We start from the raw sequence: 57,671 nt of genomic DNA on the forward strand, positions 1-57,671 counted from the left end.
CTCAGGGATTGGGAGTCGTGTTTTTGTACGGACGACACACAGAACATATTACTGCAAATCAACACAGTTTTGAGATTCGCACAAACAAAGAAACGATTTTCAGCCGGGCTGTCATTTTGGCCACAGGCGGAGCCACCTGGCCTATGACCGGCTCTACCGGCGATGGATATCGTCTGGCAGCGGACTTCGGCCATTCCATCATTGCTCCCAAACCAGCACTCTGTCCGCTGGTCACAGAGGAAAAGTGGCCCGGCTGCTTACAGGGGCTGGGAATCCCGCAGGTTCGGATTCGGGCCGCCGCTGAAGGACGCCGGTGGGAATCAGAAGGGCCTCTGATGTTCACCTCAGACGGAATCGGCGGCCCGGCCGTCTTCGACCTGAGCCGCCATCTGACGGATATCCTTTCACACAACGAAAAACCGGTTCCGGTCCATATAGATTGGCTGCCGGAACTGGACAGTCAGGCCCTCGAAAACCGGCTCTTAGCGGAATTTACCACCCATCCCAAGAAAGAACCGGCGGGTATTCTGTCCGGCTTTCTGCCCCGGCAGACGGCTCAGCAGATGCAGACACTTTTGCTGGGCAACGAAAAAATTTCGGTGTCCCAGATGACTCGTCAGCATCGAAAAAACCTTTTGAATCTGCTTAAAAACTGCCCCTTGACCATTGTGAGAACGGCCCCCCTTGAGCAGGCCACGATTACGCGGGGCGGGGTGAGCCGAAATGAAATCGACCCAACAACAATGGAATCACGGCTTCAGTCAAATCTTTTTTTCGCCGGCGAAGTTCTTGATGCAGACGGCCCCTGCGGCGGATACAATCTTCAAATCGCCTGGTCTACCGGCGCTTTGTCAGGATTATCCGCTGCTAAAAAATAAAAAAAGGCCCAAAACGTCCGATAAAAACTACTTCTCCGGGCAAGTTTTCCGCTCTCTTTTTTTAGATGTTTCATTTTTGAACTTTTGATGAAATTGCCGATAAAAAATAAAAGGCGGAATCTGAAATGTCGCCTTTGTTTGTCTTTTATCAATTCAGAAAGCGTTTGACACGCTGTTTCTATCATGTTAAGGTAAAAACACAATACAGGAACAAAAACCTCCGTTTTAGGAGGCAGGAATTGGTTTTGGATGGAGACAAAACATGATCATCGGCACAAATTCAATCGTTTATATCGTCGGGCTTTTGTGGAGTCTGTCGGCGGCCGCAGCAGCAACGGAACCTGCAGAGGAACCCGCAACTCAAACCCCGACTCCGGCTCAGGCCCCCGCCGAAAATCTGGTCGAAAAACTCGCCCAAATGGAATTTCCGCAAATCGCGGAAGTAACGGGCACCGATGTTAATATTCGCTCCGGTCCCGGGACAAGTTATTATCGATGCGGAAAACTGAATGCCGGAGATAAGGTTACCGTTGTGGATATTCTCCATAATGCCTGGGCGAAAATTGTCCCGCCGGAGGGAAGTTATTCGTGGATTTCGAAAACGTATGTCCAACTGAACCCGAACAACCCGAAAGTGGGTGTTCTGACCGGCGATGATGTGCGGGTCTGGGCTGGGTCTGACTTCGTCGAGCCGCTTCACTCCCACTCGCAACAGGTCAAACTGTACAAAGGGGACATTGTGGAGCTGATGGGTCCGCCGGATTTGGATGCAGATTATTACAAAATCAAACCCCCGGCGGATGCCTACTTGTGGGTGAGCATGGAGCATCTGAAACTGCTCGGTCCGGCTTCTGGGGCCAAACCCGCTCAGCCGACACCAGCCGCGGCTCCGTCCGCTCCGGCTGCAGCCCAGCAGCCCTCTGCAGCAGCCCAGCCGGCTGCTCCAACCCCAGCAGCTCCCGCCGGCCAGGCGGCGAGTACTCCTGCAACACCCGCTCCGGGTGAACAGTCGGCTTCGACACCACAGAGCGAACAACCCCAGCCGACTCCTCCTCCTGCACCCGCAGCACCTTCCGTAGACACTCTGGCCGTTCAGAAATGCACCCAATTGAGGGCTGATATTGAAGAACAGCTCAAGAAACCGCTGCCCGAACAGAATTACTCCGCCATTAAAGAGGAGCTGAATAAAATCCTCCAGACACCGGACATTGACCGGGCAAAAATCTACGCCGAGTCGCTCCTGAAGCAGATTGCAAGTTATGAACTGGCCGTTGAAGTGCACAAGCAGATTCAGCTTCAGGATAAGATGCTGGAGGAAACAAAGGCCAAGATTGCCGCTGCACAGCAGGCCCAGCGGGAACAGGCCGTCCCGGCGGAGGCCAAGTATCTCTTTGTAGGGGTTTTGAAGCCCTCCTACATTTACACCGGACGCGTCGGTCCGCGGCGATTTGTCATTCTGGACCAGAACAAACGCATCCTTTGCTATTTGATTACCAAAGATCCTTCTCAGCAGTCCAAAATGGAATCGCTGACAGACAAAATCGTCGGCGTCAAAGGGAAAATTCTGGATGACCCGAAGGCGATGATCCCGGTTGTAATGACGGACGAGGTCTCCTCCGTCTTCGAACAGTAAATCTTCGGTCGGAAGGAAGCCGCTTTAAAAAGGTCGAGGCAGCAGCGGCAGCGGTATTTGTGTAATGACGGGCTGCGCAAGTGTGCCGCTGATTTCGACACGAGCCAGTGCCGCTCCGAGATTCTCCGCCAGACCGGTCAGGAGGGTGGGCTCCTGATTCTTCCGCCTTCCGAAAGCGGTCAAGACCATTTGGATGGTCCCGTCTTTTAAGCTGAAACGGCCCTGGCCCTGATAGACATCGTTTTTCCCGGCCAGAAGAATCCGCTCACAGTGAATTACAGGTCCCTTTAAAGCGGCCTCGGCAAATAACTGGGTAAACAGAAACTCATCCGCCTGACGCAGCTGCATCACCATCAGCGCTTTACCAAGCAAGGATTCCCGTCCAATCTTCAACTGGTCGGCTTCGAGCGTAATTCGGCCTTCGCTGTCCTCCAGCTGCGCCGCTTTTCCCCGAATGTCGGCAGCCCCCCGAATGCGTCCGCTCGTTTCCAGCTGCCCGTTCCGGAGTTCAGGAGAGGACGAAAACCGGTTCAGAGGAATATTCTCAAAAACTGCGTTAACCTCAAAAGGCAGGAGCGGTTCATCTGTTTTCATCTGCAGATTGGCCAGAAAACGGCCTTCCGGACCGCATCGTGCGCGGAGGTCCCGAATGCCCAGAAAACCGGTGTTGGGATCGGCTGTCCAGATTCCCTCCACCTCCGACAAAAAGCAGCTTCGCACATTCGCCGAATCCAGCCGAAAATGTCCCCCGCCCTCCGGCAGAAGCGAGGATTCCGTCCACCGCAAACGGCCTTCGAAAAAGCCCTCTGCACCGGAGACAGCCAGACGATTGACCCCGCTCTGATGAACCTCAATCCGTCCCTCTGCACGCCGCAAAAGCGGAAAGGAGCGGGGAGTCCATTCGAGAAAATCGAGCTGCACATCTGCCCGCCCAAAGGGCTCCAAAGAGGAAATCGTCTGAATGCCCTGTTTCAGTGTCGCAGAAAAAACCTCCCGAATCGGCACATTGGAAATCCGCCAGCCGCTGAATGCAAAATGATCATCTTCGAGAGAAAAAACCCCGGAAGCCGACCCCGTCCGCCAGCCGCCGCCGGGATGATAAAGCTCCCCTTCTTTGAGACGAACCGTCAAATAGATTTGTCGTTCCTGCGGCCGATGAGCAGCGGCAGGAAAATCATCTCGGTCAGGGCAATTCAAACAAAACCTTCCTGCTGCGTCCGCAATTCCTTCTGCACGAATTTCCGACAGCACATTCTGATAAAGTCCCGTGTTTTCCATCGCTGTCCAAAAAGCCGGATTCAAGGAAACATCCTCTGCGGTAAACGCGATTTGTATCCCCGGCTGATTGGGCTCTCTGCCGCAATTCCAGAAGCGTCCTACCAGCTGTCCGCTTCCGCCGTCGGGAAGAAGAGCCGCCGCCCGCCATTCCGCCCTTCCATTCTCCGCTGAGCCTTGAACCGAAACGCCTTGAAAATCAAGCGGGAACGGCTTCCAGCGCAAACGTTCTGCTTCTGCAGCAAACGAAACGCGAATCGGCAGGGGCTTATCCTCTTTAAAAATTCCCTTCACCTGCACATCCCAATCCACAACGCCGTCCGCCTCAAACTCAGACAAAACCTGACGGATGGATTTTGGAAATGCGCTGCGAAGTCTCGCATCGAAAGGAAGTCTTCGGGCAGTAATATTCAAGTCGCAGGCCGGCGCCTTTCGCAAATCTTTTATTGAACCCTCGATTCGAATTTCCTCTCCCTGTCCCGACTGAGCGGCAACTTGCTGCAGCATCAGAGAATTCGGCTCAATAACGAGAGTTCCTGTTAAATTGGTCAAAGGATAAGGACAGCGGTCATACAGGCAATTGACCCCCTGCAAACGGATGATGGATTGATAGAAACGTTCTGCATTTGCGTTCCGAGTAAACTGATAGTCGAAACTGCAGATTCCGGAAGGGGCAAACTCAAACCATTTCCGCTGCAGAGATTCCGGAAGAGCCCGCTTGACTTCCTCTGTCAGAAACACCTTCTCGGAGGCAACTTGAAGCTGAATCTCGGCATTCGGGCCGAAATTTGTGATTTGCCCGCGGATGGTAAACTGAGAAGCGCCGTTCTGTGCCTGCAAATCCTTCAGATGCAGATTCCGGCCCGTGAATTCAATATCGCCGCGGATATGCTCAAGCCGATAAGGAAATTTCCGGTCCAAAACAGCGATATCTCGACAGACAATCTTTCCATCAAGCCGGCTTTGGGCTAAATCTGACAGCGGGCCGTTAATTCGGAGAAACGCATCCGCACTCCCCTCGGGCTGATAACGCCGCAGAAACCGCTCCAGCCCGCTGGTCATCATTTGAAGAACCGGTTCAGAATAAACAATCCGGTCCGGCCGGGAACTCGCAGACAAATACAGATTCTCCAATTCGGTCTCTGCTGACAGCATTTTTCGGTCCGGAGAACCGCTGATTTGTCCTCGAAAAACAACCCGCCCATCGCCCAGCCGGCAGGAAAATTGCTCCACCCGGAATTGCTCCCGATCATAGCTGAAGGCAAACCGAATATCGTCCAGATCCCAGGCATTCCCCCAGATATAAATCAGCGGCATCCGAATCTGTCCGCTTCCTTCAAAACATCCTCGGCCGTCTTCAGGCTGCCAGACCCCTTCGAGGCGGCTGCCGGCGAAAATTCCGGACGGCAGAGACTCCAGAAGCACACGATAGTTCCCTGCACCACGTTTCATCTGCCCCTGAAAATCGACAGCCGCCAGCGTCTGCCGTTTTCCCTCTTCGATTTTTTGGACAGTCAGCCGGCCTGTTCCTACAACGATTTCAGGCATCCGGACGGGCTGTTGTCTCCCTTTGCCGACGGTTTTCAGACAATTTAGATTCCACTGCTTCGAATCCGCATCATACCGCACTTCAACAGCAGCTTTTTTAATCTGAATCCGTTCAGGCTGAAACTCCAAATGCAGCAATTGTGTCCAGGACAAAACACAATCGGCTTGCTCAATCTCTAAAATCAATGTTTCTTGAGGACGACGGACATCTTCTGCCAACACAAGACGACCGAGCCGAAGCGTCAAAGGGCTTTTCCATCGGACACGTTCAAGAAACACCGCTGTACCGGTGTTGGCTTCCAGAAAACGCCGCAGTTTGGGTCTCAAAAGCAGATCAGAAGCCAGATAGAACAGAAGCAGCAGACCGGCCAGAAAACCGCCTACCCATATCAGCCGTTCTGCAAAAGGACTTAGCCGCCGCGGATGCAACCATCGGATATAGGACTTGCCTTTCATCAGCAAATCAACTCCTCTTTTTACCGCAGGGCCTTATCTGCAATATCCCTCCGATAGTAAGCTCCTTCAAAATGAATCAAAGAAACGGCTTCATAGGCGCGTTTTTTGGCGTCGGCAATCGTCTGTCCCATCGCCGTCACCCCCAGCACCCGCCCGCCGGCTGTGACGATTTGTCCATCGCGTTTGGCTGTCCCAGCGTGAAAGATCTTGACATCTTTCAGCCGAGCGGCCGCCTCCAGACCGGTAATCACCTTGCCTTTTTCGTAGGCATCCGGATAGCCCTTGGAGGCCATCACAACACAAACAGCCGGCCGCGGGTCCCACTCCACCGTAACCTCCGACAGACGGCCGCGGCAGACGGCTTCTATCACCTCCAAAAGATCGCTTTTCATCCGCATCAGGATGGGCTGGGTTTCCGGGTCACCAAATCGTGCGTTGAACTCGAGCACACGGGGCCCGCCCGGCGTAATCATCAGTCCCGCGTAAAGGACCCCTTTATAGGGCGTTTCGTTGCGGTTCATTCCGTCGACAAGAGGCACAAGAATTTCACGGATAATCTGGTCCATCAAGGCATCCGTGACAATGGGGGCCGGACTGTAGGCCCCCATGCCGCCGGTATTGGGACCGGTATCCTGCTCCCCGATGGGTTTGTGGTCCTGGGCGCTTTCCATCACGTAAATCGTCCGCCCATCCACGAAAGCCAGAATCGAGGCCTCCTGTCCGAGCAGCTTATCTTCTACAACAATAGTACTGCCGGCATCGCCGAAGATTTTATTGACCATAATCTTCTCGGCGGCCAGGATGCCGTCGGCGGGGTCATCGCAGACAAAAACTCCCTTGCCTTTGGCCAGACCCGCCGCCTTGACGACAACGGGTTCATCGCGGCTGGCAATGTACATTTTGGCATCTTCATAATGGGTAAAGATTCTGGCTTCGGCAGTCGGAATGCTGTTGGCCCGCATGATGTGCTTGGCAAAGGCCTTATCGGCCTCCAGCCGTGCGGCTTCCTGAGTCGGTCCAAACGCCAAAATGCCTTCCGATTCCAGCCGGTTGACAAGCCCGGCAGCCAGCGGGTCCTCCGGTCCGACCACCACCAAATCTATCCGTTTGTCCTTGGCAAAAGAAACCAAGCCGTCAAGATTGGTGTCGGCAATATCTACATTGATGCCGACTTCCGCCGTACCGGGATTGCCCGGGGCGATATACAGCTGCTTGAGCTGTTTGGATTGACTTAATTTCCAGGCGATTGCGTGTTCCCGTCCCCCGCTGCCAACCAGCAAAACTTTCATAAGATACCTCTATTCCGGACCTTGTTTTTTCTGTAATCCGCCAGCCGGCAATCTACCAAAAAAGACCTTTTTCGACAAGGTTTTCTGACACAAAGCAGATACAAAAAAAGAGGTTCCTTATTGAGAAGGAACCTCTTTCCCAGGTGAATCTCTACCTGAAACTATTTTTTCCGCCCGACCATCCAAAGTCCCAGCCCAATCAAGCCGAGACTGGCAGGTTCGGGAATCGGGGACACATCAATGTGATACCAGTCCGGATTCGAGGGATTCGTCGGAGACCAATAGGGATATTCATCCATATTGGCTCCAACCTGGAATCCGATATTGGTTACATGATGGAGATTCACAGCCCCTACAGCAGCAAAGTCGATGATGACCGTTGTAACCTGATTCGGCAGCAGCTCGACCCAACCGTTTTGATAAAAATTGTCCGGTTCATTGTAGGGCGGATCGGTCCAGCCAGTGTTCAGATAGAGATTGACAAACCAGGCACTGTTATTAGTGTTCAGAAAACTCAGGGCATATCCATCATAGCCGCTTAAGTCCTGCAACCCTGCCGGCGGCGGCCAGCCATATCCAACCCCCATCGAGGCCCAGCCATCCGCGGTTCCGTCTCCTGATTGAAGCAGGCAGGAAAAGCGGATAGATGTGCCCATGTTCTGAACTGTCAGGCCTGAAGAAGTTGTGTTTGCCGCATCCCATGTTTTGGTCATCCCCGCGATTGTGGACAGATCAGGGCTGAAATACAGGGCCCCTTCCGCCCCCAGCGACCCTAAAAGGATTAGAGCCGCTGCCAAACAAACAATCCCATTCTTCATTTCCTCACTCCTTTCTCCATACAAAGACAGATCTCACGTTTTGAGGAGATGTTGTTACGGATGGTCTTTCCTCACCCTCTCATCTCCACACGCATATATTAGAAACAAGACTAATCAATTTCTACTGACCATACAATCGTGGAAACTACGGGATTTTCCGTATAAGCCTTTATGCATCCTTTTTATCGCATTTCATTTTGTCAGCGACCGGGCTATTGCCGCCAGTTCCACCAAATTATGGGCATTCAGTTTATGCATAATATGCGCACGATGGTCCTCAATGGTTCTTACAGACCGAAACATCTCTTTGGCAATCTGTCGGCTGCTTTTGCCCCGCATCACGAGCTCGAGAATCTTCTTCTCTGTCTCTGTAAGAATCTTGGCCGCAGTAATCTCCCTCATAACTCCTTCAATATATCCCGCGTCAGGATACAGCTCCGCTGTTAGTTCGACCCAGATAACCTTCCCATCTTTCCGGCGGACCTGGAGTTCAAAATCCTTAATTTTTTTCTCATTCTGCAAACGCTCTAACAGGATTTGTCTTTGCTGCGGGTGAACATAATGATGAACCGAATAATGCTCGTTTGTACATTCTTCAACACTGCCGTAGCCCAATAAATCCGCCAGGGCTTTGTTGCATTCAAGCAGTTTGCCGTCGCTGACCCGTGTTCGATACAGACCGATTGGGGATTGATTGTACAGTTCTTTGTATTTGTTTTCCTGCTCCGCCAGCTGTTCCTGCAATTTTCGAAATTCTGTAATGTCTCTGCACAAAAGGGCTGCAGCATATATCTTCCTGTCTGCCTCTCGAACGGGAATGCATTCCGCCTGCAGGATTTTCCATCGCCCCTGATGCTGCAATTCAGAAAGGAATTGGGTTCGCCTGCCCGTGCAGAAAACCTGCTGAACTTTCTGAAGCCAGAAAGAAAACGGTTCCGACTGTTCCCGAGCTGCCTCCCAAAGGTTCCAGGAGTTTCGACCTTGTCCACATTGCCGCAGAAAAGAAACCGCCGACTGATTTGCATAAATGCAGGAAAACTGTTCGTCAAAAATAAACAGGGTATCCGAGCGGCTTTCAATGACTTTCATCCACCCCAAAAGAACGGGGGACCGCCTTTGCGATTCTTCTCCCTCAAACGAATTCAGAAGCGGGCTTTCTCCTGAGTGAGGAACTTTTTGCTGCAGAAACTTCTCCTTCCGGGCCCGCAGAAGACAAAATTGACATGGGTCGCGCATAGTTTCTCCCCGCCGACCCCTTTGGTTTCACTTTCTGCAAAAAGAACCCTTAGGAAGTGCCTTTCAAAGAAACATCCTTCCTTTATTATTGTAGAAAACCCGGCGCAAAACGTCAACACCAATTTATAACAAGGTGAGAATTTCCTGAGGGTGATTTAAAATCCTTGAAGCTCCGGCTTCCTTGAGCCGTTCGACAGGGCGAAACCCCCAACTGACACCGACGGGCTCGATGCCGGCGGCATGCGCGGTCAGGATATCCATATCGCTGTCCCCGATAAGAAGGGCCTGCGGCGGGGTTAAGGCAAGGGCCCTCAGGGCCGCCAGAGCCATATCCGGCGCGGGTTTGGGACGAAAGCCCTCCGACATCCCGCAGATAAAATCAAAGGCATTCGGGCCGAAATAATACTCGACAATCTTGACCGTCTGCGGATGGTTTTTGTTGGAGATGACCGCCAACCGCACCCCCTGCTGTTTCAAACAAGGCAAAACTTCCTGCAAACCGTCATAGGGACGGGTCTTCTCCAGACAATGAAGGTGATAATACTCCAGCATCAGGGACTGGAGCCGTTCGGTCAAATGTTCCTGGCCGGCCGGCAAGGCCCTGCGCGCAAATTCGCGGGTACCGTAACCAATCATCTCTCGACAGGCCTGCGGCGTGTGCGTCGGAAGACCGATCTGCTGAAGCGCCCAATTCATTGCAGCAGTCAAATCCTCGAGCGTATCGACCAGCGTACCATCCAAATCAAACAGGATTCCTTTGTATTTCATGGCCGCAAATTGAACGGCACTGCCGCCGAAAAGTCAATCTTCCTTTTTTGGCGGAACCTGATTGGGCTCTGCGGGCACAGATTTCTTCAGCTCTTCGATGACAGGGACCGGAAATTGAATATGGCAATAGCCGGCCGGATTCTTTTCCAGATAGCGCTGGTGTGATTCGGGACCGGGCCAGAATGTGCCGGCCGGAACAATTTCGGTGACAATCGGCCGACGATACCGGCCGCTTTTGTTTAAGTCGGCTATAGCTGTCCGGGCGGCCGCTTCCTGTTCGGGGGTATGAAAAAAAATAACCGAGCGATACTGTGTTCCGATGTCGTTGCCCTGCCGGTTTTTGAGGGTGGGGTTGTGGATTTCAAAAAAGACCGTCAGCAACTGTGCATAAGAAACCCTGTTGGGATCATAGTGAAGCTGAACAACTTCCGCATGACTGGTATCACCGCGGCAGACCCGTTCGTAGGTCGGATTCTCGATTCGTCCGCCCATAAACCCAACAGCTGTCGCCGCCACGCCGGGAACCTCGCGGAAGGCCTGTTCAACTCCCCAATAGCAGCCGGCTCCGAAGGTTGCCGCCGGCAGCGAAAGAAGCTGATTCGGGTCCGTGATTTTCAGGACTGTTTGTGTGTACTTCGTCAGCGAATAAGGAATCATTGCGGCCTCCCTGCGGGTGTGTGCCGCCGCAACCGTCGGCAAAACACAACCTAACCATAGAAACCATCGCTTGGTTTTTCCGTTTTTCATAGTATCTTTACGGTCCCTGTTCGGCAGCAGTTCTCTTAAAAAAGCCGCCCGAAGCGTCCGCTGAAAGAACTTGAATTTTTCCGGTTTGCCGGTACCATAAAAATTAAGATGGCCTGGTCAGAAACAGCGATGAATGATCTTCAGGAACTGCTCCGGCTGGTAGAAGGCGGGGTCAGCTGCATTTCGATTGTCACTTATGAGGAGCATCATGCCCTTGAGCTCATTCGCAAGGCCGCTCAAAAACTGGACTGGAAGATGCGGATTTGGTCCGCCGGACGCGGCAGCCGAGACGGCCTGCATCCGGTGCTGGGGGGCAAAACGGAAAACCCGTCTCCGGAAGAAGGGCTCAAGGAGTTCTGCAACCTGCCTTCCCGCACGTTCTGCGTTGCACTGGATTTGAGCAGATATCTCCAGTCTCATCTGATTCTGCGGATGCTGCGGGACACCATCCATCGGGTCGAACTCAACCAGAGCGTTCTGATTCTGATTGACGGCGAGGATTGTCTGCCGGAGTGCATCCGCAGCTACAGCCGGCGGTTTGATCTGTCGCTGCCGAGTGAGGAAGAACTGGAAAATGTCTTTCGAAACACCCTGCGTCAAATCCACAACAAAACCCCGCTGGAAATCGGCTTAAGCAAAGAAGGGCTGAAGGCCATCATTCGGAATCTGCGGGGGCTTTCGATTCGCCAGGCCCGCCGTGTGCTGGAGGAGACCGTGGCGGGCGACCGCCGACTGGATGATGAGGATGTCAACCGGATTATCGCGGGCAAACGCCGTCTGCTGGAGGCCGACGCCCTGCTTGAATCTGTCGAAGCCCCCCTGACGCTGGACGAAATCGGCGGGATGAAAAACTTAAAACAGTGGCTGGCAACCCGAGAAAAGGCCTTCAGCCCTCAGGCGGCTGAATTCGGACTGACTCCGCCGCGGGGGATCCTCATTCTCGGGGTGCAGGGAGCGGGGAAGAGCTTGTGTGCCAAAGCGATTGCGGCGGCGTGGCGTCAGCCGCTCTTTCGGCTCGACTGCGGAACCCTTTACAACAAATATATCGGGGAATCGGAAAACAACCTGCGAAAGGCGATGCGTCAGATTGAGGCGATGTCGCCGGCGATTTTGTGGATCGATGAGATTGAAAAGGCATTTGCCTCTGCTGCCAGCCAAAGCACGGACGGCGGCCTGAGCAAGCGGATGTTTGCGACGCTGCTGACCTGGATGCAGGAACACAAGCAGCCGGTGTTTCTGGTGGCCACGGCCAATGACATTGAGGCCCTGCCGCCGGAACTGCTGCGCAAGGGCCGATTTGATGAAATCTTCTTTGTCGGCCTGCCCGGCAAAGAGGTGCGGCGGGAGATTTTTGCGATTCACCTGAAAAAACGCAAACGGAAGCCGGAAGAGTTTGACCTGGAGGCCCTGGCGGACGCGGCCGAAGGATTCAGCGGTTCGGAAATTGAACAGGCCGTTCTTTCGGCCCTGTACAAGGCCTTTCACCAGAAAAAAGATGTGAATACAGACCTCCTCCTCGAATCTGTGCGCAATACGGTCCCGCTGTCGGTCACGATGCGGGAGCGGGTGGAAGCCCTTTATCGATGGGCACAGGGGCGTGTGATTTGGGCGGATTGAGATGGAACCGATTGCCGAACATGTCATTTTTTCAGGACGGGTGCAGGGAGTCGGGTTTCGCTATACGACCCGTCGGATTGCTGAGCGGTACAACCTGACCGGCTGGGTGAGAAACCTGCCCGACGGCACGGTGGAAGCGGTCTTCCAGGGCAGCCCCGAAGCTGTTCAGGGCTGCCTGGATGAAATCAGCGAACATTTCGAGGGCTATCTGCGGGACAAGCAAATCAGCCCGATGGTTTACAATCCGAACTGGAAAGATTTTCGCATCACATACTGAAATTAAAAAAGCCGGCGGCTGTCCAGCAGAATCGTCACCGGCCCATCCTGAACGCAGTCTATTTCCATCATGGCCGCAAAAATACCGGTCTGAACCGTCAGGCCCTTCGCTCGAAGCAGTTCGATGAATTGCTCATACATTCGCCGGGCCTTCTCCGGGCCTGCGGCGGCGGTAAAATCCGGCCGGCGGCCTTTGCGACAGTCGCCGTACAGCGTAAACTGACTGATCAGAAGCACACCGCCGCCGACCTGCTGCACATCCCGATTCATCCGTCCGTCGGCGTCTTCAAACACCCGAAGATGTGCAATCTTGTCGGCCAGATAAACCGCATCTGCATCGGCATCCTCCGCCCCGATGCCGACAAAGACCAAAAGCCCCTGCTGAATCTGTCCGGTGATTTGCCCGTTTACCCGGCAGACGGCCCGCTGAACACGCTGCACAACCGCACGCATTGTCTTCTCCTGAAAAGAACGAACGGACAGATTATCCGCTTTGACGGAAAGAAACAAGAGGGGAAAAACTCATCAGGCCTGCGGCTGCAGACCGCTCAGGAGGACATAAATGCGAAGGGAGGTGTCCTGGTCCTCGTAAATGCCTCGATGAACGCGGGCTCGTCCGAGCAGGGCTGTCAGGACATCGAACCCATACAGCAGCACATCCGGCAGGCCCGGAATATCGGCCATCATTTCCTGTCCGCCGACCATCAGACAGGCCGCCGCCTGTGTCTGCTTCAGAGAGAACCGGCCGCCGAGCGTGCATTGTTCGAGCGCCTGCCGGACCGCTCGGGAAATGCTGCTTCGATCGGGCGGTTCAGACAGCCGGCTTTCTCCCATCACTGTCCAGCCGCCCGCCGTCAGGACATCCAGATAATCCATCGAATCAAATGTCAGATAAGGCGTCGGCTGGGCACTGAGCCGATTAAACAATGCAAACAGTTCCGCACGACGGCGAAGAAAATCCTCATTTGCCTGTCTGCGTCCGCCGACCGGCAAACCGGCCGCCACCATAGGCCGGATTATCCCGTGAAACCTGTTGTGAAGATGCTGCGATTCGAGCAAAAAGACACCCGCGGTCCGCCCCGGACGTCGAAAACCGAGCAGACGGGCATAGCTGTTTACCACATCCATCAGGGAACAAACCAAACCGCCCTTTTCCGATTCCTCCTCCGACAGGCACAGCATCAGGAAATCCGCATCTTCCCCAAAGACCTCTTCCATTCTCCCGAACAAATCGCGGCCGATGGTGCGGGGGGACTCCTTCGGACTGCTGAAGCGAAGACGTTTGGGAAGAGCGGCAGGCCACAGACATTTTTGGCTGTCCGGAAGGTTGAGCGTTCTGAGATGCTTTTCGTCTGCACTGACTGCAATCGTCTTAAGATAGCCGAGCCGATAAAACCATTCGGCCAGACGGCAGCCGGCCGCCCCGACCCCCACCCATCCAAATTGAACGGAGCCGACCGGAAGGCGGACCGGACCGCCCTCGAAAACCGGCGGCTGAAAATGTTCCAGTTCCAGCTCCGGAATCAGAATCGGTCCTGTTCGAGATGAGCGGCTTACGGCGGCCATATCTGGATTTTCTCTATCCTCAGTTTGTGCGATGCTCCGATAAGGTCTTCGGCTTCGAAGTCTCTATCCATCCATCGGCACAAAAAGAATCCCGGATAACCTGTTTTCCCAGCCCTGCTCTCGAATGGCCGCCGACAGCCGTTCCCGTCCGATAATACTCTATTTTTTCGGCAGAATGACCGGTACACCCTTGCTTTTTAAATACTGTTTTAACTGGGGTATATCGATTATGTGAAAATGGAATACGGAAGCCGCCAGAAGGATGGCGGCGCCGGCCTGGACGGCCTGGTAGAAATGCTCCATCGTGCCCGCTCCGCCGGAGGCAACGACTTCGGCGGAACAATTCCGGGCAATCGCTTCGATAAGCGGCAAATCATATCCGGTTTTGGCTCCATCGGCGGCCTTGCTGGTCGGCAGGATGACGGAAACACCAAAGCCGTCCACGCGTTTGGCCCATTCGAGGGCATCGGTTCCGGTGGCGGTGCGGCCGCCGTCAATATAAACTTCATAGCCGGAAGGCAGAGCCGGATTGCGGTCCACGTCGATGGCTACGGTGATGCGCTCGGGACCGAACTCCTTGACCATCTCTCCGATGACAGACGGTTTTCGGAAGGCCGCACTGCTGACGGAGATTTTGTCCGCCCCTGCTTCCAGAACCGCCGCCGCTGAAGCCGTATCCGTAATGCCGCCGCCGACCGTAAAAGGAACCGTCACGGCCTGTGCCGTGCGGCGGACAACCTCCAGCAGCGTCGGGCGGTTTTCCACCGTAGCAGTGATATCGAGCATGGCCAGCTCATCGGCTCCGGCCTCACAGTAGGCCTGTGCACAGGCGACCGGGTCGCCGGCATCGCGAATATTGACAAAATGCACACCTTTGACGACGCGCCCGTTCTGCATATCCAGACAGGGCATAATTCGAACCGGCTTTTTCATGGCTGTCCTCCTGCAACAAGATTCTGGGTTGGGTGCTCCGCTTTTCGGAACCACGGAAGCCAGAAGCCCCGCTGCAGATTGTAGGTTCCCAGCGCGGAAGCAAAGAAGAAAACCAGCACCCACGTAAATGAAATAGTTCCGCGGAACTGCTCATACGCCAGCGACGGCCCGACTGCAAGAGCCGCCGCCAGATACTCCAACATCACCACCCCAACCAGTCCGGCACTGAGCCGTTCGCGCAGACGAAGAAGCCGAGACGCCTGCGCCTCATCAAAATACTCGGACTGATTGAGTGCATTATTCAGCATCCGCACATACAAAAGCACTTCCAGAAAGACCAGCCCAACCGAAATCAGCCGGGCCTCTTTCCAGACAAACCGACTGATCAGAAAGAAATCATAGACTCCGTGAAGAAAAGATGCCAGCAGAAAACAGAACAGAACATTGCGCCGGACAGAGCCTGTCCGTCTGTAGCGGGCCAGAACGACCCCATACATCACCAAAGAAGTATAGAACATATGCCCCATACAGCAAATCATCGCCCGTGTCTTGACGGCCGTCATTCCGGAGCGGTCAAAATAAAGAAGATTCTCCAGAAAGGCAAATCCGAGGGCTCCCAGCGAGGCATAAATCAAATAATCAATCGATTCGTTGATTTCTTTTGTAAAGCGCAGAATAACCAGCACCGGCAGCAGTTTAACGGCCTCCTCCGCCAGGCCGATCACCACGATACAATACAGCAAATCTCCCCCGGCGCTGACATTCAGGCCCAGTGAAAAGAAAACGGCAAGCAAATCCCCCAAAGGAAAAACCAGCAGCGAGGCGGCCATTCCCATCAGAACAGTCAAAAAAACCCAGCGAACCTTTTCCGGCTCGAACAAATCCAGACGGCGCAGAAAATCAAGCCAAAGAACCAGAATAAAAAATGCTGCGGCAATCCCGGACGGATGAGCCGCCTGCTGAAACGACCGGAAAACGGCGGCGGCATAGACAAAGGGCTGTCCGCAGCGGAAGGCCAGACGGCGGACGGTATAGGCGGGCAGAAAAGCCCGGAGATGCGGATTCTCGCAAAGCTGACGCAAAGACTGTGCATCCTGAGTTTTCTCAAACAGGTCAGCCAGTTCTTTGACGGCCGCCGCCGTGCTTCCTCTGTTCTGAATTTCCGCTTCCAATGCCGCCCGGGCCGCCTGATAGTGTCCCTGTCCGGCCAGCGCCTGCCCCCAAAAAAGCTGCACATACGGCCGATGGGGATTTTCAATCTGCTGCAGATATGCGGATGCCTGAACAAATTGACCGGTTTTGATATAAATCAGTGCAGAAATCAGCCGTCCGATGTCGCGGCGGTTCGGCTCCGAATCCTTCAGCCAGCCGGCATATTCTTCGAAAAGAGCCGAAACAGAAGCGTCTTTGCTATCCTCCTGAAAAAACGTCTCCGCATAAAGGATATGGTACGTCAGGGACGCCGGATGTTCGGTGCGCAGGCGTTCGACAGCCGCCCGGACGGCTTTCAAATTGCGCATTCGGACCGCGGCGGAAAGCCGGGCAGTGTCATCCGACGGCTCCGGCACAAAACGATTCACCAGCCAAATCGTCGCCAGAGGCGGCAGAACCACCATCAAAAGAAAGACCGGCGAAACGGAATGTCGGGGCTGTACCGTATTGTCTGTCCGTGCCTCCATCAAATCCGATTCATCCGACAGGAGCAAAATTTCTGACTATAATTTTCGATCCAGTTTCCGATAGCCGATAGCTTCGGCAATATGGGCCGGCTGAATCGTTTCCGCCCCCTCCAAATCCGCAATAGTTCGGGCGACTTTGCAGATTTTGTCGTGGGCTCGCGCCGAAAGAGCAAACTCGGTCATTGCCTGACGAAGCATCATCTCGGAGGTCGAATCGAGCGTGCAGAACTGCTCGACCTGCTTATGGCCCATCGCCGCATTGGTCATAAAGGGATGACCGAACCGCTGCCGCTGAATCTGCCGGGCCTGCTGAACCTGAAGGCGGATTTGGGCGGAGCCGTCGCCGCTGCGGCGGGAGCGAAGTTTTCGAAACTCCACCGGCGGCACATCGATATGAATATCCATCCGGTCCATCAGAGGTCCGGAAATTTTCGCCATATACCGTTCAATCTGGGTCGGGGTGCAGCGGCACCGCCGCATCGACGTACCGAAATAGCCGCACGGACAGGGATTCATCGCCGCAATCAGGATAAATCGGGCCGGAAACCGGAGCGTCCCCTTGGCACGCGATACGGTCACCTGACCTTCTTCGAGGGGCTGACGAATCATTTCGAGCACGTGACGGGGAAATTCGGCAAACTCGTCGAGAAATAAAATGCCGTGATGAGCCAGCGACAGCTCGCCGGGCCTCGGATGGGTTCCCCCGCCCACCAGAGAAGGTCCGGAGGCGGTATGATGAGGAGCCCGGACAGGCCGGGCGGCAATCAGCGCCTTGTCTTTGGGCAGAAGGCCCACCGCTGAATAAATCTGTGTGGTTTCCAGCGACTCCGGCAGGGTCATCGGCGGCAGAATAGTGGCCATTCGCTGGGCCAGCATGGTTTTGCCGGCTCCGGGCGGCCCAATCATCATCAGGTTGTGTCCGCCCGCCGCGGCGATAGTCAGGGCCCGTTTGACCGACTCCTGCCCTTTGACATCGGCAAAATCCGTCTCATAGGTGCCGCATTCTTCAAACAGGGCCTCCAAATCAACGGTCGTCGGCTCAATCGGAAGCTGACCGCTCAGGAGGGCCGCCGTCTGGGCCAGCGAACCGACCGGAAAGACCTCGATATCCTTGACGACAGCGGCCTCGCGGGCATTGTCCAGCGGTACAATCATTTTGGAAAAGCCGCCGGCGGCCGCCGTCATCGCCATACTCAACACGCCCGTCACCGGACGCACACGCCCGTCGAGGGCCAGTTCTCCGATGACGACATAATCCCGCAGCGCTTCGGGTGAAAGGGCCCCGCTGCAGGCCAGGATGCCCAGCGCAATGGGCAAATCGAAGGCCGGGCCGACTTTTTTGACATCTGCCGGCGCCAGATTAATCAGAGACTGGGTATCCGGATAGCGAAAACCGGAATTGATGACGGCGCTGCGGACCCGTTCGACGCTCTCCTTGACAGCTGTATCGGGAAGCCCCACAATGACCGGCCGCTCAAAGCCGCCGCGGGAGACATCCACCTCCACCTCACAGAGCACCCCTTCAATTCCCTCGACCGTCACCGAATACAATCGTGATAACATAGGCAAACTCCTCTCCATGCCCCGATTCTTCCCTGGGACGCGAGAGCGAGTATAGCCGCGGAGAAAAAAGAAAGCAAAAACTATTTTGAGGGCTGACCGGGCAGCCAGGACAAGTCTATCTTCTCCGGTGCAATGAGGTCTTCATAGGTCTGGCGTCGGCGGATGACGGCGAATCGGCTGCCGTCCACGAGAACCTCTGCACAAAGAGGACGGGCGTTGTAATTGCTCGCCATGGTAAAGCCGTAGGCCCCGGCGGTAAAAATCGCCAGACAGTCCCCCCGCTGCACCGGCGGCAGGAGCCGTTCTTTGGCAAAATAATCCGTGCTTTCGCAGATGGGGCCGACGACATCAACCTTTTCCATTCCGGGCATAGCGGGCTCTTTGACGCGGGCGGGCGGCACCAGGCGTTCCGGCACCGACGTCGGCCAGATAAAATGAAACGCCTCATACAGACAGGGGCGAATCAGGTCATTCATTCCCGCATCGACAATCACAAAGGTTTTCTGTCCGCCGACCTTTTTGTACAGCACCTTGGTCAGCAGAATCGCCGCATTGGCAATGATGCTCTTGCCCGGTTCGAGAATCAGTTTCAGGCCTGCTTTTTTCAGCAAGGGCACCAGACCGGCGGCATAATCCGCCGCCGAAGGCACCGTATCGCTCTCATAATCGGCCCCGTAGCCGCCGCCCAAATCGAGGGTGTCAATCCGAAACCCCTCCCGGCGAAGCTGCTCAATCAGCGGCAGTATTTTCTGAACCGCATTCACATAAGGGTCGATAGTCTTACCGCCGGAACCCAAATGAACATGAATGGCTGACAATTCCACCATTCCATTGCGTCCGTACTCGGCAAAAACTTTCTTGGCCCGTTCAATGTCGACACCGAATTTGGTTTCCTTCACGCCGGTCGTAATATGCTTATGAGAATCATACTGAATATCGGGGTTCACCCGCAGGGCGCCTTTGGCCGTTTTGCCGTGTTTTTTGCACAGGTCAATCAGGTTCTGCAGTTCCGCTTCTGATTCGATATTAAAATAGGCAATGCCCGCCTCGAGGGCATCCAGAATTTCCCGGTCGGTCTTGCCGACGCCGGCAAAAACAATTTTGGACAGGTCGGCTCCGGCCTGACGGGCGCGGTACAGTTCCCCGCCGGAGACAATATCAAAGCCGCTGCCGGCCTGGGCCAGCAGGCGGAGGATATGAATATTTCCGCAGGCCTTGATGGAATAGCAAATCGTTGTCTCCACCCCTGCATAGGCCTTCTGTATTTTGGTAAAGTGGTCCAGAATTGTCGCTTTGCTGTAGAGATAAACCGGCGTGCCGACGGCCTGAGCAACGGCCTCCACGGGCACGTCTTCCGCGAATAAGCGACCTTTTCTATATTGAAAACTGTCCATAAAAACCTTTCGAATAATTCTGCCTTCGTCTGAATGAAATTTCGGACGAGGTACTATAGCCCTACGGCTGTTTTTTTTCAAGATGCCGTCGGAGCCAGTCGTACCAGGCGTCTATCCCTTCGCCGGTGGCGGCCGACAGCTGCAGCACCGGCGCCTGGGGATTGACGGTATGAATATCCGCCAAAACACGCGAAAGGTCGAAGGGAACATAGGGAAGCAAATCAATCTTGTTCAGGACAATTACGGATGCGCCGGCAAATGTTCCGGGGTATTTGGCGGGCTTGTCGTCCCCCTCCGGGACGGACAAAATCACAACCCGGCCGCTTTCACCCAAATCAAAAGCGGACGGACAGACCAGATTGCCGACATTTTCGATAAAGACAAGGTCCAGCGTTTGGGCGTCAATCATTTTGAGGGCATTATGGACCTGTTCGGCGGACAAATGACAGGCCCCTTTGGTCTCGATTTGAAAGGCGCGGGCGCCGGCGGCCTGAATCCGGCGGGCATCGTTATCCGTCTCTATATCCCCTTCGATAACGCCGATGGCGTACCGCTCTTTCAAATCCCGGATGGTTCTCTCGAGCAGTGCGGTCTTGCCGGCACCCGGAGAAGAAATGACATTCAGACAAAAAACCTTATGTTCGGCAAAAAACTGTCTGTTTTTGGCGGCCGCTTCCTCGTTGCGGCTTAAAATTTTCTGATTCAGCGAAACCTTCATTGTTTGTCCTCAAACTCGATTTCCTCCAGCAGAAGCGGGGCATCCGGTTCAATGTCAAAGTCCTCGCTGCGGCATTGCGGGCAAAGCGGAGTCATCAGGTTCAGCTCAAAGACCGTTCGACACGCCCGACAGGACGCCCGAAGCGGAATCTGACGGATTTGCAGGAGCATTCCCTGGCACACGGTGCCCGCCGCCGCCGTTTCGAACGCAAACTTCATCGCCTCTTCATTGAGGGCGTTAAACTGCCCGCAGGACACCACCGCCCGAACCGGTCTGGCCTTCAGTTTTTCGGCATGCTCAAGGATGGTGCGCAGGACATTTTCGGCGACGACCGTTTCGTGCATCAGCAAATCCTCGGCAAATCGCGTCCATAGGGCATCGGCACAATCCGCCGTCCGCCGATGCGGGTACACAGCTCCACCAGCGGAGTATCGTCGGATTTGCTGACTCGGCCGATAAGGGCCGCCCGTTTGCCCAGCGGATGCTTTCGGCACACCTCGAGGGCCTTGCCGGCCGCCTCTTCGGAAACAACAACCGCCGCCTTGCCCTCATTGGCGATATGGAGGATATCCAGCCCGAGCATCTCCGCGGCGGCACGGACCGCCGGCTCGACCGGCAGCGCCGCTTCCTCGATTTCTATCGACACCCCGGCACCGGAGGCGATTTCGTTCAGGACGGCCGCCAGCCCGCCGCGCGTCGGGTCGCGCAGAAACTTAATCCCGTCCCCGCAGGCTTCAATCAGTTCTTCAATCAGACCGTTCAGACAGGCACAATCGCTCTGAAGACTTCCGTCAAACGGGATATCGCCGCGTTTGGACAGAATCGTCATTCCATGGTCGCCGAGCGTACCGTTGATCAAAATCCGATCGCCCCGGGCTATCCGCTCAAACCCCAGCCGGGCCTTCTCCCAGGGCAGACCGATGCCTGCGGTATTGATGAACAAGCCGTCAGCCGCTCCTTTTTCGACGACTTTGGTATCGCCGGTCACAATGGATACGCCCGCCTGACGGGCCGCTTGCGCAGCACTTGCCAGAATCGTCTGCAAGTCGGCCAAGGGGAGCCCCTCTTCGATAATCAGGGCCAAACTGAGAACCAGCGGGCGAGCCCCGGATACGGCCAAATCATTGACGGTGCCGCAGACAGCCAGCTTGCCGATGTCGCCGCCCGGAAAAAACAGAGGCCGCACGACAAAACTGTCGGTCGTAAAGCAGAGCGGCTGAGTGCCGGCCGACACCCGAGCCGCATCCAGAAGCGGCTTGTCCGGCTGTCCGAAATGGGGCACAATCACCCGCCGGATGAGGTCCTCCATCAGACGGCCGCCGCCGCCGTGTGCCAGCAGAATGGTTGAAGTTTCATCCATTCCGAAGATTGTAACAGACACAGCCGGGCAATTCAATCCGAGAATCTCAGTCGCCGGACAGGTCGAATTCGTCGGCCAGCTCGAACCGCTTGAGGATTTCCTCGAGGGCATCATACGGCCGGGCGCCGACATCAACCGTAAAGCGGTCGTCGGAGTTGTCGGCGGAGCGGACGGCCCCATCCGCATACAGCAGATTGACCGTTTTGCGCAGATGACTGGTCCGGGTAAACACTCCAAAGGCCTCCAGCGACGGATGTACCAGAAACTGCACGTCCATCACCAGCGCACGAATGCGGCGGCCGTTTCGGTTTTTTCCCAGATCGCTGAGCCGGATGTGAAACGTATCCGGCTTGCCGCTCAGCAGGGCAACGGAGGCGTGGCGGTAATAATAATCGCTCTGGGCCTGGCGGCGCCCGACATTGGCCAGCTGCCTGTCGGCCTCAGAGGGCTGGTCGGCCCCCGGACAGAACAGCACCTTGGGCTGTTCGGACAAATAGCCGTTCAGCAAAAGCCCCAGCCCGACGGGACGACCGTCCAGCAGCGACAGGAGACTGGTGACATTGCCGGTGGCCGTATAAAAATTATGCCCCATAATCGGCAGCCCTTCGGGGCCGAAGGGAATCGTGTCATTGTAATCGTAGGCATAGGCCCGTATCGCCAGCCCCACCTGGCGCAGATTGGACAGACACACCGTCTTTTTGGCTCTCTGACGAGCGGCGCGAAGCGAAGGCAGCAGGATAGAAACCAGCAGGACCACGACCGCAAGGACAGTCAGCAGTTCCAGCAGTGTAAAACCATATCCGCCCCGTTGAAGCCGCTCCCTTTTCATTCAGAATCCTGCTGCAGCCACAGGTCCGCTAAAAGAATCAGGTCTTCTACATCCACCAATCCGTCACCGGTCAAGTCGCTCATCGACCAGGTTTGTTTGAGCCAGTCTTCCGCCAGAACGGCAAAGTCCGCCAAATTCACCAATCCGTCGCTGGTCAGGTCCGGTTGGTGCGGATACTCATAGACCCGTACATTGTCCAAATCCCAGTATCCTCCGCCCTGCCCGACGGCCCGCAGCGAAATACCAATCGCTTTGCCGGCCCAGGGGTCGCTTTCCTGAACCGTCGGCAGATACAGCGTAAACGTCCGCAGATAATTGCGGACAATCGCAGAGCCCGGAACCAGAATCGTATGAAAATCATTGGCATCGGCACCGGCATAAAAGCCGATACTCAGATAATCCATCGGCTCCTGGGCACGCGGCGGAAAACGCGTAGAAGGACAGACATCCACCAGCAGCCGATAGGAATGTCCGACTTGAAAAACCGAGGAAAGCGTCTGAAGAAATGCATTGCCGGAGGCCGTGTTCAGAAAAGCCAGCTGTGCCCCGTCCGCATTAAAAATATGGTCTCCGGCCGGACTGTTGGGGTCGGTGTTCAGAAAAGTTCCCGTATTGGAACTATAAAGCGGGTCTAAGTCCAGTTCCGTCCAGAAAGGAGCTATCGGAATGGCGTAAAAAGGGTTCTGAACCGGATCAATGATGGGAATTTCAAAGGAATGATTGGCCACAAAAAGCGAGGCCCCCTGAGCCGTCATCAAAAGCCCTGCAAGAATCCCCAGCCCTGTCAGACAACGAAGCGAAGTCATTTCACCATACCTCCTAAATCTGTATCAAATCCTAATTGACATTCTTTTTTGCAGCATTTTGGCGAATGGAATAGACCATCAGCGTATTGCCGCGCCGCACAAAAAACCGCCCGCGGCTGATGACCGGATGCGTCCAGTGCTGCTTGTCGCCCAGCGTAATGGTCATTTCGCTGACGGGCACAAATTCTTTCGGGTCGGCCTTAATCAGACCGATGACACCGGGTTTTTCCGCATAGGCATAAAAAAGCCCGTCCGCCCAGAGAATCGAGCCCTTGTTGTGCCACCGCTGGGCATACATCAGCTCGCCGGTCTTCCAATCAATGCAGGCCCAAAGCCCGTCCTCGTTATTTTTCCAGGTCGAACCGTACACGTAACCGTCGTGAAAAACCACACCGCCGTGATGGCAGTCGAATTCCTGATTGGTCCATTCCCGCTGGAGCGACCAGCCGTCCTGCGTAAACGTAAACTTAATCGAGCCCATATCATAGCCGCTGACAAACAGCAGCCCCCCTTCATAAAAAATCGGAGTATTGCAATGCACACCCCAGTTGCGGCCTTTGATATAATCCTTCATCGGATATTTCCAGAAGAGCTGTCCGGAAGCGGCATCGACGGCAAAGAGATAATTTTCCGTCATTCCGGCCAGGATGGTTCGTCCGGCCCATTGAAAAATCGCCGGAGTGCAGTAGGAAGCCGTATCATTCAGACTTTCCGTTGTCCAGACGACGTGCCCTTTTTGGGCATCGACCGCCGCCATGGTGGTTTTCGGACCGCCGATGGTCACAAAGACTTTCCCCTCCGCCACAATCGGCGCCATCGACACCCCCCAGCGAGGCAAAGGCCCCTGAAACTCAGTGTACAGTTCCGCCGCCCACTTTTCCCGGCCGGTCTCAGGAGAAAAACACACAAGCCGACCCTGACCGCTAAGGACATAAAGAAGGCCGTCAGCCGCAACAGGAGCTCCGCGTACGCCCGGGAAAGAACCGGTCCACTCCGGACCGTAGTCGGCAGTCCAGAGCCGATTGCCGTCCCAATCCAGACAAGTCAGGACGCCGCGTTTATCTTTCAGCCCTGTAACAAAAATCTTCCGCTCCGCCACACAAACCGACGAGTATCCGTCGCCCAGATCGTCGGCCTTCCAGAGCAGCTGCAGGCCTTCGGCAGGCCATTCCTTCAGCAAGCCGGTCTCCGGGCTCCGATTGTCCCGATTCGGCCCCCGCCAACAGGCCCAATCCGACCCTGCGGACGGTTCGGCCATCTCGGAAGCGGCCAGAATCGGCGGCGAATCCAGCAAGGAGGCAGCCGGTTTGCGGCGGACATCGATGCAGACCAGATCGCCCTTGGCGTTGCGGGCATAAATCAGGCCGTTGGACAAAACCGGCATCGTCCAGCAGCGGCCCTTGAGAATCGGAGCCGAGGCAATCACGGAGAACTCTTTCGGAGAGGCGGGAGCAATCATCAGACGCCCGTTTTCGCTCAAAACAATCAGCTTGCCCGCCGCCGCCGTCAGCGTACCCTTGCCGACGCTTTTTTCCGTCCACTGCACCTGACCGGTCTTCCAATCCAGGCAAACCAGCTGATTGTCATCAATTCCGTACACGCAGCCGTCCAGCAGAATCGGACCGGAAAGCTGCGAGCGGAGGTTTTTGTTTTCCCAGACCCTCTTCGGCCCTTCCGGCAGAACCTTCAGAACCGAAGCCCCCCGATTGTAGCCGGAGGTAATCAGAATCTCATCATCCCAAACAACCGGATCAGAAGCATTTACGTCCCAGTCAGTCTTCCACGGGTACGCCCACAAAACGCGGCCGTCCTCCGGTGCGACACTGTATAAATGGTCTTTGCTGAACAGAAGAACCTCAAATCGATCCTGTCGGGGAAAAATCACAGCGGTGGCATATCCGCAGGGTTCCTTCTCGCTTTGCCAAAGGACGGCGCCGGTGTCTTTGTGCAGGGCTACACCCGTTAAACCCGCATTCAAAAAAATGCGGTCGCCCGCAATCAGCGGAGAACCCGCATAGCCCCACTCCGGCTTTTTGAGGTCGGCATTCTGCTGCCAAATCACCGCCCCGCTGTTGAGGTCCAGACAGAAAACCTTGCCGGTTTTGCTGATGGTATAGACCTTTCCCTGATGAATGGTCGGCGTCGCATTCGGCCCTCCCTCGTACAAATTGGGGGTCAGGGGTTCATCATAGGTATGCTTCCAGAGGAGTACGCCGGTTTGGACATCGAAACACCAGACAACATCGGTGTTTTTGTTGATATTCCCCATCGTCACGGCCTTGCCTTCGGCCACAGAAACCGCCGAAAACCCCGTCCCCACAGAAGCCGTCCAAAGGGGCTTGGCGGAATCAGACAGAACCATCGGGTCCCAATCCTTCTCCGAAGAAATGCCGTCGTGATTCGGTCCTCTCCAGCAGGGCCAGTCCGCTGCATGTGTCATTGAAACGAAACCAAGAAAAACTAAAGCTGCAACAAACCTCTTCTTTTCAATCCGCATCATAGAGCCGCTCTCCACGTACTATCGATTTTTCAGTGCCCACGCACCGGTTGGACAAACTTGTACACACAAACGACCCGCTTCTCCTGCCGCCAAATCAGGTGCTTTATCCAGAGCAGCGGAAACCTGCATCCCAAACCCCCTGCCGCGGAAGGTCAGGCCTTCCGAAAGATTGTTTCTGTTTAAAACCTGTACACAAAGTCCGCATTGAATACATTTCCCGGATTCAAACACAACCTCCCAATGAGAATCTGCACGCGCATATTGTCTACGTTGCCCCTTATACGTCCCGACAACGGGCTTCAGTTCAGTAGAAAGTTGACGTAATTTGCAGTTTTTCTTTTTCCGACAATCACAATGCAGACACCGACGGGCCTCTCGGACCACTTCCTCCTCCGAAAAACCCATTTCGGGGTCGGCTGGCTCTACTCTTGATATCAAATCAGCCGAAGAGACAAATTTTCGCCATTCTTCCTCCGTTAAGGCTCCTAAACGGCTGTGAAACTCCGACGGTTCTCCTGCTGCCTTGCCTCCCATAAGATACTGATGAATAGTGAGGGCGGCGAGCTTGCCGTCTGCAACGGCCTTGACACAATGACGGCGGCTGCCGATAAGTCCCCCGCCAGCAAAGACTCCCTCCCGCGAGGTTTGAAGGGTTGAATGGTCCACTTCGATGTGTCCATCCTTCATTCGAAGCTGGGATGCCAAATGCTCATCCGCTGCCCCTCCACCGAGAGCTAGAAAAACTGCATCAAATTCTCGATGCAGATTCTCCAAATAAAAATCTCTCCCCAATTTCTGGTTTGGACGGAAAGAAACCCCCAAATCAAAAATCTGCCCAATCTCCCGCTCCAATATCGTTTCCGGGAGCTTTTCCTGCAGCTGCCTGCACCGCAGCATCCCGCCGGCTTTGTCTTTCTGCTCAAAAATCACGCATGGATGCCCATGTCGAGCCAGATAATACGCCGCGGAAAGTCCGCAGGGACCGGCCCCAACCACGGCAACTTTCTTTCCGCTGGAGGGCCTGCAAATGGGTCGATACGGTGTCGGCGACTGCAAATCTCTATCGGCGGCAAACCGCTTCAACAGACAGATCGAGACGGCCTGGTCCTGACGGGCTCGTCGGCAGACCCTTTCGCACGGAGCCGGACAAATGCGGCCCAACACCGCAGGCAAAGCAAGGTCTCTTTTGACAATCTCTATAGCTTTTGTCCATTCTCCGGCGGCCAGATATCGAATCATCCGCGGGATATCCATCCCCGCCGGACAGCCCGAACGGCACGGCCCTTCGCAATCGCCGATGTGATCGCTTAAAAGCAACTCGAGCGCGGCGCGGCGAGCCGCTAAAATCTGCGGTGTATTCGTCCGCACCCGCATTCCTTCTTCCGCCATCAACGCACAGGAAGGCATCAGGCCGCTGAAGCCCTCCACCTCCACCACACACACCATACAGCTGGAAGACGGCTCAAAGTCTTGGCGATAGCAGAGCGCAGGGATAGGAATGCCGAGGGACCGGGCGGCCTGCAAAACCGTCGTGCCCGGCGGCACCTGCACCGTTTGATTGTCAATCACCAGCGTAATCATCGTCCCGATTCCACACGCACGGCATCCGCCGGACAAACAGCCCTGCAGGTACCGCAGCGGATGCACCTGTCGCGATTAATCTGATGCTGCTGATAGGGCTGCATGTCGATGGCCCCTGCCGGACAATGCTGGGCACAGCGCGTGCAGCCGATGCAGCGGTCTGTAATGGCATAATAAATCAATGCCCGGCATCGCCCGGCCGGACAGCGGCCCTGCAGATGTGCCTCATATTCATTCCGAAAATAACGAATAGTCGAAAGCACCGGATTAGGGGCCGTTGAACCCAGTCCGCACAGACTGCCGGCCTGAATCAAATGTCCCAAACTCTCCAGTTTGCCCAAATCCGATGCTGTTCCCTCACCGCGGCAAATCCGCTCGAGAATCTCGAGCATCCGTTTGGTTCCCACCCGGCAGAACGTACAGCGTCCGCAGGACTGCCGCTGCGTGAACTCAAGAAAATACCGGGCGATTTCCACCATACAATCGCTTTCATCAAGCACCACCAGGCCGCCGGAGCCCATCATCGCCCCGGCCTGCGTGAGTGAATCATAATCAATGGGAATATCCGCCATAGACGCCGGGATGCAGCCGCCGGAAGGTCCTCCGATCTGCACGGCTTTGAACGGTTTTCCGGAAGCCGTACCGCCGCCGATTTCCTCGACAATCTGACGGATGGTAACCCCCATCGGGACTTCCACCAGCCCGCCTCGCCTAACCTTGCCAGCCAGCGCAAAGACTTTGGTGCCGCGGCTGCCGGCCGTTCCGATGGAGGCCATCGAGGCCGCCCCCTGCCGAACAATCGCCGGCACCAGCGAGAGGGTCTCGGCATTATGAATCAGCGTCGGCTTGTCCCACAGGCCTTTTTCGGACGGGTACGGCGGACGAAGCCGCGGCATCGGTCGCCGCCCTTCAATGCTGGCAATCAGCGCCGTTTCTTCTCCGCAGACGAAGGCTCCGGCGCCGGTGCAAATCTCCAGGTGCAGAGAAAAATCCGTGCCGCCGATGCGTTCGCCCAGCCAGCCGTGCTGTGAAAAAATCCTCAGAGCCTCTTTCATCCGCTCCACCGCCAGCGGGTATTCATCCCGGATATACAGATACCCCTCTGAGGCCCCGACGGTCCAGGCGGCAATCGCCATCCCCTCCAAAATCCGAAACGGATAGGATTCCATCAGCATCCGGTCCATAAAAGCGCCCGGGTCACCTTCGTCGCCGTTGCAGATAATGTATTTGGGCTTTTCGGGATTGGCCCGCACGGCCTGCCACTTGCGAAAGGCCGGATAGCCGCCTCCGCCTCGTCCCCGCAGGCCGCTCTGCTCAATTTCGTTTAAAACCTCCTGCGGGCTCTTTTCGAACAGGCACTTTCGCAGGGCCTCCAGACCGCCCTGCTTTTGAAAATCCTCCCAATCCAGCGGACCGGACCGCCCGGCTCCATCGGTCGCCATCGGCACCTGCGGCTTTACATAGCCGCTCAAGTCCTCATCCCGAATCGTCGTTTCAAATCGAACGGGCGGTTCTCCGATTCGGTCTTCAATCAGCGTATCCAGAAACCGTCGGACCGCCGAACCGACTCGGGCTGTGAGGGTCTGCGGGCGAAAATGCCGATGCAGAATCGCTTCGGCATCGGAGGGCTTCACACATCCGTAGCGATAAACCCGCCCTCCGGTCTCCACCTCCGCCAGCGGGGCCAGATAGGAAGCCCCATGGCAGGACACGTCACGCAGCCGCACCCCCAGACGGTCCCGGCGAATCACCTCCTCAAACGCCTGATAAACCCGATGACTTCCCACCGCCCGACAGCTCGTATCCAGACAAATCCGCACTTCTCCGGATCCGCCGGAGGCGGTTCTGTGTCGGGCCGAAGCCGCCGTTTCCTGCGTCTGGCTTAAAAAATCCCGCAGAACAGACGGCACTTTTTCCGGCGACAGATAGCCGTAAATCACATCATCAATCTGTACGGCCGGTGCCAGCATACAGCAGCCCAGACAGGCCACCTGTTCGAGTGTAAACAGCCGCTGGGAATCGGTATCCTCCTCTTGCGGAATCTGCAGATGCCGCCGAAAGGCCTCAAACACCTCTCCGGCTCCCTTGACGTGGCAGGCCGTCCCGACGCAGACCCGAATGCGGTGCCGACCGGCCGGTTTGAATCGAAATTGGTCGTAAAACGTTGCGACCCCCCACAGCTCGGCCGGCGAACGGCCCATCCATTCACTGAGGCGCTGCAGGGCTTCCGCAGGCAGATAGCCGTACTGCTTCTGAACAGCCTGAAGCAGCGGCAGCGTCTTGTCCGGCGTGCTGCCGATTTGCCCGACACACCGGTCCACAAACTCTCGGACAGAAGATTCCGTCAAAGCATTCATTGCTGGTTCTCAATGCAGTACAGATGGCGGCTGCCCCGCAGGTAAATGCGTCCGGGCGCAAAGGCGGGCGAAGCGGTAAAGGATTCCGGCAGCTCATTTTGTCCGATTTGTTCAAACGTGCGGGCGGCCCTGACCAGAATCATCCGTCCTTTGGTGCTCAGCAGATAGAGGGTATCGCCAACCAGAACAGGGGAGGCCTGAAACATGGCCTAAAGGTCCTGACTGTACAGCCGGCTGCCGTCCTGAACATCGAAACATTCCAGCACGCCTTCCGAATCAAGCGTCCAGACCAGACGGCCGTCGCTGACGGGGCTGCAGATATCCGGGATGCTGCCTTCGGCTTTCCAAAGGAGTTCGGCCTGTGCCTGCTCTGAAGCGGCCTGCGGGGGACGGACGGCGGCCAGATGCGTATAAGGATAAACCGCAAAGATTCGTCCGGCAGCGGCAATCTGCGTCGGCGCCACATCGCCGCCCAGACAATCCAGCCGCCACAATTCGCGGCCCTCTGCCGCGTCATAAGCAATCAGCCAGGGAGAACCGCTGGTTAAAATCTGCATCTGCCCGTTCCAGTCCACCACGGTGGGAGATGTCCAGGAATTGGGCACCGGCCGCTCCCGCTCCCACAGCGTTTGGCCGGTGGCTATATCCAGTGCAATCAGCTTGCTCCGTCCGGGCTCGTAATCCTGATCGAACTGAATAATCAGGCGGTTTTCATACACCGTCAGGGAAGAAGCGTATCCGTAGGCGCTGGAAGGCACACCGAGCGAACGAACCCATTGTCTTTGCCCGTCGAAATCAAAACAGGCAGCCTGGCCGTCGGCAAAAATCGCCGCCACAAATACACCGTTTACGGCCGCCGTCGAGGCCGCATAGCCGGTATCCTTCATAATGGTCATTTCCTCCCGCTGATCCGCCGGCGCCAGGGGCACCTGCCCGGTCCACAGCAGCGTGCCGTCCTCGGCATTAAAACAGTACACCTCCTGCCGCTTCGCATCCGCACCGGTCAGAAAAATCCGATTTTCCCAGACAATCGGCGAATTGTGTCCGGGCAGATCCACCGGCACCTTCCAGCGAATATTTTTCCCCGAGACCCCGTCCCATTCCGTCGGAATCTTGTCAAACGGACAAATGCCGGCTCCCTGCGGACCGCGGAAGACCGGCCAGTTTTTCTTCATCTGCTCCCAAGAGGCAAAGGTCGGTCGGCTCTCGGAGGGCTCTTCCGCCCCCGCAAACTCCTGCGGGGTTTGAGAAACCTGAAAAGACCAGAAAAGAGCCGCGGAAGCCAGAACAGCCGCACCGGCGGAAACCGCCCAGCGCGCCCGGCGGGCGGCCTGAATCTGTGCGGCCGTTCGGTCTTCGAGCGGCTCCGGATGCGGGGGCTTCTGATAAAAGGACCGCACCCAGAGAATCGTCCCGACAAAAACGGCACCAAACAAAACAAACAACCCGCTGCCCCGATACAGGAACTGAAGGCGTGCCAGATGGTCGCGACGATAGCGGACGTCAAGCTGCCGAATCTCCTCCGCCAGAGATTCATCCCCCTCGACGGCCTGATACACATGTCGAAGGGCCTCCAGTTTTTGGCTGCGGCGGTTATCCGTCACTTTCAAATGATAGAATTGAACGGCCAGCAAAAGACCTGTTATCGTCAAAAAGGCCGCCGAGACAATCAGCGAACTGACCGCCGCCTGATACCGCGGATTCTGCGGAAGAAGATATTTGGACTCATCCTGATTGTTCATGATGTCTCTCCGCTGTCGGTCGGCTTGCCGGTTTCCCAAATCCGATGTCTCGGACAGAACGCAAAACATCGTCCGCAGGCCAGACAGCCCGCCCGGTCGGCCTCATAATCTGTCCGTTTGAAATGAATGCTCATCTGAATCAGCTTGACGCCGGCGACAAATCCGACAAAGACACCCGCCAAAAGTCCGCCCCAGGCAAACCGCCGGAACACCTCGGCTTCCTGAGCCCAGAGACTCCGGAGGGTTCTGCCGGAAACTTCAAAGGCACGGACCATATCCGTCGGTTCCGTCATCAGTCCGGCCTGCCGAAGGCGGACCTGCCGGGCCAATTCCGCAGACGGATGGCCGGCGGCCAGCCTCGGATGAACCCGATACCCCAGCCAGCCGCCCAGACCCATCAGAACCAACAGCAGACCCGACAGCAGCACCAGTCGCCGCCGCTCCGCGGGCCGCATCGACTCCGGCCAGGGCGCTGTCGGCGGCTGAATGGCTCCAAACGGACAGGCATCCTCACACAAACGGCACTGAATGCACTCATCCGGCGTAATCCGGACATGCCAAAAAGACAAACGGCCCGCCTGCCGCAGCAGCAGCCCATACGGACAGACAAACCGGCAGTACGGACGGGCGATAAACACCCCCACTGCCAAAAACAAAAGCCCCAAAAGCCACAGCGGGGTATTCAGCCCCAGCCGGAAAAAAGCAATAAAGGGGTCATATCGGCAAATGAGCAGTCCGGCCCCGACCGCCGCAAACAGCACCGCCGCCGCCAGATACAGCCAGGCCCCGAGTCGAAGGGCTGTTTCCAGCCAGGCCGGAACGGCCAGCGGACGAAACACCACCCAGTCCTGAATCGCCCCCAGCGGACAAACCGCCCCGCAGAAAACCCGCCCAAAAAACAGCGTAAAGAAAATCGGCAGGAGGAAAAAGGCCGCGGCGGTCAGCGGCAGCACATAAGAAGAATCAAACAAAGACAGCACAACATTGCCCAGCGAACCGACTGAACAGATGCAGCCCTGGCGCCAAAAACCGAAATACAGCAGACTGAAAACAGACAAGGCGGCAATCCCGCGCCGACTTCGTTTTCGCAAGATCAGCCAGGAAGCCAGCCCGAGGGCCGCGGCCAGCACAGCGACATCGAGCATCTCCCACACCGCGGCGCGCGGCGGCGGCGTAGTCAGCGTCGGCATCTGATAATCGGTCTCAAACTGCGGCGGCGGAAACCGCTCGGCCGCCTGCACCGCCGCAGCCGACAGAATCAGCCCCATCCAAAACCCAGCCCGTCCCAAACAACTCATGGATTGCGAACCTTCAATAAATAAGGAGCCGAGGCCGGAACCCGAACAATCGCACCGGACGGACAGACCCGCCCGATGGCGCACTCGTTGCAGTTCAGACAGCGGTCATGGCGAATCTGCAGAAACAGCGACCCGTTGCCGAAAGCGGCACAGCCGACCACACACTTGCCGCAGCCGATGCAGCGGCTTTCGTCAATTGTAAACTCAAAATACGGCTCTTCGATGAACCGCCGCCGAATCGCTCCGGTCGGGCACAGCTGATGTTCGGCACCGGTCTGAAGGGCTTTGGGCTGCGGGCCGAAATAGCCCGTGCACAAGTCGCAATAGCCGCACATTTCAAACGCATGCACACATTTGACCGCGGATTCGCTCAAGACGCAGTGTGCCGCACAGCGGCCGCAGCCGATGCATTTATAGGGGTCAATCTGCCAGACCCATTCTTTCGCCCGGCTCCGGGAAGCCAAAGCCGCCGCAGCCGCCCCGGCCGCAGCCAGCGAAACCGTCCACAGGCCGTCTTTGAGAAAACGGCGGCGGCTGAGTATTTCAGAGGGCGGATGATTCATAGGATTTCTCCGAAGAGGATTTTCTTTCCGCGGCTTGCCCAAGCGAACAGGTTTGGAAAGAAGAGCACCGCCGACAATCCGCAATCGCCGGATGAATGCATCCGGCCCACTCGGCCCGGCGGCTTCGAACCCAGAAAGCGGACAGCGCCCCCAAAGCCGCCCACACGCCTGCACGAGCCGCCTGCTTCAAAAAAAGACGCCGCGAAACATCCGCACCGTCGTCAGACAATCGGAAATCCGTCATTGGTTTTTCTCGAAAATCAGGATGGTATTTCGAACCTGTTCCAGCACATAAATCCGCCCCTGTCCGTCTGCGGCGACATCCAGTCCCCGGCTGCTGCATTCCTCCGGTTTCTCGCAAACCCGGATGGGCCCCTTCCAGCCCAGCTGCTGCGGTCCGGCTGCGACGCCGAGCAGACGGCCCTGGTCATCATGCACCTTGACGCGAACCAGTCCCTTTTCACCGGTCACAAAGGTTCCGTCCGGCAGCTGAGCCAGGGCAATCGGATTGCAGCAGCCGCTGAAGCCCTCCAGCTTGACGGACGGGATTCCCCAGTGCCATTCGAGATGCCCATCGAAGGTATAGGCCTCCACACGCTGACGCCCGGGATTCGTTGCCCGCAAAAGACCGTCTCGGCCGATGAGAACATCGAAATAGGGACTGGGAACCACAAATCCATCGATTCCGCGCTGAAGGTCTTTGGCTCCGAGCAGACCGCGAGGATTGCCCTGCTTATCAAAACGATGAATCACCTTATTGAGGGCATCGGCCGCGAATACATCCTGCGGCCCAACCGCAATCGACGTGAACAACGCCGTCCGCACCGGTGCCCAGGCGGATACTCTTTCACCGGCTAAAGAATAGATTTCAATCCGGTCTGTCAGTGCCGCATAAAGAACCCCGTCGGCCGCCTTCAGAGCCGTCGGTTTGGACGGCAGGGCAATTTCTCTTTCTATTCGTCCGTCCCCTGAAAAGCAGAGTATTTTTTGGTCTCCGGCGGCCCAAATCGACCCGTCTGAATCCACGTCCAAAGCGACCGCCGTCTGAAGACCCGTTTCTATAGGCGGTCTGCTTTGACGATAAACCAGCAAAGACGGCTCGATTGCCGTTAATTCCTCCATCGAATACCGAAACGCCTGCGGAACGTCCTGTCTGACAAACCGGCGGTCCACAAACCAATAAGCCAAAAACCCTGCCCCAAAGGCCGTCAAGGCCAAAAGCACGGCGACCAGCCCCCCATCCGCTTTTGCCGCCTGTTTGTATGAACGCTGTCTCATTTAACCTCGCTGGTCTATTCGCAGCTTATTGTACCCTGAAGAACAAATCTGCTCAATCATTCCCGCCTCCGCAAATCCAGACATTTCATCGTTGTAAAATCCCGAACAACCAAACGTCCTTCGGCCAAAGCAGGCGGTGCCCAGCTCTCAGGCCCGTCAAGAACTTTGGCCCTGGCCAGCAAAACAAACTCATCAGGACGGGCCTCGATTAAGGACAAAACCCCCTCATCATTCAGGACAATAATCATTCCGTCTGCTATGATATAGGGCCCCAGGCCGAATTTGTTCTGCGGTCCGCTGGTCCAGCGGATTTTGCCGTCTGTATCCAGACATACCATCTCTTTATTGGGTCTGACGCCGTACAAAAAACCCTGATAATAAATCGGGGTCTGCTGGTCAGCCCCAAACACCTCCGGCGGGAGAGCAAACAACACCTCCGGCACAATTGTGTTTTGCTGTTTGACAAGACGCATCATCATACTGCCTTTATTGTAGCCGGCAGAAAAGAACAATCGGCCGTCGCCGAGCCAAACGGGCGTCGGAACATGGATGCGGAGCGTCCAGGCATCCGTTTCCCACAGCAGCGTCCCGTCCTCTGCGGCAACTCCAACAACGCCGCCGACAGCACAATAGACATACATTCGACGGCCCTCAAATGTGATGGGGAGAATCGATGAATGCGTCATCTGCCAGCGGCGCGGACTGGGGGTTTTCCAGACGACCTGCCCGCTTTCACAATCGACCGCCATCATCAGGACGTCTTTTCCCGCCGGGGCCAGAATGGCTTTGCCCTCTTCAATCCGCGGACACTGTCCGGCATACCAAAGCGGCTCCTGTGTCCCGTATTCCCTGACCAGGTCGATGGCCCAGCGAAACCGTCCCGTATCCGCATCCAGACAGGTTACATCACAGCGAGGCCCAATCGTCACAACGTACCGGTCATCGACCGCCGGAATCGTTCGACTCATTCCATGATTGCGCTTCACTGCAACCGGATAGCTGTACCGCCAGATTTCCCGTCCATCCTCCAGAGAAAAACAGCGAATCGCATCAGCCTGACGGTCCATATCATAATCAATCAAATAGACCCGCCCATTCCGCACAGCAGGACCAGCGTATCCTTCCCCTAATGACACACGCCACAACTCCCGCGGACCGCCGGCAGGGAACGACCGCATCAGAGGGACCGATTCGGTGCTGACGGCATCATAATTGGGGCCTCGAAAAGTCGGCCATACCCCTGCGGATTTTGAGGGAATCCCGTCGAATGTCTCCAGATGTCCCTGCCTGCTCTTGCCGGCAGGTGTTTCGAGAGAGGAAACATTCGGTCTGCCGTCCTCTCCGGGCAGCCGCATCGGAACCGACAGATGATAATAGGAATAAATCCAGCCGGTCAGCAGACCCGCTCCGGCGGCTGTGAGCATGAGGGGCACTAACCAAGGCAGATAATATTTACTCATGGGTCGGCTGTTCCTATTTGTCTCCGAACGGCTGCGGCAGTCTTTGACTCCTGCCCCCAGGCCGTTTTTCAACTATCTGACAGAAAATCAGCCCCTCTGCGAAGGATTTTCCAACAAATCCCTTCCCGGCAAATCGAAGCACTATTTGACCGGTATGCGAATTTTCGTCCCAACCTCCAAAGGTTTATTGGGAGAAAGATGCGGGTTTAACTGGAGAATTTCTTTGTAACGGGTCCCGCTGCCCAATTGGGTGGCTGCAATCTTCCAGAAACTGTCTCCTTCTTTAATGATATATTCGCGGGTCCCCGCCGGTCCCGCCGAAGAAGGAGCGGACGCGGAGGAAGAGGGGCTCGTGGAGACCGCAGCTGGGGAACCTGCCGCAGGAGCGGAAGCCGAGGCCGCCGTTGGGGAGGAGGCCGCGGCGACGGCTTTGTCTGATTCCGCAACGGGCTGGGGAACTGTTCCTGAAGCGGCCATCTGTTCAAGGGCCGTCTTCATTTGAGCCAGGTCTGTTCTGGCCTTGATTAAATCCGTATTGGCCCGCGTGAGGTCATTGCGGGCCCGCATTAATTCCGCCCTCAATTTGGTGATTTCATCATCCGCCGCCCGCTGTTTGGCCTGGGACTGGGATTCGAGATTCTGCAACTGAATCTTAATCGCTTCCGTTTCTGAACGTGCCGCATTGATTTTGGGCTTAGCCGCCAACAAACCAATCCCAAAACCGACCGCTGCAGACACCAATAACAAGACACCCATTATCGTTAATTGACGCATACCGTTCTTTCCTTACAAAAAAAGATTGGGATAATTTACCGTGTCCGCTTCTACAATGCAAGCAAGATTCTGAGGGGTACGGATTCGGATTGAAGTTGCCGTATTCACCGGAATCTATTATAAAGGAATAAAACATTGCTGAGAAAATGAATTGACAATATCAGGATAAACTCATGGCAATCACAAGTCTGAATCGATGGCTTTTAAAAGTATTCGGCTCCCGCAATGAACGTCTGGTACGGGCTTATATGCAGACGGCCAAAGCCGCCGGGGAATATGAACAGGCATTCCAAGCCCTGACGGATGAAGAATTGAAAAACAAAACTGCCGAGTTTAAGCAGCGGCTTCAAAACGGGGCTCGTCCGGAAGAAATTCTGCCGGAGGCCTTTGCTGTGGTTCGAGAGGCCGCCCGACGGACCGTCAAGATGCGGCATTTTGATGTCCAGCTGGTCGGCGGAAATGTCCTTTATGAAGGAAAAATCGCTGAAATGGCTACCGGCGAAGGAAAAACGCTGGTGGCTACGCTGGCGGCCTATCTGGTTCACCTGACCGGAAAACACGTTCACATCGTTACGGTCAACGATTACCTGGCCAAACGGGATGCGGAATGGATGGGACCGATTTACCGGGCCCTGGGTCTGACGGTCGGCGCCATTCAGGCGGATATGGACACCGTCGGCCCCGAACGGCGGAACCAGTATGCCTGCGATATTACCTACGGCACCAACAATGAATTCGGCTTTGACTACCTTCGCGATAATATGAAGCTGTCGCTGGAGCAGATGGTGCAGGGGCCGCTTGAATACGCTGTCATCGACGAGGTTGATTCCATTCTGATTGACGAAGCCCGAACCCCTTTGATTATTTCCGGGCCGGCCTTTGACGATGTATCGCGTTATAAAAAAGCCGACTCGGTCGCCCGCCAGCTGGTCAGCAAACAAAAACAGATTTATTCCTCGATGCTCAGCCGGCTCGGAGACCAGGACTATCTGCGGCAGCGGGCGGCGTCGGCCGGAAAATCCGAAAAAGACCTGGCCGAAATGCTCGCCAAGTTCCGCTATGACCCGTTTGACCTCGACGAAGAAGAAGCGGAACTGTTGGGCATTCCGCAGCTGTTTGTCGTCAAAAAGGATTCCAAATCCGTTCACCTGACCCACGAAGGCATCGGGACGGCGCAGGATTTGGCCGGCGTCGGCTCGTTTTTTACCGGCTCGAATATGGACTGGCCTCATATGCTCGAGCAGGCCCTGCGGGCCCATGTGGTCTTCGAGCGGGAAAAGGACTATGTGGTTCTGGACGGCAAAGTCATTATCGTCGACGAGTTCACCGGGCGTCTGATGCACGGCCGGCAGTGGTCGGACGGACTTCATCAGGCCGTCGAGGCCAAAGAAAATGTCCAGATTAAGGAAGAAACCCAAACACTGGCCACCATCACCCTGCAGAACTTTTTCAAGTTGTACGAAAAAATCGCCGGAATGACCGGCACCGCCGCCACGGAAGCGGAGGAATTCCTGAAGATTTACAAACTGGAGGTGGTGGTTATCCCGACCAACCGTCCCTGCATCCGCGAAGACCGCGAGGACCTGATTTACAAGACCGAACGAGAGAAATTCAACGCCATCGTGGAGGAAATTTACCGAACGAGCACGGCGGGCCGCCCGGTTCTGGTCGGCACGGTCAGCATTGAAAAAAGCGAGGCCCTTTCAGCAGCGCTGTCCCGACGGCACGGTCTGGAACACGAAGTCCTGAACGCCAAGCAGCACGCCCGCGAAGCGGCCATCGTCGAAAAGGCCGGTCAGCAGCATACCGCCCCGGACGGCTCCAAACGCGGCAACATCACCATCGCCACCAACATGGCCGGACGCGGCACCGACATCAAACTGGCTCCCGAAGTCCTTTGGGAAGTCCTTCATTCTGAGCCGAGTCCCGAAGAAGAAGGCGTTCAGATTTATACCCTTCGCCAGAACGGCACCGGCAAAACGCTCACCGTCAAATCGAACGAGCCGCTGGCGGAGGTCTTCCAGCTGGGCCGCGGCGACCGGTGGGTCGGCGGACTGCATATCATCGGCACCGAACGCCACGAGGCCCGCCGCATCGACAACCAGCTGCGGGGACGTGCCGGACGTCAGGGCGACCCGGGCTCAAGCGTCTTTTTCCTGAGTTTTGATGACGACCTGCTGCGGATTTTTTCTCCGGAATGGGTCATCAAGGCCCTCTCGATGCCGATTATGGGCTGGGAGGAAGGAATGCCGATTCAGCACCGGCGCATCAGCAAAGGCATCGAAAAGGCGCAAAAGAAGGTCGAGGAGCGCAACTTTGAAATCCGCAAAAACCTGCTCGAATACGACGAGGTAATGGATTATCAGCGAAAGATTTTTTATGCCCGGCGCCGCAGTCTGCTCAAAGGCGAAGACCTTCAGGGCATTATTGAGACCATGCTCGAAGCCGTCATCGACAAGGCGCTGCAGATTATGCTCGACCCGCTGTATCCGTACCGATGCATCGCGGAATGGGCCAAAAATGAATTCTCCGTCGAGCTGGACACCCGTCAAATCGAAGGAATGGAGGCGGAGGAAATTGAGGAGCGAATCAAAGAAACCGCCTGCAAAAACCTGTCCAGCGAAATCTCGATCGCTTTGGGCGAATACCTCGAAGATTATACAGACCCGACCACCTGGAAACTGGATGCCCTGACCCGCTGGGCGATGAGCGCCTTTAAGGTCAATCTGTCCGCCTCCAAACTGCGGCAGATGTCCGCCGAGGAAATCGAAGAAACACTGATTGACTCAGCCTGTCAGCTGGTTCGAAAGAAAGATGCCGCCCGTTTAGCCGATTTTCTCCGGGAGGATTTTGCCCGGCAGAGCCTGCGGGCCTGGACGCGAAACAAGTTCGACATCGACCTGTCCGCCGACGTGCTCGGAGAGAAGAAAAAAGAGCAGATTCGCTCCCTGCTGCTGGAGAAGGTGCGGGAAAAGTACATCCGCCGTCAAATCGAATACCCGGTCGAGTTTGCCATGAATATGGCCTTCGGTCCGCAGGGGCCGAATGTGTACGGAATGGAAGCCCTCGTCGAGTGGGCCAACCGCCGCTACCAAATCGGCCTGACCCTCGAAGAAGTCCAGAATACCAAACCGCAGGACCTTTACCAGAAACTGCTGGCCTGCAGCGAGCGGTATCATCGGGGCGGTCTGGAGGAGGACATCGCCCGGATGACGGAACAGGCCGCCTCCCTCGAACAGCTGGCAAAGCAGGCCGCTGAGCGGTTCGCAGTCCGCTTTGACCCGAACCAGTGGTCTGACAAACAACAGGCCCAGGCGGACATCCTGACGGCTGCAAGGGTCTTCCTCCGCCGCGAATTGACCGACCTGGAAAAATACGTCCTCCTGCAGATTCACGATGCGGCATGGAAAGACCATCTGTATGCGATGGACCGGCTGAAAGAAAGCATTATGCTGCGGGCCTATGCGGAGAAAGACCCCAAGATTGAATACAAACACGAAGGGTATCAGATGTTCGAGCAGATGCTCGAATCGATCGATGACAAGGTAACGGATGTCATTTTCCGGGTGCGGCTGGTCGAGCCGACTGCGCAGCGTCGCAGCGTCTGGACCATCAGCCAGGCCCAGCACGACCAGGTCGGCCAGTTCGAGATGGCCCAGCGTCAGCAGGCCGCCGCTCAAGCTCCGCAGGGAGAAGCGAAGGTCAAAACCATCCGTCTCGAACAGCCCAAAGTCGGACGCAACGACCCCTGTCCGTGCGGCAGCGGAAAAAAATACAAAAAATGCTGCGGACAAAACGCGTAAAGCAGCAATTTACCGGATTTGTTCAAAACAGAGATTGGCGATATTGATGTAGTCGGCGGCGGACAATTCTTCGGGGCGGCTCTGCCCGTCCACAAAGGCCTCTGCAAAAACATCCGCCCAGTGCCGTACCGCAGCCAGTTCTCCCTCCGCAAAATGGATACAGGCCTTGAGCATCTTGCGTCGATGACTCATAAACAGATGCACGACTTGCCGAAAAACATCCATATTGTGAATCTGGGCGGCTTTTTGAGGGTTTCGGACGAATCGAACCATGGCGGAGTCCACCTGCGGGCGCGGCCAGAAGACCGTCGGGGGCAGATGCTTGAGATAATGCAGGTCTCCCGTAGCCGTCATCAAAATGCTCAACGGTCCGTATTCTTTGTGTCCGGGGACGGCGGCCATCCGTTCGGCAACTTCTTTCTGGACGGTAACCGTCATCGATTCAGCCGTCAGCGGCCCTGCAATCAGATTGGCCATCACACTGGAGGCCACATTGTACGGCAGATTGGAGACCAACAGCAGCCGCCCCCCCGTTTCCTCCAGGGCCTTTTGAAGCGCCTCCACAACCGTATGGTTCAGGGTATTTTTGCTTTCCAAAACATCGCCGCACAACAGCGTAAGACTTTCTTCGCATGCCAGGCGTTTTTGAACAATGCCGAAGAGAACGGGGTCATACTCGATACCGACCACACGGCCGCTGTGCAGCAGCAGTTCCTCCGTCAGAGAACCGGTGCCGCAGCCGACCTCCAGCACTACATCACCGGAATGCATACCAGCAGACTGGACAAGAACCCGCATCAGATTCAGGTCAATCAGGAAGTTCTGCCCCAGCCGATGCTTGGGACGGGTGCCTGCCGCCGCCAGCAATTGTTCAATTTCCTGTTTGGTCTGCATGGCCGTTCTTTTGGGCTTTTCGATTTCTTCGGATCGTCGCCATTTCAATCGCCGTGCGGATGGCCTGCTTCATACTGGCCTCGCTGGCAATCCCCTTGCCTGCAATATCAAACGCCGTTCCGTGAGAAGGCGAGGTGCGGATAATCGGAATGCCGATGGTTACATTGACCGCTTCTTCAAAGGCAAGCATTTTAACCGGAATCAGACCCTGGTCGTGATACATCGCCACGACACCGTCAAACTCGCCGCGTGCGGCTTTGACAAAGAGCGTATCCGCCGGAAACGGGCCTTCGCATCGAATGCCGACCTCCTGCGCCAGGAGCATCGCCGGACGAATAATCCGCTGCTCCTCGTCGCCGAACTGGCCGTCTTCGCCGGCGTGGGGATTGAGTCCCGCTACAGCAATCCGCGGATTTTTGATTCCGAAATAATCCTGCAAAGCCGTGTTCAGCAGGTCAATGGGCTCAAAGACACAGCCAATGGTAAACTTATGGCGAATCTCAAAAAGGGCCTCGTGAATCGTTGCCAGAGCCAGCTTCAAGGGGCCCGCGACAAACATCATCGCCTTGCGGGGGCTTTTGCAGCAGTCGGCGAGCAGCTCGGTATGACCCGGCCAGGGGGCATCCGCCAGTTTCCAGCTGGTTTTGCTGATGGGGGCGGTCACGACCGCATCGATAATTCCATCCCGGGCGGCCTGAACCGCATCCAGGCAAAACCGGATGGAGCATTCCCCGCTGATGCGCGTGGGTCGATGGATATAAGACGGCAGGGAATATTCATCGTAGTCAGCCACAACAACCTGACGGGGGTAATCGCGCCTGATTTTTTCGTGCGGGTGACGAATCCAAAACGGCGGCACCTCCGCCAAATCCGCCGCATATTCCAGCTGCTCATCCAGACCGAAAATAATAAATTTGGCCTGCCGGCGCAGGAGCGGGTCCGCCAGGGCTTTTACGATAATCTCCGGTCCGATGCCGCCCGGGTCGCCCATCGTGATCCCAATTGTCAGCGGGTTGGAAGCCGAATTGTCCAGCGTATGCTCAGCCATTGGGTGAATACCCCCACGAACGCAGGACCTCCGGGTCCAGCGTGCCGGAAGGTCTGGCGGTTTTGTGCAGCAGGTTTCGGACAATCTTGACCAGAATATCCGTTTCAATATTCACCTCATCCCCCGTTTTGGACTCTTTCCAGGTTGTCTGGGCCAGCGTAGCGGGAATCAGGGCCACCGTAAAGCCCTTTTCATCCAGAGAAGCTATCGTCAAACTGATGCCGTCCACTGCGACAGACCCTTTTTCAACCATTTGCTCCAGAAGAGGCCCCGGCGCTTCAATTCGAAACTCGGCAAAGTCTCCGCGCCGGCGGATTTCGGCAATCCTGCCGATGCCGTCCACATGACCCTGTACGAAATGACCTCCGAAACGACCATCGGCCCGCATCGCCCGTTCAAGATTGACCTTTTGTCCGCTGCGGAGCGTCTTGAGCGTACTTCGCCGAAGGGTCTCCGGGCTCACATCAAAAACAGCCATGGTATTCTGCAAAGCCGTCACGGTCAGGCAGACCCCATTGACGGAAAGGCTGTCCCCGACTCGGGTCCCTTCGGCTGCGGCTCCCAGGTCGATTTCTACCTGCAGCCCGCCGCCCCGGGGACGAGTCCCTCGAACAAGACCTGTCTGTTCTACAATACCCGTAAACATTGTTTCGCCGTCCAGATGTTCTAAGATGCCGTTTATCCTACCTTTAGAATACGCAAAAAGCAAACGGCATTTCCTGCAGCCGGCGGGAAGGCCTTTTCCCCTTCAAAAAAAGGTTTCTTTTTCGGCAATGCCGCGATAAAATAAGTATCCGAAACGGGTGGGAATCCAGAACTCACAGTACGGGTAGGAGATTTTGATGAAAAAAGAAATGTTTTATAGACAATTCTTGATTCTCTTCTTTGTCTTTCCGGTTTTTCTGCCGAAGGCGGATGTGTTTGGCGCAGCGGCCCGCAGACCTCGGAGCCACGAACAGATGGGAGGAGCGGTACAAACAGAAGACCCTCGTCGGCAGGCACTTCTGCAGCAGGCCCAGGAGGCCTCCGGATTGCTGGAAAAGGCATTGGATGACTTTTTTACCCAAATCAATGAATACCAAAATCCCGGTGAAATTTACGTAAAATCGGCTTCCGTCCTGCTCGAAGACAGCCGCCGGCATATGATGATGTTTGAGGACCCTGCCAAGGCCCGTTATATGCTCCTGCAGGGCTGGGTAGAGTACTGCACGGGGGCTGTGGAATCAGCCCTTACATCCAGCGCACGGGCCTGCCGGACGGATGCCGCCAACCGGGATGCCTGGATTTCCCAGCAGTTCTTCTCGCTGCTGCTCTCGAAGAGACCGATTCAGCCGCGCCCGCCTCGACCAACCATGCAACGAAATCCGATGGGCGCAGGAACCCCCGGAGGCGAAATGGTGCCGGAGCCGGCAGCCGGCCAATCCCTCTACGGAACGACGGGAAAGCTGGACTTTAACCCTGAATCTTTGAGAAATGACCTGATTGGGAAAACTCTGAAGCCGTTTTACGGGGCCTTTCTGGATGGAAAACCTTTCCAATATCAGCAGCCAAGCGAAGCGGTCCTATGTCTTTTCGTTTGGGAGGTTCCGGCGGAAAACTTGGTAGAGAAAAAGCCGGAGGAAACCAACCAGCCGCTGCTTTACACACCGGCTCGGCAAACCCCGGCGGCCGGTGCGGGCGAAGAGACGGCCGTGTCCCCGGACGGCCAGACCAGATCAACTTTTGCCGCCCAGCTGGAGGCCATTGAAATCCTAAAGGAACAAACCGTCAAAGCCGGCAAAAAAGACATTCTTTTCCTGAGCGTAATTACCAACAAACCCGACCAAAAACCCGCCGTGCAGCGGTATCTGAACGAGAATCCGCATCCGCTGCCGATTCTGTATGCTGCCGCCAATACGCCGGATTTGGTGATGGATGCCAAAACGCCGTTTACAGCGATTGTTGACAAAAACGGCCAGTTCCGATTTGCCGGCTCAGCAGAAGGATTTATGCTTCCGATGCTCCTGCAAAACCTGACGGGTTTTGCCTTCACGAAACCGGTCCAGCAGACCCCTGCGGCATCGGGAGAAGAATTTGGGCCGGGTATCAGACCGGCGGACCCGAACCGCCCGGTCCCTGTTCCGGCGGACCCCAATTCGCGGACGGCTGAGGCACCGGCCGCTGTTCGAGGCCCAACCGAAAACGATGAATACAACGAAGTGTGCGGGGCCAACGAGCTGGCGGCAGCACAGGATTTTTTTTTGCAGGCTGCCGGCAAACGGTTCATTTCCTATCGAAAAGGTGTTGATTTATGCCGACAGATTATCCGAAACTGCCCGAACTCAAAAAATGCGGAAGCCGCCCGCGAGCTGCTGCGAACCAAAATCCCGGAAGACCAGCGGGAATCCCTCGGCCTGACCAAAGAGGAACTGGGGCTTTAACCTAAAGGAGATTTTCGATGCCATCTTGTTCTTCAGACGGGAATTTGCCTGTCCTGACGGTTGCGGCGGATTGTCTGCCGGAGGCGTGGGAGAAGGCGGTGCTGGCGGTGTGGGATTACGGGCTGACGATTCCGACCCAGTATGACCGCCCGGGCGACCCGCCCAGCAAGGATGCCACCGTGATGATTACCGTAAGCGACCCCTTCCGGGAACCGCGGATTCACAAAAACTTTCCCGGCGGGCCGGAGGAACTGGAGGCGTATCGGCAGGAGGTGGTGGACGGCATTCACGATCACTGGATTGACCCGGCGGCGGGCAAATGGACCTACACCTATCATCAGCGGCTGTTTGCCTACTGTCCGACGGAAGATCTCCGAAATCCCACCAGTCCAAAGCCCTTTGCCCCCGTTAATCAAATCGACTCGATGGTTGAGGCCCTGGCGGCCTGTCACTATACCCGACGGGCCCAGGCGATTACCTGGATGCCTACGGCGGACCCGAAAACACAAGACCCGCCCTGCCTGCAGCGCATCTGGTGCCGTCTGACAGAAGACGGACAAGGCGGCTTTGTGCTGAATATGAATACGCACTGGCGAAGCCGGGATTTATACAAGGCCTGGTTTATGAATGCCTACGCCCTGACGGACCTTCAGCGGACAATCGCCGAGCGTCTGGCCGTCAAACTGGGCAAGCCGGTCCGCGTCGGCCGCTATGTTGACATCAGCGATTCCCTCCATATTTACGGCTCTTATCTGAAGGATGCAGGCATCGAGGTGGAAAAGATGCGCAGTACGCCCTTTACGCTGCGGGCGTGGGAATCCACCTATCCGGCCTTTGCCTTGATGACTGAAGAAGCCCGCGCTAAACTGGCTCAAGACCCCGATTGGTATGCACGTGCGAAAGGATAACTCCGCAATGCTGTTGAACCCTCGAATCCGCTTTTTTGTTTTGACTCTTTTGGTTTTCTTACTGTCCTTTGCCGGCTGTTCCACCGTCTGGCACTATCTCGCACCGGCGGAAACAGATATTTCCTTTTATCAGCCGCCGACAAGCAAAGAAACGCTTTCCAATCCCGTCGGGGAGCGTCCGAAAAACATCATTCTGTGCATTGGGGATGGGATGGGCATCAACCAGATTGCCCTGGCCCGTCAGGCGGCGGTCGGAGCAGACGGGCGGCTGTGGATGGAACGAATGCCTTATACAGCTCTGGTGTGCACGCATAATATCCGCGGAGAGGTAACGGATTCAGCGGCGGGCATTACGGCCCTGATGTACGGCATCAAGACCCGTAACGACCGAATCGGACAGGATTCCAAAGGGGCAGACTGGATGTCGATTGCCGAGCGGCTCCAGCAGAACGGCTACCGCATCGGGGCGGTGGCCACATCCACGATTACCCACGCCACGCCGGCCGGACTGGCGGCCCATATTCACGACCGCGACCTGGAGGCCCAAATCGCCGTTCAGCTGCTCGAAAGCCGTGCGGATGTCCTGCTGGGCGGAGGACGCAAATACTGGCTGCCGCAGCCGCAAGGGAGTCGAACCGACGGGCGAAATCTGCTGGCGGAAGCCGAAGCAGCGGGCTGGCGCATTGTTTCCACGAGAGAACAGATGGAGACAGCCCCCTCCGGACGCGTGCTGGGTTTTTTTGCTTGGGATGCCATGACCACCCTGCCGCCGGAACCGACCCTGGCGGAGATGACGCGGGCGGCGCTGCGGATTCTGTCAGGCAGTTCCCCGCAAAAGCCGTTCTTTCTTTTGATGGAAGGCAGCCAGATTGACTGGTGCTGCCATTCAAATGATGCCAAGGCCGCCGTCCGCCAGACGCTGCTGTTTGATACGGCGGTGCGTGAGACGCTCGAGTTTGCCGCCGCCGACAAACAAACGCTCGTTCTGGTGACTGCCGACCACGAAACCGGCGGATTGACCCTTTACGGAGGCGGGCTGAAACCCAATTGGATGAAAACCGAATGGTCGTCCAAAAACCACAGCAACGGGCCGGTAATTCTGCTGGCCTTTGGGCCCGGGGCCGAACACTTTACCGGCGTGCTGGACAACACGGACATCCCGCGTCGAATCGCCCGGCTTCTGGGCATTTCCGATTTTCCAAAACCCCGCCAGAAACAATCCGCTGCGGCACACGCCGCTTTGGAAACAGCCCGACTGAACTAAAGGAGGGTACGGATGATACGCAAGGCGTTTGTGATGCAGGTGTATCCCGGACAGGAAGCCGAATACGAAAAGCGTCATAATCCCATCTGGCCCCAGCTGGAACAGACCCTTTTGGAGCACGGCGTAAAGACCTATTCCATCTTTCTGGACCCGCAGACGAACCAGCTGTTCGGTTATGCGGAAATTGAAGACGAACAGCGGTGGAATGAGGTCGCCAAAACGGAAATCTGTCAGAAATGGTGGGCCTATATGAAGGAGATTATGCCGTCAAATCCGGACAACAGCCCCGTCCAGCAGCCTCTTCGGGAGGTCTTTCACATCGAATCGCCCGCCGAAAGACGGACGAAATAAAGGCGGCACTTGTGCATCCGACCGGCGGGCTCTATAATGGCCGGTCAGAATCTGTTTTCTCGAACCGCAACGGCCATACTGAGGGTCTGTTTGAATGCGAATTGTATTTTTCGGCTCATCGGAGTTCGGGCTTCCGTGTCTGGAGGCCGTCCTGCAAAGCCGGCATACCCTGGCAGGGATTTTCACGCAGCCGGCCCGTCCGGCAGGACGTCATCGCCAGCCCAGGCCGACACCGGTCCGGCTCTGGTGTGAACAGAAAGGACTGGACTGCCGGGAAAGCGAGAACATCAACCATCCGGAATGGGCCGAGAAGGTCGCCGCCTGCAAGGGCGAGCTGCTTTTGGTCATCGCCTTCGGTCAGAAAATCAGCCGGCCGGTCATCAACCTCTTTCCGTATGGGGCCATCAACGTTCACGCTTCGCTGCTTCCGAAATACCGCGGGGCCGCCCCGATTCACTGGGCCCTGATGAACGGCGAAACGGAAACCGGCATCAGCATCATCACGCTGGCCGACCGGATGGATGCCGGCGACATCCTGGCGCAGGCCTCTCTGGCGATTGAACCGGAGGACAATGCCCAGACTCTTCACGACCGCCTGGCCGCCCTGGCAGTGCCGGTGCTGATGCAAACGCTGGACAACATCGAGGCCGGACGGGTTGTGCTGATCCCGCAGGATGAATCCGCTGTCACGTATGCCCCGAAACTGAAGAAAGAGCACGGGTTTATCGACTGGAGCCGACCGGCGTCGGCGGTCGTCAATCAAATCCGGGCCCTGTGGCCCTGGCCGGGTGCGCAGGCGGTCTATGTTTCCGGCAAGACCGGCCGCTCCTGGCGGGTGATTATCCAGAAAGCCCGGGCGGTTCCGGCCAGCAATTCCACCTATCAGCCCTGCGGAATGCTCAATGACAATCTGGATGTCTGGTGCGGACAGGACGCCGTGCGGATCGAGTGGATTAAGCCGGCCGGTTCCGATTTGATGCCGTTCAGCGCTTTTGTCAACGGACGGGCCTGCCAGCCGGGAGATTTATTCCTGCCGCTGGAAAAAGTTCTGAAGGGAGTTCTCGAATGAAATCTTTTGGATCCTCGAATCGCGGTTTGGCGGCAGAGATTCTGCTCAGCTGGGAAGAGGGACAGCACACCGCCTCTGAGTTGCTTGACCAAACTCTGCCGGATGCCGAATCACGGGGCCAGGTGACGGATTTAGTGCTGGGGGTCCTGAGGAACCGGACGCTGCTGGATACGGTGCTGACGGCGGCGGCAGAGCTGAAGCCGTCTTTTGTGGAAAAAGACCTGATGACGCTGCTGCGGCTGGGGGCGTTTGAGCTGCTCTTCTGTCCGGATACGGCCGAGTATGCCATTGTGAACGAAACGGCCTCGCTGGCGGGCAAACAGGCCCGGCGGCGCGGTTTCATCAATGCGGTCCTTCGGCGCGTGCAGCGGCTGATTGAAAACCGCCGCTGTCCCCGGGAAGGCAGCGACCTGCGTCGGTGGATTTCCGCCAAGGCCGGCACGGGATGTCTGCTGAAAGAACCGCTTCTGCCGGACCCGGACAGCCAAACCCTTGAGTACTACAGCACCGCCTTTTCGATTCCAAAATGGCTGGCGGAACGATGGCTGGCGGCCTATGGGGCGGACAATCTGCCGGCCATTTGTGCCGCTTCCAACCGGATTCCCGCTATCATCCTGCAGCCGAATCTGCTGAAAACCACCGCCCCGCGTCTGGCGGAACTGCTCAAATCGGAGGCCGTCCACGCCGAACTGAACGCCGAACAGACGATGCTGCGCATTCATACGCATCGGTATCTGCCGGACTTATGGACATTTCAAAAAGGGTATTTCTTCATCCAGGACCCGACGGCAGCCAGGGCGGCCTCGATGCTGCCGGTCCAACCGGGGGCGGTTGTGCTGGATTTTTGCGCAGCCCCCGGCGGAAAAACCATTCAGCTGGCGATGAAAATGAAGAATCAGGGACGGATTCTGGCGGTGGATGCCGACAGCCGACGGCTCCAAAAGGTCGAAGAGAACTGTCGGCGGCTGGAAATCAGCTGTGTGCAATGTGTCCCGCCTGAACAAATCAAGGAGGCATTAGGAGCCAAAAACAAGGTCTCGGCCGTCCTGCTGGATGTGCCCTGTTCCAATACGGGGGTGATGGCCCGACGTGTGGAGGTGCGATGGCGGCTCAAGCCCGAGTCCATCCCTGAGATGGTTCAAACCCAGAAAGACCTGCTCGAACAGGCCGCCGGGTTTGTCCGCAAACACGGAACGCTGGTGTACTCAACCTGTTCCATTCTGCCGGAGGAAAATCAGCAGGTCGTTCAGGACTTTCTGACGCGTCATCCGTCGTTTACGCTGGAGCAGGAAGAATTGACCCTGCCATCCTGCGGCTCGGAAAAAGATTTTGGACACGACGGCGGGTACGCTGCTTTTTTGCGGAAAACATAGACTCTTCGGTCTTTCGGTGAAAAGAAGCGATTTCCTATGCGTTGCTATCTGGACATTGAAACAACGGGGCTGAGCCCTAAAAATGCGGAGATTACGGTCGTCGGGCTGGCGCTGGAACGGGGGCCGATGCTCGAAGTCGTCCAGCTGGTCAGTCCGGGGATTGAGGAGCGGTCCATACGAGCCGCCCTGGAGGGCGTGAAGACCATTTACACCTACAACGGGCACCGGTTTGACCTGCCGTTTCTGCGCAAACGCCTGGGCATCCATCTGGAAAAATCCTTTGTTCACTGCGACCTGATGTTTTCCTGCTGGCAGCAGGAACTCAAAGGCGGACTGAAACGAGTCGAGCAAAAACTGGATATCCGCCGCCGGCTCAAAGACATCAACGGCTGGATGGCAGTGCAGTTATGGCGGGACTATGTGGAAAACGGCGATACCGAGGCCCTGCAGACCCTGCTCGACTACAATCAGGAAGATGTCGTAAATCTGCACGCTTTGCGGATCCGGCTAAACGTTCCTTAAAAAGAAGGAAAAAGAAAGGAGTTCTTTTATGAAACGGTATCTCTTCTCGACAGTTATCCTGCTGACCCTTTCGGCAGGATGCACTACCGTCCCGGAAAAGAAAGAAACACGGGATGTTCTCAGCGCGGAGGTACGGGAGGCAATTGCGTTGTTCAAATCCGCCGACCCGAGCATCCAGTCCTTTTTTGACAATGCCTACGGATATGCGGTGTTTCCGCGTGTAACCAAAGGAGCATTCTGGGTCGGCGGGGCCTACGGGCGCGGCGAGGTCTTTGAACGCGGACGCAAAATCGGTTATGCCAGTCTGTCGCAGGCCACGCTGGGCTTTTCATTCGGAGGAGAATTCTTCCGCGAAATCGTCTTCTTCCGCCAGAAACAGGACCTGGACCGCTTCCGCTCGGGCGAGTTTGCCTTTTCGGCACAGGCCACCGCTACCGCTGTAACAGTCGGTGCGGCCGCCAAGTCGGACTACAAAGACGGAATGGCGGTCTTCATTATGGCCGACCGCGGCCTGATGGTGGACGCCTCCGTCGGGGGACAGAAGTTTAAGTTTGTCGAAGGTGTGATGAAATAGGTCGATTAAAACGGCATCGTCAACTGGAAAACAATTTGAGAAAGGGACAAAAATGAAGGAAAGCAAGACACACAGCAGGATAGGAAAACCGGGGATTCTTCTGATGGTCGGGCTGCTGTCGGCGGCGGCCTGGCCGGCCCAGCTGACCATTCGAGCCGACCAGCCCAAAGATACAATCGCACCAGAAATCTACGGGCACTTTTCCGAGCATCTGGGCCGATGCATCTACGACGGCATCTGGGTCGGAGAGGATTCGCCGATTCCCAACATTCGCGGCATCCGCACGGATGTGCTGGAGGCCCTGAAGGCACTGAATATTCCCGTCCTGCGCTGGCCGGGCGGATGCTTTGCCGACGAGTACCATTGGAAAGAAGGCATTGGTCCGCGGGACAAACGCCCGAAAATGGTCAACACCCACTGGGGCATGGTCACGGAAACCAACGCCTTCGGCACCCACGAATTTCTGGACTTGTGCGAACTGCTGGGCTGCCAGGCTTATGTCGCGGGCAATGTCGGTTCGGGCACCGTCGAAGAAATGCAGGACTGGGTGGAATACATGACCTTTGACGGCGACAGCGAGATGGCCAATCTGCGGCGGGCCAACGGCCGCGAAAAACCCTGGAAGGTCAAATACTTCGGCATCGGCAATGAAAACTGGGGCTGCGGCGGCAATATGACACCGGAATACTACAGCGACCTGTTCAAACGGTATGCAACATACGTCCGCAACTACTCCGGCAATCAGATTGTTAAAATCGCCTGCGGCCCGGGCGGCATCGACTACAACTGGACGGAAGTCGTGATGAAAAACTGCCACCGCCATATGGACGCCCTGGCTCAGCATTACTATGTCCGCGGCACGGGAACCTGGGGACATAACGAAAAAGGCAGCGCCACGCAGTTTGATGAAAAAGAGTGGTTTGCCCTGATGAAAAATACCCTCGAGGTGGACGAGGTGATACGCAACGTCAAGGAGATTATGGACAAATACGACCCGCGGAAGCGTGTGGCCCTGTTCGTGGATGAGTGGGGCACGTGGTGGGATGCCGAGCCCGGCACCAATCCCGGTTTTCTTTACCAGCAGAATACCCTGCGCGACGCCCTCTCGGCGGGCATCTTTTTGAATATCTTCAACCGCCATTGTGACCGTGTTCGAATGGCCAACATCGCCCAAACCGTCAACGTTCTGCAGGCGATGATTTTGACGGAAGGCAACAAGATGGTCCTGACGCCGACCTACCATGTCTTTGAAATGTACAAGGTCCATCAAGGCGGACAGCTGCTGCCGACAGAGCTGGCCTGTGAGAATTACGATTTCAACAATCAAAAACTTCCGGCCCTCCACGTATCCGCCTCCAAAGGAAGGGACGGTGCTGTGTACGTCTCCATCTGCAACCTGAATCCGAACAAACCGGCCGAGCTGAACTGCAATGTCGAAGGGTTCAAAATCGGCTCGGTCACCGGCCGGGTTCTGACGGCCGAGACAATGCAGGCCCATAACACCTTCGAAAAGCCGAACACCGTCAAACCCGCCCCGCTGGACGGCATTCAGGTCAAGAACGGCAAAATCTCCGTATCTCTTCCTGCCCGCTCCGTGAGTGTGCTGAAAATCGTCCAATAAGAAACCTGCCGCAAAAAAACCGCCGGCCTGAAAAACCGGCGGTTTTTTTATTCCTTCATCGTCATAGGCAAAACAAATCTTTGCGGCAATTTCTTATTCTCATTTTTCGAAAAATATGGTTAACTATGTCCGCAGAAAATGGGTGTTGAAACCACGGAAAAAGAAATGAAAATTGACTACGATTTTCACATTCATACGGAATATTGCGGGCACGCCCCGACGATGACGATTGAAGCCATCTGCCGACGGGCGGATGAGGCGGGATTGAGAATGATTGCCATTACAGACCATACGACTCACCCGGACAAAAAGGCCCCTGTGGAACAGATTCGCCGTCTGGTTGAACAGTTCCGCCCCCGCTGCCAAGTCATCATCGGAGCCGAAATCGACGTGGACGGACAGCGGGATGACGGCCGGCTGATGGTTGAGGACTTCTCAGGTCTGGATTATGTAATTGCCGGCTTTCATTATGTTCCTACCAAAGGCCACTACCCTTGGAAACCTGAACAGCGGGGACTGGATGAAGAAACGTTCCTGAGAGTCTGGGAAAAAACCCTGCTGGGCATCGTCTCGAATCCGGCAATTGATACCTTGGCACACCCGGGACGTCTGCTGGCCTCCTGCATGCATCTGGATGTCTATGCGGAACGAGCCCTGGAGGTTTTTAAGAAAGCGGCGGCCCTATCGGCCCGGAACGAGATTGCCTGGGAAATCAATGAGCTGACCGGCTCCCGGCTGGCTCATAACGGACTTTGGTTCTGGATTCGCCTGTACCGGATAGCCCTGGAAGCCGGGGTTCGACTGATTTACGGCTCGGACTCCCATGAACCGGAGTCAATCGGGACCTGTATCTACACAAAAGAGATTTTGCGGCATCTGCCGAGTGATGCGTTGTCGAAGCCGGAGGACCTTCCGGCGGCGAAGCGATGGAAAAATCCAATCTGATTCTCATTGGAATGCCCGGAGCGGGCAAGAGCACCCTGGGGGTCCTTCTGGCCAAGGCCCTGCGAAGGGACTTTCTGGATACGGATGTTGCCCTTCAGAGCCGTCAAGGCAAGACGCTTCGGGAACTGATTGCCCAACGGGGGCTGGAGGGTTTCTGCAAACTGGAGGAGGAATACCTCACCCAACTGGATGTTCATCATACAGTCATCGCCACCGGCGGCAGTGCGGTTTACTATGAATCGGCAATGAAGCATCTGAAGCAGAACGGGTATGCCCTATACCTGCAGGTGCCGCTGGAAACGCTTCAGAAGCGGCTGGCAGATATGTCGGCTCGAGGGGTTGTCATCGAACCGGGCCAGACGCTGCAGACGCTCTACGAAAAGCGGACGCCTTTATATGAAAAACACGCCGACCTGACCATTCCGCTGACGGGGCTGACTCACGAACAGGCCCTGCAGCGAATCCTGCAGCATCTTTCGTGCTTTTTTGATATCCGGCCGGTCGGCTGACGCCTCGCCTTTTCTGACGAAATCCTTTTCCTGAAAAGTTTCTGCGCAGCTAATTGCGGAGCGAGTGGATGGGGGCGGGCATCCGTCCGCGGCGGAGAACAAAGGCCCTCGAGGCGCGCCGGCTGACAGGCATAACAGGTGCAGAGCCCAGCAATCCCCCGAAATGAACCATCTGGCCCGGCTTCTTGCCCGGGACGGGGATGACCCGCACACTGGTGGTTTTGTTGTTGATAATGCCGATAGACAATTCGTCGGCAATCAGGGCACTGAGGACATCGGGCGGCGTGCTGCCGGGGACGGCGAACATATCCATCCCGACGGAGCAGACGCTGGTGAGGGCCTCCAGTTTCTCGAGCGTCAAAGCCCCCTGCCGCACGGCCCGAATCATTCCGGCATCCTCGCTGACGGGAATGAAGGTACCGGAAAGGCCGCCGACGTGCCCGGAGGCCATCGAGCCGCCTTTCTTGACAGCATCAATCAGCAAAGCCAGAGCGGCGGTGGTACCGGGACGGCCCATTCGGCTTACGCCCATGGCCTCGATGATTTCCGCCACGGAATCCCCGGCCCGCGGAGTGGCGGCCAGCGAAATATCCACAATGCCGAATTCAACCCCGAGCATCTGGGCAACTTCACGCCCGATGAGCTCGCCGGCACGGGTAATCTTAAAGACGGTGCGTTTGATGACTTCGGACAGTTCCGTTAAATCACAGTCCGGATTCTGCTCGACGACGGCTTTGACAACGCCCGGGCCGCTGATGCCGACATTGAGGGCAAAATCCGGCTCGCCCGCCCCGTGGTGGGCGCCGGCCATAAAGGGGTTGTCATCGGGCACGTTGGCAAAGACGGCTACCTTGGCGCAGCCGATGCCGTTTTTGCTGCGGAAGGCCAGCTCTTTGAGGATATGGCCGAAGCGTTCGACGGCGGTCATGTTCAACCCGGCGCGGGTAGAGCCCATGTTAAAGTAGGAGCAGACCCGATGCGTCTGAGAAAGAGCAACGGGCAGGGCCTGCATCAGATTCTCGGCAGAGGCGGTAAGGCCTTTCTGCACGTGGGCACCGAAGCCGCCGATGAAGTCGATATCGCCGGCGGCGGCGGAGCGGTCGAGCATCCGGGCGACAGCCACGGCAACGGTTTTGGTTTTGGGCAGCGGCTCCAGAAGGATCGAAACGGGTGTGACGGCAATGCGGCGGTTGATAATAGGGATGCCGTACTTGGCCTGCATTTTGTCGGCAGCAGCGTTGAGACCCTTGCCCATCTGCTCAATACGCTGGCCGGCTCGACCGCAGAAATGGTCCAGGTCGCGGTCCATACAGTCTTTGAGATTGATGCCCAGCGTGAGTGTGCGGATGTCAAAGTTCTGCCGGAGCGTCATATTGACGGTTTCAAAGATTTCTTCCACAGTAATCGACATAGCCGGTCCTCATTGTTTAAGATTCCGCCCGAGGCGGTCCGTGTTTGACGTGGAAGTACTGTACCAATTCGGCGGACAATGTGCAAAAAAAAGTCGAAAAGCAAAAAGGCAGTCTTTTAACCACAGATTCCACAGATTTTTACACTACACAGATTGGAGAATAAAGACCAGCAAACTTTCGGAGAGCGGAAATGGCAAAAACGGCTTGTCAGACGGTACCGCCTCGGTACAATATCTACAAACAGAATGGCTTAAACGGCTGCTTTGAGAAGATGTGAACCAGAGGGTAACCCCGGCTTGGTCCACAGCGTCGCCGGGCGGAACAGCCAAGAAGCCGGCTGCTTTTTCAGAAAGACTTGTATCAATTTCAGACGGCAAAGCAGAAGGAAAGGAGGTTTGAATTTATGAGTCAAAAGACAAAACTCTGCCTGGCAATTTTTCTTTTTTGCCTTGCGGGCATTCTCTTTGTTTTTCGATGGAAGGGCATCTCCGAAGAAAAGAACATCCCAAAAGAAGATTTCAAACCCATCGCTTTGCAGCCGGGCAAAATCCAGCGGATTATTACAAAGCTCGAACCTGTTGTTCCTTCCGGAAAGGTCATAGAGGTAGATAATCGAACCTCGGGGCAAATTCAATCGGTCCTCGATTCCGCTAAACCCGGAGATACAATTCTTCTCAAAAGCGGAACTTACCCGGTCCAGTTGACCCTCCGAGAAGGAATTATCCTTCGCGGGGAAGATCCAAACCGCGTTGTCCTTCAAGGGCCGCTATACAATCCCATCCTGAAAATTGAAAACTGCAAAACAGTCGAGGTGTCCAATCTGACTCTCAGTCATCTCCCCGTTTTTTCGAATGAAATTCAAGGCCGATGGCCTGTTCTGCTGATTCGAAACAGCGGGGCCGCCGTCCGTCACCTGCAGATTTCCGGCAGTGCTTCCGACGGCATTCGAATTCTCAATGACAATGTTCACCTGAATCATGTACAAATCACAGACTGTCTTGTTTCTAACAATAAAACCGCCGGAATTCTTGTTCTGGGCAACGGAAATGTTGAAGTCAAAAACACCATCTGTCGAAAAAACGGCACACACGGCATATCTCTAAAGGGGTATGCCGACGGTATTCTGACCGGCAATCAATGTCTTGAAAACGGAGTCTGCGGCATCGCCGTTGAAGAGAATGCTTCCGTTGAGCTGTTCGGCAATATCTGCAGCCGAAATGCCTGTGACGGCATTTGGCACAAATCTAACAGTTCGCTCACGGCTCAGGAAAATTCCTGTTTTGAAAACGGCTATTCAGGCATTGAAATCTACGGCCAGGTTCATATCAGTCTCCTGAACAACCGATGCAGTCGAAACAAAGAAAACGGCATTTTTCTGCAAGGCGGTGTTACAGGACTGATTCAGGCAAACTTCTGTTTGGACAATCAACGGCACGGCATCAGTTTGACTTCCGACTGTGCCCCCTCTGTGGAGAGCAATACCTGTACAAAAAACGGCAAGTGCGGAATTTACAGTGAAACCATACAATTGAGTCGAAACAGTCTGGATGAAAACGGTGAATTCTGCCCTCAGGAAATTCAGATGCTTCTGTGTTATGAAGATTTTGATGTACTGGAAAGGACGGCATCCCGGATTCAGGAGGAAAAACGCCGATTCAGCAACGGTACATGGCAGCTGGAAGCCTTTTACAGCGCCTTTCAAATCGGTTATGGTGATCAGCCCTTTGAAGACAACATTCGACTCTGTGAAAAATGGCTTACCCGCTACCCGAATTCCGCCGCCGCTCGGATTGCCCTGGCCGCCTCTTATATTTCCCAGGGGTGGCAGATTCGAGGTTCCGGTTATTCAAAGACCGTTGCACCGGAGGCATGGGGGCCTTTTCACGAAAGACTGCTGAAAGCGAGAGAGCTCTTAACGGAAGCAGAGACAATCGACAAAACCAATCCCGCACTTTATTCGCTCTGGATTGAGGTCGCTATGGGACTGGGAAAAATTGACGAAATTGAGACCTCCTT

Annotated in this window: 49 protein-coding genes (2 of these 49 only partly in view); 17 read left to right on the top strand and 32 right to left on the bottom strand. The window is 56.0% G+C overall.

From position 1 onward, the window contains the following. Window positions 1–878, top strand: the 3' portion of a protein-coding gene (locus PKY88_01795; GenBank protein ID HOQ03933.1) for an NAD(P)/FAD-dependent oxidoreductase. 358 nt of this gene lie to the left of the window's left edge; only the last 878 of its 1,236 coding nucleotides appear in the window; its start codon lies beyond the left edge, outside the window; its stop codon occupies window positions 876–878. Between the two features lie 262 nt (window positions 879–1,140). Continuing rightward, window positions 1,141–2,511 carry an SH3 domain-containing protein gene (locus PKY88_01800; GenBank protein ID HOQ03934.1) on the top strand — a complete coding sequence of 457 codons (1,371 nt, stop codon included), beginning with the start codon at window positions 1,141–1,143 and terminating at the stop codon, window positions 2,509–2,511. 24 nt (window positions 2,512–2,535) lie between these two features. On the opposite strand, the gene PKY88_01805 is transcribed toward PKY88_01800, so the two are convergent. The 6 genes from PKY88_01805 to msrA all read right to left on the bottom strand — a co-directional run bounded on the left by PKY88_01805 (window position 2,536) and on the right by msrA (window position 10,648). Further along, the gene (locus PKY88_01805; GenBank protein HOQ03935.1) at window positions 2,536–5,790 is read right to left on the bottom strand and encodes a hypothetical protein; all 3,255 of its coding nucleotides are present in this window, start codon (window positions 5,788–5,790) and stop codon (window positions 2,536–2,538) included. A gap of 20 nt (window positions 5,791–5,810) precedes the next feature. Next, window positions 5,811–7,079, bottom strand: coding sequence for a phosphoribosylamine--glycine ligase (purD, locus tag PKY88_01810; protein ID HOQ03936.1), 1,269 nt, complete (start codon window positions 7,077–7,079; stop codon window positions 5,811–5,813). Window positions 7,080–7,240: 161 nt separating this feature from the next. Further along, window positions 7,241–7,897, bottom strand: coding sequence for a PEP-CTERM sorting domain-containing protein (locus PKY88_01815; protein HOQ03937.1), 657 nt, complete (start codon window positions 7,895–7,897; stop codon window positions 7,241–7,243). A 192-nt stretch (window positions 7,898–8,089) separates the two neighbouring features. Next, window positions 8,090–8,986, bottom strand: coding sequence for a PAS domain S-box protein (locus PKY88_01820; GenBank protein ID HOQ03938.1), 897 nt, complete (start codon window positions 8,984–8,986; stop codon window positions 8,090–8,092). Window positions 8,987–9,256: 270 nt separating this feature from the next. Further along, a complete protein-coding gene (locus PKY88_01825; protein HOQ03939.1) occupies window positions 9,257–9,901 on the bottom strand; it encodes an HAD family hydrolase in 645 nt (214 codons plus the stop codon). Between the two features lie 33 nt (window positions 9,902–9,934). After that, complete coding sequence (gene msrA, locus PKY88_01830; protein HOQ03940.1) at window positions 9,935–10,648, bottom strand: peptide-methionine (S)-S-oxide reductase MsrA; 714 nt, start codon at window positions 10,646–10,648, stop codon at window positions 9,935–9,937. A gap of 129 nt (window positions 10,649–10,777) precedes the next feature. On the opposite strand from msrA, the gene PKY88_01835 reads away from it, so the two are divergent. Then, entirely contained in the window at window positions 10,778–12,265 is a 1,488-nt protein-coding gene (locus tag PKY88_01835; protein ID HOQ03941.1) for an AAA family ATPase, read from the top strand. Window position 12,266: 1 nt separating this feature from the next. Continuing rightward, a complete protein-coding gene (locus PKY88_01840; GenBank protein HOQ03942.1) occupies window positions 12,267–12,542 on the top strand; it encodes an acylphosphatase in 276 nt (91 codons plus the stop codon). A gap of 2 nt (window positions 12,543–12,544) precedes the next feature. Here PKY88_01840 and dtd read toward each other — a convergent pair whose 3' ends face one another. The 22 genes from dtd to PKY88_01950 form a co-directional block, all read right to left on the bottom strand. Then, window positions 12,545–12,994 carry a D-aminoacyl-tRNA deacylase gene (gene dtd / locus PKY88_01845; protein ID HOQ03943.1) on the bottom strand — a complete coding sequence of 150 codons (450 nt, stop codon included), beginning with the start codon at window positions 12,992–12,994 and terminating at the stop codon, window positions 12,545–12,547. 72 nt (window positions 12,995–13,066) lie between these two features. After that, window positions 13,067–14,107, bottom strand: coding sequence for a hypothetical protein (locus PKY88_01850; GenBank protein ID HOQ03944.1), 1,041 nt, complete (start codon window positions 14,105–14,107; stop codon window positions 13,067–13,069). 159 nt (window positions 14,108–14,266) lie between these two features. Then, window positions 14,267–15,040 carry an imidazole glycerol phosphate synthase cyclase subunit gene (locus tag PKY88_01855; protein HOQ03945.1) on the bottom strand — a complete coding sequence of 258 codons (774 nt, stop codon included), beginning with the start codon at window positions 15,038–15,040 and terminating at the stop codon, window positions 14,267–14,269. Continuing rightward, window positions 15,037–16,719 (bottom strand): PrsW family glutamic-type intramembrane protease, encoded by a 1,683-nt coding sequence (locus PKY88_01860; protein ID HOQ03946.1) that lies wholly within the window; start codon window positions 16,717–16,719, stop codon window positions 15,037–15,039. The genes PKY88_01855 and PKY88_01860 overlap by 4 nt, the downstream gene beginning before the upstream one ends. A 36-nt stretch (window positions 16,720–16,755) precedes the next feature. Next, window positions 16,756–18,282, bottom strand: coding sequence for a YifB family Mg chelatase-like AAA ATPase (locus PKY88_01865; GenBank protein ID HOQ03947.1), 1,527 nt, complete (start codon window positions 18,280–18,282; stop codon window positions 16,756–16,758). Between the two features lie 80 nt (window positions 18,283–18,362). Beyond that, window positions 18,363–19,676, bottom strand: a complete 1,314-nt coding sequence (gene lysA, locus PKY88_01870) for a diaminopimelate decarboxylase (GenBank protein ID HOQ03948.1) — start codon at window positions 19,674–19,676, stop codon at window positions 18,363–18,365. 61 nt (window positions 19,677–19,737) lie between these two features. Continuing rightward, the gene (hypB, locus tag PKY88_01875; GenBank protein HOQ03949.1) at window positions 19,738–20,394 is read right to left on the bottom strand and encodes a hydrogenase nickel incorporation protein HypB; all 657 of its coding nucleotides are present in this window, start codon (window positions 20,392–20,394) and stop codon (window positions 19,738–19,740) included. Then, window positions 20,391–20,738: a hydrogenase maturation nickel metallochaperone HypA gene (locus PKY88_01880; GenBank protein HOQ03950.1), complete on the bottom strand. Its 348-nt coding sequence runs from the start codon at window positions 20,736–20,738 to the stop codon at window positions 20,391–20,393. Before PKY88_01880 ends, hypB begins: the two co-directional genes overlap by 4 nt. Next, entirely contained in the window at window positions 20,738–21,868 is a 1,131-nt protein-coding gene (gene hypE, locus PKY88_01885; GenBank protein HOQ03951.1) for a hydrogenase expression/formation protein HypE, read from the bottom strand. Before hypE ends, PKY88_01880 begins: the two co-directional genes overlap by 1 nt. Next, complete coding sequence (locus PKY88_01890; protein HOQ03952.1) at window positions 21,801–22,583, bottom strand: prepilin-type N-terminal cleavage/methylation domain-containing protein; 783 nt, start codon at window positions 22,581–22,583, stop codon at window positions 21,801–21,803. Before PKY88_01890 ends, hypE begins: the two co-directional genes overlap by 68 nt. Then, window positions 22,580–23,389: a hypothetical protein gene (locus PKY88_01895; protein ID HOQ03953.1), complete on the bottom strand. Its 810-nt coding sequence runs from the start codon at window positions 23,387–23,389 to the stop codon at window positions 22,580–22,582. Before PKY88_01895 ends, PKY88_01890 begins: the two co-directional genes overlap by 4 nt. Before the next feature lie 31 nt (window positions 23,390–23,420). After that, the gene (locus tag PKY88_01900) at window positions 23,421–25,829 is read right to left on the bottom strand and encodes a PQQ-binding-like beta-propeller repeat protein (protein HOQ03954.1); all 2,409 of its coding nucleotides are present in this window, start codon (window positions 25,827–25,829) and stop codon (window positions 23,421–23,423) included. A gap of 78 nt (window positions 25,830–25,907) precedes the next feature. Next, window positions 25,908–27,470, bottom strand: a complete 1,563-nt coding sequence (locus PKY88_01905; protein ID HOQ03955.1) for a 2Fe-2S iron-sulfur cluster-binding protein — start codon at window positions 27,468–27,470, stop codon at window positions 25,908–25,910. Then, a complete protein-coding gene (locus PKY88_01910) occupies window positions 27,467–29,827 on the bottom strand; it encodes an NAD(P)H-dependent oxidoreductase subunit E (protein ID HOQ03956.1) in 2,361 nt (786 codons plus the stop codon). The genes PKY88_01905 and PKY88_01910 overlap by 4 nt, the downstream gene beginning before the upstream one ends. Further along, window positions 29,824–30,033 carry a hypothetical protein gene (locus PKY88_01915; protein ID HOQ03957.1) on the bottom strand — a complete coding sequence of 70 codons (210 nt, stop codon included), beginning with the start codon at window positions 30,031–30,033 and terminating at the stop codon, window positions 29,824–29,826. The genes PKY88_01910 and PKY88_01915 overlap by 4 nt, the downstream gene beginning before the upstream one ends. Before the next feature lie 3 nt (window positions 30,034–30,036). Then, window positions 30,037–31,569, bottom strand: a complete 1,533-nt coding sequence (locus PKY88_01920) for a PQQ-like beta-propeller repeat protein (GenBank protein ID HOQ03958.1) — start codon at window positions 31,567–31,569, stop codon at window positions 30,037–30,039. Continuing rightward, window positions 31,566–32,867, bottom strand: coding sequence for a 4Fe-4S binding protein (locus tag PKY88_01925; GenBank protein HOQ03959.1), 1,302 nt, complete (start codon window positions 32,865–32,867; stop codon window positions 31,566–31,568). Before PKY88_01925 ends, PKY88_01920 begins: the two co-directional genes overlap by 4 nt. Then, entirely contained in the window at window positions 32,864–33,430 is a 567-nt protein-coding gene (locus PKY88_01930) for a 4Fe-4S binding protein (protein ID HOQ03960.1), read from the bottom strand. The genes PKY88_01925 and PKY88_01930 overlap by 4 nt, the downstream gene beginning before the upstream one ends. Next, window positions 33,411–33,674: a twin-arginine translocation signal domain-containing protein gene (locus PKY88_01935; protein ID HOQ03961.1), complete on the bottom strand. Its 264-nt coding sequence runs from the start codon at window positions 33,672–33,674 to the stop codon at window positions 33,411–33,413. Before PKY88_01935 ends, PKY88_01930 begins: the two co-directional genes overlap by 20 nt. Then, window positions 33,671–34,708, bottom strand: coding sequence for a hypothetical protein (locus PKY88_01940; GenBank protein ID HOQ03962.1), 1,038 nt, complete (start codon window positions 34,706–34,708; stop codon window positions 33,671–33,673). Before PKY88_01940 ends, PKY88_01935 begins: the two co-directional genes overlap by 4 nt. Before the next feature lie 56 nt (window positions 34,709–34,764). After that, window positions 34,765–36,168 (bottom strand): PQQ-binding-like beta-propeller repeat protein, encoded by a 1,404-nt coding sequence (locus tag PKY88_01945; GenBank protein HOQ03963.1) that lies wholly within the window; start codon window positions 36,166–36,168, stop codon window positions 34,765–34,767. A gap of 141 nt (window positions 36,169–36,309) precedes the next feature. Then, complete coding sequence (locus tag PKY88_01950; protein ID HOQ03964.1) at window positions 36,310–36,942, bottom strand: LysM peptidoglycan-binding domain-containing protein; 633 nt, start codon at window positions 36,940–36,942, stop codon at window positions 36,310–36,312. A gap of 173 nt (window positions 36,943–37,115) precedes the next feature. Between PKY88_01950 and secA the strand changes: the two genes are divergently transcribed. After that, window positions 37,116–40,745 carry a preprotein translocase subunit SecA gene (gene secA / locus PKY88_01955; protein ID HOQ03965.1) on the top strand — a complete coding sequence of 1,210 codons (3,630 nt, stop codon included), beginning with the start codon at window positions 37,116–37,118 and terminating at the stop codon, window positions 40,743–40,745. 9 nt (window positions 40,746–40,754) lie between these two features. On the opposite strand, the gene rsmA is transcribed toward secA, so the two are convergent. From rsmA to PKY88_01970, 3 genes are read right to left on the bottom strand one after another with little or no spacing between them, the layout of a single operon-like run. Continuing rightward, on the bottom strand, window positions 40,755–41,639 hold the full coding sequence (gene rsmA, locus PKY88_01960; GenBank protein ID HOQ03966.1) for a 16S rRNA (adenine(1518)-N(6)/adenine(1519)-N(6))-dimethyltransferase RsmA: 885 nt from the start codon (window positions 41,637–41,639) through the stop codon (window positions 40,755–40,757). After that, complete coding sequence (pdxA, locus tag PKY88_01965) at window positions 41,617–42,687, bottom strand: 4-hydroxythreonine-4-phosphate dehydrogenase PdxA (protein HOQ03967.1); 1,071 nt, start codon at window positions 42,685–42,687, stop codon at window positions 41,617–41,619. Before pdxA ends, rsmA begins: the two co-directional genes overlap by 23 nt. Beyond that, window positions 42,680–43,333, bottom strand: a complete 654-nt coding sequence (locus tag PKY88_01970; protein HOQ03968.1) for a riboflavin synthase — start codon at window positions 43,331–43,333, stop codon at window positions 42,680–42,682. The genes pdxA and PKY88_01970 overlap by 8 nt, the downstream gene beginning before the upstream one ends. Window positions 43,334–43,529: 196 nt before the next feature. Here PKY88_01970 and PKY88_01975 point away from each other — a divergent pair, with 196 nt between their 5' ends. From PKY88_01975 to PKY88_02025, 11 genes are all read left to right on the top strand, one after another. Beyond that, on the top strand, window positions 43,530–45,107 hold the full coding sequence (locus PKY88_01975) for a hypothetical protein (protein HOQ03969.1): 1,578 nt from the start codon (window positions 43,530–43,532) through the stop codon (window positions 45,105–45,107). Between the two features lie 17 nt (window positions 45,108–45,124). Then, window positions 45,125–46,015: a thymidylate synthase gene (locus PKY88_01980; protein ID HOQ03970.1), complete on the top strand. Its 891-nt coding sequence runs from the start codon at window positions 45,125–45,127 to the stop codon at window positions 46,013–46,015. A gap of 7 nt (window positions 46,016–46,022) precedes the next feature. Continuing rightward, on the top strand, window positions 46,023–47,279 hold the full coding sequence (locus PKY88_01985) for an alkaline phosphatase (GenBank protein HOQ03971.1): 1,257 nt from the start codon (window positions 46,023–46,025) through the stop codon (window positions 47,277–47,279). 12 nt (window positions 47,280–47,291) lie between these two features. Then, entirely contained in the window at window positions 47,292–47,630 is a 339-nt protein-coding gene (gene rhaM / locus PKY88_01990) for an L-rhamnose mutarotase (GenBank protein ID HOQ03972.1), read from the top strand. A 94-nt stretch (window positions 47,631–47,724) separates the two neighbouring features. After that, window positions 47,725–48,699, top strand: coding sequence for a methionyl-tRNA formyltransferase (gene fmt, locus PKY88_01995; GenBank protein HOQ03973.1), 975 nt, complete (start codon window positions 47,725–47,727; stop codon window positions 48,697–48,699). Continuing rightward, window positions 48,696–50,072: a transcription antitermination factor NusB gene (locus tag PKY88_02000; GenBank protein ID HOQ03974.1), complete on the top strand. Its 1,377-nt coding sequence runs from the start codon at window positions 48,696–48,698 to the stop codon at window positions 50,070–50,072. The genes fmt and PKY88_02000 overlap by 4 nt, the downstream gene beginning before the upstream one ends. A 36-nt stretch (window positions 50,073–50,108) precedes the next feature. Then, complete coding sequence (locus PKY88_02005; GenBank protein HOQ03975.1) at window positions 50,109–50,594, top strand: ribonuclease H-like domain-containing protein; 486 nt, start codon at window positions 50,109–50,111, stop codon at window positions 50,592–50,594. A gap of 28 nt (window positions 50,595–50,622) precedes the next feature. After that, on the top strand, window positions 50,623–51,168 hold the full coding sequence (locus PKY88_02010) for a YSC84-related protein (GenBank protein ID HOQ03976.1): 546 nt from the start codon (window positions 50,623–50,625) through the stop codon (window positions 51,166–51,168). Window positions 51,169–51,220: 52 nt separating this feature from the next. Continuing rightward, window positions 51,221–52,789, top strand: coding sequence for an alpha-N-arabinofuranosidase (locus PKY88_02015; GenBank protein HOQ03977.1), 1,569 nt, complete (start codon window positions 51,221–51,223; stop codon window positions 52,787–52,789). 165 nt (window positions 52,790–52,954) lie between these two features. Then, on the top strand, window positions 52,955–53,734 hold the full coding sequence (locus PKY88_02020) for a PHP domain-containing protein (GenBank protein ID HOQ03978.1): 780 nt from the start codon (window positions 52,955–52,957) through the stop codon (window positions 53,732–53,734). Continuing rightward, window positions 53,716–54,243 (top strand): shikimate kinase, encoded by a 528-nt coding sequence (locus PKY88_02025; GenBank protein HOQ03979.1) that lies wholly within the window; start codon window positions 53,716–53,718, stop codon window positions 54,241–54,243. The genes PKY88_02020 and PKY88_02025 overlap by 19 nt, the downstream gene beginning before the upstream one ends. Before the next feature lie 49 nt (window positions 54,244–54,292). Here PKY88_02025 and PKY88_02030 read toward each other — a convergent pair whose 3' ends face one another. After that, window positions 54,293–55,654, bottom strand: a complete 1,362-nt coding sequence (locus PKY88_02030; GenBank protein ID HOQ03980.1) for a PFL family protein — start codon at window positions 55,652–55,654, stop codon at window positions 54,293–54,295. Window positions 55,655–56,058: 404 nt separating this feature from the next. On the opposite strand from PKY88_02030, the gene PKY88_02035 reads away from it, so the two are divergent. Further along, window positions 56,059–57,671, top strand: the 5' portion of a protein-coding gene (locus tag PKY88_02035; GenBank protein HOQ03981.1) for a right-handed parallel beta-helix repeat-containing protein. It continues 451 nt past the right edge of the window; the window shows 1,613 of its 2,064 coding nt (coding positions 1–1,613); its start codon is at window positions 56,059–56,061; its stop codon lies beyond the right edge, outside the window.

This window comes from Anaerohalosphaeraceae bacterium, from assembly GCA_035378985.1.
Lineage (GTDB): Bacteria > Planctomycetota > Phycisphaerae > Sedimentisphaerales > Anaerohalosphaeraceae > JAHDQI01.

Excerpts from the sequence above, each read along its gene's own strand:
- PKY88_01800 (HOQ03934.1), top strand. The coding sequence starts at position 1,141 with ATGATCATCGGCACAAATTCAATCGTTTATATCGTCGGGCTTTTGTGG.
- PKY88_01805 (HOQ03935.1), bottom strand. The coding sequence starts at position 5,790 with ATGAAAGGCAAGTCCTATATCCGATGGTTGCATCCGCGGCGGCTAAGT.
- purD (HOQ03936.1), bottom strand. The coding sequence starts at position 7,079 with ATGAAAGTTTTGCTGGTTGGCAGCGGGGGACGGGAACACGCAATCGCC.
- PKY88_01815 (HOQ03937.1), bottom strand. The coding sequence starts at position 7,897 with ATGAAGAATGGGATTGTTTGTTTGGCAGCGGCTCTAATCCTTTTAGGG.
- PKY88_01820 (HOQ03938.1), bottom strand. The coding sequence starts at position 8,986 with ATGAAAGTCATTGAAAGCCGCTCGGATACCCTGTTTATTTTTGACGAA.
- PKY88_01825 (HOQ03939.1), bottom strand. The coding sequence starts at position 9,901 with ATGAAATACAAAGGAATCCTGTTTGATTTGGATGGTACGCTGGTCGAT.
- msrA (HOQ03940.1), bottom strand. The coding sequence starts at position 10,648 with ATGAAAAACGGAAAAACCAAGCGATGGTTTCTATGGTTAGGTTGTGTT.
- PKY88_01835 (HOQ03941.1), top strand. The coding sequence starts at position 10,778 with ATGAATGATCTTCAGGAACTGCTCCGGCTGGTAGAAGGCGGGGTCAGC.
- PKY88_01840 (HOQ03942.1), top strand. The coding sequence starts at position 12,267 with ATGGAACCGATTGCCGAACATGTCATTTTTTCAGGACGGGTGCAGGGA.
- dtd (HOQ03943.1), bottom strand. The coding sequence starts at position 12,994 with ATGCGTGCGGTTGTGCAGCGTGTTCAGCGGGCCGTCTGCCGGGTAAAC.
- PKY88_01850 (HOQ03944.1), bottom strand. The coding sequence starts at position 14,107 with ATGGCCGCCGTAAGCCGCTCATCTCGAACAGGACCGATTCTGATTCCG.
- PKY88_01855 (HOQ03945.1), bottom strand. The coding sequence starts at position 15,040 with ATGAAAAAGCCGGTTCGAATTATGCCCTGTCTGGATATGCAGAACGGG.
- PKY88_01860 (HOQ03946.1), bottom strand. The coding sequence starts at position 16,719 with ATGGAGGCACGGACAGACAATACGGTACAGCCCCGACATTCCGTTTCG.
- PKY88_01865 (HOQ03947.1), bottom strand. The coding sequence starts at position 18,282 with ATGTTATCACGATTGTATTCGGTGACGGTCGAGGGAATTGAAGGGGTG.
- lysA (HOQ03948.1), bottom strand. The coding sequence starts at position 19,676 with ATGGACAGTTTTCAATATAGAAAAGGTCGCTTATTCGCGGAAGACGTG.
- hypB (HOQ03949.1), bottom strand. The coding sequence starts at position 20,394 with ATGAAGGTTTCGCTGAATCAGAAAATTTTAAGCCGCAACGAGGAAGCG.
- PKY88_01880 (HOQ03950.1), bottom strand. The coding sequence starts at position 20,738 with ATGCACGAAACGGTCGTCGCCGAAAATGTCCTGCGCACCATCCTTGAG.
- hypE (HOQ03951.1), bottom strand. The coding sequence starts at position 21,868 with ATGATGCCCTCGAGGAAATCCTCAAGCGGTTCGAGCTGGCCGACGAAT.
- PKY88_01890 (HOQ03952.1), bottom strand. The coding sequence starts at position 22,583 with ATGAAAAGGGAGCGGCTTCAACGGGGCGGATATGGTTTTACACTGCTG.
- PKY88_01895 (HOQ03953.1), bottom strand. The coding sequence starts at position 23,389 with ATGACTTCGCTTCGTTGTCTGACAGGGCTGGGGATTCTTGCAGGGCTT.
- PKY88_01900 (HOQ03954.1), bottom strand. The coding sequence starts at position 25,829 with ATGACACATGCAGCGGACTGGCCCTGCTGGAGAGGACCGAATCACGAC.
- PKY88_01905 (HOQ03955.1), bottom strand. The coding sequence starts at position 27,470 with ATGATTACGCTGGTGATTGACAATCAAACGGTGCAGGTGCCGCCGGGC.
- PKY88_01910 (HOQ03956.1), bottom strand. The coding sequence starts at position 29,827 with ATGAATGCTTTGACGGAATCTTCTGTCCGAGAGTTTGTGGACCGGTGT.
- PKY88_01915 (HOQ03957.1), bottom strand. The coding sequence starts at position 30,033 with ATGTTTCAGGCCTCCCCTGTTCTGGTTGGCGATACCCTCTATCTGCTG.
- PKY88_01920 (HOQ03958.1), bottom strand. The coding sequence starts at position 31,569 with ATGAACAATCAGGATGAGTCCAAATATCTTCTTCCGCAGAATCCGCGG.
- PKY88_01925 (HOQ03959.1), bottom strand. The coding sequence starts at position 32,867 with ATGAGTTGTTTGGGACGGGCTGGGTTTTGGATGGGGCTGATTCTGTCG.
- PKY88_01930 (HOQ03960.1), bottom strand. The coding sequence starts at position 33,430 with ATGAATCATCCGCCCTCTGAAATACTCAGCCGCCGCCGTTTTCTCAAA.
- PKY88_01935 (HOQ03961.1), bottom strand. The coding sequence starts at position 33,674 with ATGACGGATTTCCGATTGTCTGACGACGGTGCGGATGTTTCGCGGCGT.
- PKY88_01940 (HOQ03962.1), bottom strand. The coding sequence starts at position 34,708 with ATGAGACAGCGTTCATACAAACAGGCGGCAAAAGCGGATGGGGGGCTG.
- PKY88_01945 (HOQ03963.1), bottom strand. The coding sequence starts at position 36,168 with ATGAGTAAATATTATCTGCCTTGGTTAGTGCCCCTCATGCTCACAGCC.
- PKY88_01950 (HOQ03964.1), bottom strand. The coding sequence starts at position 36,942 with ATGCGTCAATTAACGATAATGGGTGTCTTGTTATTGGTGTCTGCAGCG.
- secA (HOQ03965.1), top strand. The coding sequence starts at position 37,116 with ATGGCAATCACAAGTCTGAATCGATGGCTTTTAAAAGTATTCGGCTCC.
- rsmA (HOQ03966.1), bottom strand. The coding sequence starts at position 41,639 with ATGCAGACCAAACAGGAAATTGAACAATTGCTGGCGGCGGCAGGCACC.
- pdxA (HOQ03967.1), bottom strand. The coding sequence starts at position 42,687 with ATGGCTGAGCATACGCTGGACAATTCGGCTTCCAACCCGCTGACAATT.
- PKY88_01970 (HOQ03968.1), bottom strand. The coding sequence starts at position 43,333 with ATGTTTACGGGTATTGTAGAACAGACAGGTCTTGTTCGAGGGACTCGT.
- PKY88_01975 (HOQ03969.1), top strand. The coding sequence starts at position 43,530 with ATGAAAAAAGAAATGTTTTATAGACAATTCTTGATTCTCTTCTTTGTC.
- PKY88_01980 (HOQ03970.1), top strand. The coding sequence starts at position 45,125 with ATGCCATCTTGTTCTTCAGACGGGAATTTGCCTGTCCTGACGGTTGCG.
- PKY88_01985 (HOQ03971.1), top strand. The coding sequence starts at position 46,023 with ATGCTGTTGAACCCTCGAATCCGCTTTTTTGTTTTGACTCTTTTGGTT.
- rhaM (HOQ03972.1), top strand. The coding sequence starts at position 47,292 with ATGATACGCAAGGCGTTTGTGATGCAGGTGTATCCCGGACAGGAAGCC.
- fmt (HOQ03973.1), top strand. The coding sequence starts at position 47,725 with ATGCGAATTGTATTTTTCGGCTCATCGGAGTTCGGGCTTCCGTGTCTG.
- PKY88_02000 (HOQ03974.1), top strand. The coding sequence starts at position 48,696 with ATGAAATCTTTTGGATCCTCGAATCGCGGTTTGGCGGCAGAGATTCTG.
- PKY88_02005 (HOQ03975.1), top strand. The coding sequence starts at position 50,109 with ATGCGTTGCTATCTGGACATTGAAACAACGGGGCTGAGCCCTAAAAAT.
- PKY88_02010 (HOQ03976.1), top strand. The coding sequence starts at position 50,623 with ATGAAACGGTATCTCTTCTCGACAGTTATCCTGCTGACCCTTTCGGCA.
- PKY88_02015 (HOQ03977.1), top strand. The coding sequence starts at position 51,221 with ATGAAGGAAAGCAAGACACACAGCAGGATAGGAAAACCGGGGATTCTT.
- PKY88_02020 (HOQ03978.1), top strand. The coding sequence starts at position 52,955 with ATGAAAATTGACTACGATTTTCACATTCATACGGAATATTGCGGGCAC.
- PKY88_02025 (HOQ03979.1), top strand. The coding sequence starts at position 53,716 with ATGGAAAAATCCAATCTGATTCTCATTGGAATGCCCGGAGCGGGCAAG.
- PKY88_02030 (HOQ03980.1), bottom strand. The coding sequence starts at position 55,654 with ATGTCGATTACTGTGGAAGAAATCTTTGAAACCGTCAATATGACGCTC.